This is a genomic window from Isoptericola sp. NPDC055063, from assembly GCF_053608125.1.
In genome coordinates this window covers 159,265-214,719 of the sequence record NZ_JBSGUW010000005.1, presented here as the reverse complement: position 1 = coordinate 214,719, position 55,455 = coordinate 159,265, and the positions used below count along the sequence as shown (strand labels likewise).

Annotated in this window: 51 protein-coding genes and 1 tRNA gene (2 of these 52 cut by a window edge); 32 read left to right on the top strand and 20 right to left on the bottom strand. The window is 75.9% G+C overall.

Annotated elements, in window-relative coordinates; all coding sequences use genetic code 11:
* Together ACWF41_RS08270 and ACWF41_RS08265 are read left to right on the top strand one after the other, a co-directional pair.
* Positions 1-431, top strand: the 3' end of a protein-coding gene (locus tag ACWF41_RS08270; protein ID WP_380319312.1) for an ABC transporter ATP-binding protein. Its footprint begins 1,321 nt before the window's first position; only the last 431 of its 1,752 coding nucleotides appear in the window; the start codon falls outside the window, past its left edge; it ends in the stop codon at positions 429-431.
* Complete coding sequence (locus ACWF41_RS08265) at positions 428-2,461, top strand: ABC transporter ATP-binding protein (protein WP_380319315.1); 2,034 nt, start codon at positions 428-430, stop codon at positions 2,459-2,461. The genes ACWF41_RS08270 and ACWF41_RS08265 overlap by 4 nt, the downstream gene beginning before the upstream one ends.
* Before the next feature lie 93 nt (positions 2,462-2,554).
* On the opposite strand, the gene ACWF41_RS08260 is transcribed toward ACWF41_RS08265, so the two are convergent.
* On the bottom strand, positions 2,555-3,097 hold the full coding sequence (locus ACWF41_RS08260; RefSeq protein ID WP_380319318.1) for a GNAT family N-acetyltransferase: 543 nt from the start codon (positions 3,095-3,097) through the stop codon (positions 2,555-2,557).
* 65 nt (positions 3,098-3,162) lie between these two features.
* Positions 3,163-3,849, bottom strand: coding sequence for an NAD(P)-dependent oxidoreductase (locus ACWF41_RS08255; RefSeq protein WP_380319321.1), 687 nt, complete (start codon positions 3,847-3,849; stop codon positions 3,163-3,165).
* A 133-nt stretch (positions 3,850-3,982) separates the two neighbouring features.
* On the opposite strand from ACWF41_RS08255, the gene ACWF41_RS08250 reads away from it, so the two are divergent.
* Together ACWF41_RS08250 and ACWF41_RS08245 are read left to right on the top strand one after the other, a co-directional pair.
* A complete protein-coding gene (locus ACWF41_RS08250) occupies positions 3,983-5,008 on the top strand; it encodes an AraC family transcriptional regulator (RefSeq protein WP_380319324.1) in 1,026 nt (341 codons plus the stop codon).
* Between the two features lie 62 nt (positions 5,009-5,070).
* A complete protein-coding gene (locus tag ACWF41_RS08245) occupies positions 5,071-5,919 on the top strand; it encodes a TrmH family RNA methyltransferase (RefSeq protein WP_380319327.1) in 849 nt (282 codons plus the stop codon).
* Between the two features lie 18 nt (positions 5,920-5,937).
* Here ACWF41_RS08245 and ACWF41_RS08240 read toward each other — a convergent pair whose 3' ends face one another.
* Positions 5,938-6,945, bottom strand: a complete 1,008-nt coding sequence (locus ACWF41_RS08240; protein WP_380319330.1) for an alpha/beta hydrolase — start codon at positions 6,943-6,945, stop codon at positions 5,938-5,940.
* A 129-nt stretch (positions 6,946-7,074) separates the two neighbouring features.
* Here ACWF41_RS08240 and ACWF41_RS08235 point away from each other — a divergent pair, with 129 nt between their 5' ends.
* Together ACWF41_RS08235 and ACWF41_RS08230 are read left to right on the top strand one after the other, a co-directional pair.
* On the top strand, positions 7,075-10,557 hold the full coding sequence (locus tag ACWF41_RS08235) for an alpha-N-acetylglucosaminidase TIM-barrel domain-containing protein (protein ID WP_380319333.1): 3,483 nt from the start codon (positions 7,075-7,077) through the stop codon (positions 10,555-10,557).
* A 39-nt stretch (positions 10,558-10,596) separates the two neighbouring features.
* Positions 10,597-11,784 carry an ROK family transcriptional regulator gene (locus ACWF41_RS08230; RefSeq protein ID WP_380319336.1) on the top strand — a complete coding sequence of 396 codons (1,188 nt, stop codon included), beginning with the start codon at positions 10,597-10,599 and terminating at the stop codon, positions 11,782-11,784.
* 103 nt (positions 11,785-11,887) lie between these two features.
* Here the strand turns inward: ACWF41_RS08230 and ACWF41_RS08225 are convergent, their stop codons facing one another.
* Positions 11,888-13,909 carry a beta-N-acetylhexosaminidase family protein gene (locus ACWF41_RS08225; protein WP_380320414.1) on the bottom strand — a complete coding sequence of 674 codons (2,022 nt, stop codon included), beginning with the start codon at positions 13,907-13,909 and terminating at the stop codon, positions 11,888-11,890.
* A 155-nt stretch (positions 13,910-14,064) separates the two neighbouring features.
* Here ACWF41_RS08225 and ACWF41_RS08220 point away from each other — a divergent pair, with 155 nt between their 5' ends.
* The 6 genes from ACWF41_RS08220 to ACWF41_RS08195 all read left to right on the top strand — a co-directional run bounded on the left by ACWF41_RS08220 (position 14,065) and on the right by ACWF41_RS08195 (position 20,843).
* A complete protein-coding gene (locus tag ACWF41_RS08220; RefSeq protein ID WP_380320411.1) occupies positions 14,065-14,922 on the top strand; it encodes an ABC transporter ATP-binding protein in 858 nt (285 codons plus the stop codon).
* A gap of 84 nt (positions 14,923-15,006) precedes the next feature.
* Positions 15,007-15,993 (top strand): ABC transporter substrate-binding protein, encoded by a 987-nt coding sequence (locus tag ACWF41_RS08215; protein ID WP_380320408.1) that lies wholly within the window; start codon positions 15,007-15,009, stop codon positions 15,991-15,993.
* Positions 15,994-16,012: 19 nt separating this feature from the next.
* Entirely contained in the window at positions 16,013-18,109 is a 2,097-nt protein-coding gene (locus ACWF41_RS08210; RefSeq protein WP_380320405.1) for an iron ABC transporter permease, read from the top strand.
* Between the two features lie 63 nt (positions 18,110-18,172).
* Complete coding sequence (locus ACWF41_RS08205; protein WP_380320402.1) at positions 18,173-19,105, top strand: universal stress protein; 933 nt, start codon at positions 18,173-18,175, stop codon at positions 19,103-19,105.
* A 54-nt stretch (positions 19,106-19,159) separates the two neighbouring features.
* The gene (locus ACWF41_RS08200; RefSeq protein WP_380320399.1) at positions 19,160-20,209 is read left to right on the top strand and encodes a siderophore-interacting protein; all 1,050 of its coding nucleotides are present in this window, start codon (positions 19,160-19,162) and stop codon (positions 20,207-20,209) included.
* Between the two features lie 79 nt (positions 20,210-20,288).
* A complete protein-coding gene (locus tag ACWF41_RS08195; protein WP_380320396.1) occupies positions 20,289-20,843 on the top strand; it encodes a DinB family protein in 555 nt (184 codons plus the stop codon).
* Positions 20,844-20,859: 16 nt separating this feature from the next.
* Here ACWF41_RS08195 and ACWF41_RS08190 read toward each other — a convergent pair whose 3' ends face one another.
* The 4 genes from ACWF41_RS08190 to fabG all read right to left on the bottom strand — a co-directional run bounded on the left by ACWF41_RS08190 (position 20,860) and on the right by fabG (position 23,306).
* Entirely contained in the window at positions 20,860-21,450 is a 591-nt protein-coding gene (locus ACWF41_RS08190; protein ID WP_380320393.1) for a YbaK/EbsC family protein, read from the bottom strand.
* A complete protein-coding gene (locus ACWF41_RS08185) occupies positions 21,447-21,977 on the bottom strand; it encodes a YbhB/YbcL family Raf kinase inhibitor-like protein (protein WP_380320390.1) in 531 nt (176 codons plus the stop codon). The genes ACWF41_RS08190 and ACWF41_RS08185 overlap by 4 nt, the downstream gene beginning before the upstream one ends.
* 76 nt (positions 21,978-22,053) lie before the next feature.
* Positions 22,054-22,536, bottom strand: a complete 483-nt coding sequence (locus tag ACWF41_RS08180) for a MaoC family dehydratase (protein WP_380320387.1) — start codon at positions 22,534-22,536, stop codon at positions 22,054-22,056.
* Positions 22,533-23,306, bottom strand: a complete 774-nt coding sequence (fabG, locus tag ACWF41_RS08175; protein ID WP_380320384.1) for a 3-oxoacyl-ACP reductase FabG — start codon at positions 23,304-23,306, stop codon at positions 22,533-22,535. Before fabG ends, ACWF41_RS08180 begins: the two co-directional genes overlap by 4 nt.
* 426 nt (positions 23,307-23,732) lie before the next feature.
* Between fabG and ACWF41_RS08170 the strand changes: the two genes are divergently transcribed.
* The 3 genes from ACWF41_RS08170 to ACWF41_RS08160 are packed head-to-tail and all read left to right on the top strand — an operon-like array spanning position 23,733 to position 30,188.
* Positions 23,733-24,557 carry a hypothetical protein gene (locus tag ACWF41_RS08170; RefSeq protein ID WP_380320381.1) on the top strand — a complete coding sequence of 275 codons (825 nt, stop codon included), beginning with the start codon at positions 23,733-23,735 and terminating at the stop codon, positions 24,555-24,557.
* Positions 24,557-26,431 carry a Y-family DNA polymerase gene (locus tag ACWF41_RS08165; protein WP_380320378.1) on the top strand — a complete coding sequence of 625 codons (1,875 nt, stop codon included), beginning with the start codon at positions 24,557-24,559 and terminating at the stop codon, positions 26,429-26,431. The genes ACWF41_RS08170 and ACWF41_RS08165 overlap by 1 nt, the downstream gene beginning before the upstream one ends.
* Entirely contained in the window at positions 26,424-30,188 is a 3,765-nt protein-coding gene (locus ACWF41_RS08160; protein WP_380320375.1) for a PHP domain-containing protein, read from the top strand. The genes ACWF41_RS08165 and ACWF41_RS08160 overlap by 8 nt, the downstream gene beginning before the upstream one ends.
* A gap of 33 nt (positions 30,189-30,221) precedes the next feature.
* On the opposite strand, the gene ACWF41_RS08155 is transcribed toward ACWF41_RS08160, so the two are convergent.
* Both ACWF41_RS08155 and ACWF41_RS08150 read right to left on the bottom strand, forming a co-directional pair.
* Entirely contained in the window at positions 30,222-31,049 is an 828-nt protein-coding gene (locus ACWF41_RS08155; protein ID WP_380320372.1) for a zf-HC2 domain-containing protein, read from the bottom strand.
* Complete coding sequence (locus ACWF41_RS08150; RefSeq protein ID WP_380320369.1) at positions 31,046-31,591, bottom strand: RNA polymerase sigma factor; 546 nt, start codon at positions 31,589-31,591, stop codon at positions 31,046-31,048. The genes ACWF41_RS08155 and ACWF41_RS08150 overlap by 4 nt, the downstream gene beginning before the upstream one ends.
* A 159-nt stretch (positions 31,592-31,750) precedes the next feature.
* Here ACWF41_RS08150 and ACWF41_RS08145 point away from each other — a divergent pair, with 159 nt between their 5' ends.
* The 3 genes from ACWF41_RS08145 to ACWF41_RS08135 all read left to right on the top strand — a co-directional run bounded on the left by ACWF41_RS08145 (position 31,751) and on the right by ACWF41_RS08135 (position 33,749).
* On the top strand, positions 31,751-32,290 hold the full coding sequence (locus ACWF41_RS08145) for a hypothetical protein (protein ID WP_380320366.1): 540 nt from the start codon (positions 31,751-31,753) through the stop codon (positions 32,288-32,290).
* Positions 32,271-33,032: a cytochrome b/b6 domain-containing protein gene (locus ACWF41_RS08140; protein WP_380346843.1), complete on the top strand. Its 762-nt coding sequence runs from the start codon at positions 32,271-32,273 to the stop codon at positions 33,030-33,032. Before ACWF41_RS08145 ends, ACWF41_RS08140 begins: the two co-directional genes overlap by 20 nt.
* A 75-nt stretch (positions 33,033-33,107) precedes the next feature.
* Positions 33,108-33,749: a GNAT family N-acetyltransferase gene (locus ACWF41_RS08135; RefSeq protein ID WP_380320360.1), complete on the top strand. Its 642-nt coding sequence runs from the start codon at positions 33,108-33,110 to the stop codon at positions 33,747-33,749.
* Positions 33,750-33,751: 2 nt separating this feature from the next.
* Here the strand turns inward: ACWF41_RS08135 and ACWF41_RS08130 are convergent, their stop codons facing one another.
* The 3 genes from ACWF41_RS08130 to ACWF41_RS08120 form a co-directional block, all read right to left on the bottom strand.
* On the bottom strand, positions 33,752-34,201 hold the full coding sequence (locus tag ACWF41_RS08130) for an ArsR/SmtB family transcription factor (protein ID WP_380320357.1): 450 nt from the start codon (positions 34,199-34,201) through the stop codon (positions 33,752-33,754).
* Positions 34,201-34,848: an SRPBCC family protein gene (locus ACWF41_RS08125; protein ID WP_380320354.1), complete on the bottom strand. Its 648-nt coding sequence runs from the start codon at positions 34,846-34,848 to the stop codon at positions 34,201-34,203. The genes ACWF41_RS08130 and ACWF41_RS08125 overlap by 1 nt, the downstream gene beginning before the upstream one ends.
* A gap of 93 nt (positions 34,849-34,941) precedes the next feature.
* The gene (locus ACWF41_RS08120) at positions 34,942-35,331 is read right to left on the bottom strand and encodes a hypothetical protein (RefSeq protein ID WP_380320351.1); all 390 of its coding nucleotides are present in this window, start codon (positions 35,329-35,331) and stop codon (positions 34,942-34,944) included.
* Positions 35,332-35,348: 17 nt separating this feature from the next.
* Between ACWF41_RS08120 and ACWF41_RS08115 the strand changes: the two genes are divergently transcribed.
* A complete protein-coding gene (locus ACWF41_RS08115) occupies positions 35,349-36,008 on the top strand; it encodes a hypothetical protein (RefSeq protein ID WP_380320348.1) in 660 nt (219 codons plus the stop codon).
* A 62-nt stretch (positions 36,009-36,070) separates the two neighbouring features.
* Here the strand turns inward: ACWF41_RS08115 and ACWF41_RS08110 are convergent, their stop codons facing one another.
* Entirely contained in the window at positions 36,071-37,009 is a 939-nt protein-coding gene (locus tag ACWF41_RS08110) for a serine protein kinase RIO (protein ID WP_380316996.1), read from the bottom strand.
* Positions 37,010-37,269: 260 nt separating this feature from the next.
* On the opposite strand from ACWF41_RS08110, the gene ACWF41_RS08105 reads away from it, so the two are divergent.
* Entirely contained in the window at positions 37,270-38,133 is an 864-nt protein-coding gene (locus tag ACWF41_RS08105; protein ID WP_380316993.1) for an MBL fold metallo-hydrolase, read from the top strand.
* 13 nt (positions 38,134-38,146) lie between these two features.
* Here the strand turns inward: ACWF41_RS08105 and ACWF41_RS08100 are convergent, their stop codons facing one another.
* The gene (locus ACWF41_RS08100; protein WP_380316990.1) at positions 38,147-38,971 is read right to left on the bottom strand and encodes a metal-dependent hydrolase; all 825 of its coding nucleotides are present in this window, start codon (positions 38,969-38,971) and stop codon (positions 38,147-38,149) included.
* A gap of 258 nt (positions 38,972-39,229) precedes the next feature.
* On the opposite strand from ACWF41_RS08100, the gene ACWF41_RS08095 reads away from it, so the two are divergent.
* Positions 39,230-39,314 (top strand) — tRNA-Leu (locus tag ACWF41_RS08095).
* Positions 39,315-39,410: 96 nt separating this feature from the next.
* Here the strand turns inward: ACWF41_RS08095 and ACWF41_RS08090 are convergent.
* Positions 39,411-40,223 (bottom strand): hypothetical protein, encoded by an 813-nt coding sequence (locus tag ACWF41_RS08090; protein ID WP_380316987.1) that lies wholly within the window; start codon positions 40,221-40,223, stop codon positions 39,411-39,413.
* Between the two features lie 218 nt (positions 40,224-40,441).
* Here ACWF41_RS08090 and ACWF41_RS08085 point away from each other — a divergent pair, with 218 nt between their 5' ends.
* From ACWF41_RS08085 to ACWF41_RS08065, 5 genes are all read left to right on the top strand, one after another.
* A complete protein-coding gene (locus tag ACWF41_RS08085; RefSeq protein WP_380316984.1) occupies positions 40,442-41,629 on the top strand; it encodes an AI-2E family transporter in 1,188 nt (395 codons plus the stop codon).
* Between the two features lie 36 nt (positions 41,630-41,665).
* Positions 41,666-42,268, top strand: coding sequence for a GNAT family N-acetyltransferase (locus ACWF41_RS08080; RefSeq protein WP_380316981.1), 603 nt, complete (start codon positions 41,666-41,668; stop codon positions 42,266-42,268).
* Positions 42,269-42,422: 154 nt separating this feature from the next.
* The gene (locus ACWF41_RS08075; protein ID WP_380316978.1) at positions 42,423-43,796 is read left to right on the top strand and encodes a flavin-containing monooxygenase; all 1,374 of its coding nucleotides are present in this window, start codon (positions 42,423-42,425) and stop codon (positions 43,794-43,796) included.
* Positions 43,793-44,725 (top strand): bile acid:sodium symporter family protein, encoded by a 933-nt coding sequence (locus ACWF41_RS08070; protein ID WP_380316975.1) that lies wholly within the window; start codon positions 43,793-43,795, stop codon positions 44,723-44,725. Before ACWF41_RS08075 ends, ACWF41_RS08070 begins: the two co-directional genes overlap by 4 nt.
* Positions 44,722-45,669: an NAD-dependent epimerase/dehydratase family protein gene (locus tag ACWF41_RS08065; RefSeq protein WP_380316972.1), complete on the top strand. Its 948-nt coding sequence runs from the start codon at positions 44,722-44,724 to the stop codon at positions 45,667-45,669. The genes ACWF41_RS08070 and ACWF41_RS08065 overlap by 4 nt, the downstream gene beginning before the upstream one ends.
* Before the next feature lie 58 nt (positions 45,670-45,727).
* On the opposite strand, the gene ACWF41_RS08060 is transcribed toward ACWF41_RS08065, so the two are convergent.
* Positions 45,728-46,375, bottom strand: coding sequence for a hypothetical protein (locus tag ACWF41_RS08060; RefSeq protein WP_380316969.1), 648 nt, complete (start codon positions 46,373-46,375; stop codon positions 45,728-45,730).
* A gap of 261 nt (positions 46,376-46,636) precedes the next feature.
* Between ACWF41_RS08060 and ACWF41_RS08055 the strand changes: the two genes are divergently transcribed.
* The 3 genes from ACWF41_RS08055 to ACWF41_RS08045 all read left to right on the top strand — a co-directional run bounded on the left by ACWF41_RS08055 (position 46,637) and on the right by ACWF41_RS08045 (position 51,854).
* Positions 46,637-48,289, top strand: coding sequence for an ABC-F family ATP-binding cassette domain-containing protein (locus tag ACWF41_RS08055; RefSeq protein WP_380316966.1), 1,653 nt, complete (start codon positions 46,637-46,639; stop codon positions 48,287-48,289).
* 42 nt (positions 48,290-48,331) lie between these two features.
* Positions 48,332-50,422, top strand: a complete 2,091-nt coding sequence (locus ACWF41_RS08050) for a M3 family metallopeptidase (RefSeq protein WP_380316963.1) — start codon at positions 48,332-48,334, stop codon at positions 50,420-50,422.
* A 94-nt stretch (positions 50,423-50,516) separates the two neighbouring features.
* On the top strand, positions 50,517-51,854 hold the full coding sequence (locus ACWF41_RS08045) for a M20/M25/M40 family metallo-hydrolase (RefSeq protein ID WP_380316960.1): 1,338 nt from the start codon (positions 50,517-50,519) through the stop codon (positions 51,852-51,854).
* Positions 51,855-51,872: 18 nt separating this feature from the next.
* Here ACWF41_RS08045 and ACWF41_RS08040 read toward each other — a convergent pair whose 3' ends face one another.
* Together ACWF41_RS08040 and ACWF41_RS08035 are read right to left on the bottom strand one after the other, a co-directional pair.
* Positions 51,873-52,658: a fructosamine kinase family protein gene (locus tag ACWF41_RS08040; protein WP_380316957.1), complete on the bottom strand. Its 786-nt coding sequence runs from the start codon at positions 52,656-52,658 to the stop codon at positions 51,873-51,875.
* 56 nt (positions 52,659-52,714) lie between these two features.
* Positions 52,715-52,966 (bottom strand): DUF5703 family protein, encoded by a 252-nt coding sequence (locus ACWF41_RS08035; RefSeq protein WP_380316954.1) that lies wholly within the window; start codon positions 52,964-52,966, stop codon positions 52,715-52,717.
* A gap of 74 nt (positions 52,967-53,040) precedes the next feature.
* Between ACWF41_RS08035 and ACWF41_RS08030 the strand changes: the two genes are divergently transcribed.
* On the top strand, positions 53,041-53,400 hold the full coding sequence (locus ACWF41_RS08030) for a primosomal protein (protein ID WP_380316951.1): 360 nt from the start codon (positions 53,041-53,043) through the stop codon (positions 53,398-53,400).
* On the opposite strand, the gene ACWF41_RS08025 is transcribed toward ACWF41_RS08030, so the two are convergent.
* Positions 53,382-54,347 (bottom strand): aldo/keto reductase, encoded by a 966-nt coding sequence (locus tag ACWF41_RS08025; RefSeq protein ID WP_380316948.1) that lies wholly within the window; start codon positions 54,345-54,347, stop codon positions 53,382-53,384. The genes ACWF41_RS08030 and ACWF41_RS08025 overlap by 19 nt on opposite strands.
* A 51-nt stretch (positions 54,348-54,398) precedes the next feature.
* Here ACWF41_RS08025 and ACWF41_RS08020 point away from each other — a divergent pair, with 51 nt between their 5' ends.
* Complete coding sequence (locus ACWF41_RS08020; RefSeq protein ID WP_380316945.1) at positions 54,399-55,274, top strand: undecaprenyl-diphosphate phosphatase; 876 nt, start codon at positions 54,399-54,401, stop codon at positions 55,272-55,274.
* A gap of 59 nt (positions 55,275-55,333) precedes the next feature.
* Positions 55,334-55,455 carry the 5' end (the start) of a cysteine--1-D-myo-inosityl 2-amino-2-deoxy-alpha-D-glucopyranoside ligase gene (gene mshC, locus ACWF41_RS08015; RefSeq protein ID WP_380316942.1) on the top strand. It continues 1,162 nt past the right edge of the window, so the window shows 122 of its 1,284 coding nt (coding positions 1-122); its start codon is at positions 55,334-55,336; the stop codon falls past the right edge of the window.

Here is a 55,455-nt window from a genome sequence, read left to right as displayed (position 1 = left end):
ACGCCACCGAGGACGAGATGTGGCAGGCGCTGGAGATCGCGCAGGCGCGCGACTTCGTCGAGGCCCTCCCCGAGGGGCTCGAGGCCCCCGTGGCGCAGGGCGGCACGACGTTCTCCGGCGGCCAGCGGCAGCGGCTCGCGATCGCGCGGGCCGTCGTGCGGCGCCCGAGCATCTACCTGTTCGACGACTCGTTCTCGGCGCTCGACTACAGCACCGACGCGCGCCTGCGCGCGGCGCTGCGGCCCCGGACGAAGGACGCGACCGTCCTCGTCGTCGCCCAGCGCGTGGCGACCATCCGGGACGCGGACCAGATCCTCGTGCTGGACCACGGGCGCATCGTCGGGCGCGGCACGCACGCCGAGCTGCTGGCCGACAACGAGACCTACCAGGAGATCGTCACCTCCCAGATGTCCCTCGAGGAGGCGGCATGAGCACCGAACGCAAGGCACCGGCCGGCCGACCCGCCGGAGGACCCCGCGGGGGCGGCGGGCACGGCCCCATGGGTGGCATGGGCGGGGCCCCCGGCGCGAAGGCGATGGACTTCCGCGGGTCGCTCGTGCGGTTCGCCCGCGTGATGCGCCCCGAGCGGGCGCGCGTCATCCTGCTCACCCTGTGCGGCGTCGTCTCGGTGGCGCTCACCGTGGCCGGCCCGAAGATCCTCGGCGAGGCCACCAACGTCATCTTCGCCGGCGTGGTCGGCAAGGCGATCGAGTCGCCGCAGGTCCCCGCCGGGACGCCCGTCGACCAGGTGGTCGAGGGCCTGCGGGCCTCCGGCGACACCACGCAGGCCGACATGCTCGCCTCGATGCACGGGGTCGTCGTCGGCCAGGGGGTGGACTTCACCCGGCTCGCCGAGATCCTGACGTGGGTGCTCGCCGTGTACGTGGGCGCGTTCCTCTTCGGCTGGCTGCAGGCGCGCATCATGACGATCGCGGTGCAGAACACCATGCGCCGCCTGCGCGACGAGGTGGAGGCCAAGCTCCACCGCATCCCGCTGAGCTACGTGGACAAGCAGGCCAAGGGCGAGATCCTCTCGCGCGTCACCAACGACATCGACAACGTCGCGCAGACCACGACCCAGACGCTCGCGCAGCTCGTGACCTCCGTGCTCACCGTGATCGGCGTGCTCGGCATGATGTTCTGGATCTCGTGGGTGCTGGCCCTGGTCGCGCTGATCACCGTGCCGCTGTCGATCGTCCTGACCATGCAGATCGCCAAGCGGTCGCAGCCGCAGTTCGTGGCGCAGTGGGCCGCGACCGGGCGCCTCAACGCGCACGTCGAGGAGATGTTCACCGGTCACTCGCTGGTGAAGGTCTACGGGCGCCAGGAGGCGGCCGCGGCGAAGTTCGGCGAGGAGAACGAGGCGCTGTACGACGCGTCCCGCAAGTCGCAGTTCATCTCCGGCACGATGCAGCCGTCGATGGGCTTCCTGGCCAACCTCAACTACGTGATCGTGGCCGTGATCGGCGGGCTGCGCGTGGCCTCGGGGCAGCTGTCCCTGGGCGACGTGCAGGCGTTCATCCAGTACTCGCGGCAGTTCACGCAGCCGCTCACGCAGATCGCGTCGATGATGAACCTGCTGCAGTCGGGCGTCGCGTCGGCCGAGCGGGTGTTCGAGCTGCTCGACGCCCCGGAGCAGGACCCGGACCCGTCGGCCCCCCGCCGGCTGGGGCACGTGCAGGGCCGGGTCGCGTTCGAGGACGTGTCGTTCTCCTACGACCCCGAGACGCCGCTCATCGAGCACCTCGACCTCGTCGCGGAGCCCGGCCAGACGATCGCGATCGTCGGGCCGACGGGCGCCGGCAAGACGACGCTGGTCAACCTGCTCATGCGGTTCTACGAGGTCAACTCGGGGCGCATCACGCTCGACGGCGTGGACAGCCGCGACATGACGCGCGATGACCTGCGCAAGCGGATCGGCATGGTGCTGCAGGACACGTGGCTGTTCAAGGGCACCATCGAGGAGAACCTGCGCTACGGCGTGCGCGACGGCGCCACGGTGGGGGAGGCGGAGTTCCTCGCCGCCACCGAGGCGACCCACGTGGACCCGTTCGTGCGCACGCTGCCCGACGGGTACGCCACCCTCCTGGACGACGAGGCCACCTCGCTGTCCGCGGGCGAGAAGCAGCTGCTCACCATCGCGCGGGCGTTCCTGGCCGACCCGGAGATCCTCGTGCTCGACGAGGCGACGAGCTCGGTCGACACCCGCACCGAGGTGCTGGTGCAGCAGGCGATGAACGCGCTGCGGGCGAACCGCACGTCGTTCGTCATCGCGCACCGCCTGTCTACCATCCGTGACGCCGACACCATCGTGGTGATGGAGCACGGGCAGATCGTGGAGCAGGGCGACCACGACGCGCTGCTCGCCGCCGGAGGGGCGTACGCGCGGCTCTACGAGTCGCAGTTCAGCGCCCCCGCCGTCGAGGAGGAGGACGTGGTGGCCGGCCCCGCCGGGGTCTGATCCCGGAGCCGTGCCCCAGCATCGAGCGTGCTGACTCGTTCCTCGCGCGGCCCGTGCGAGGAGCAGGTCAGCACGCTCGATGTCTTCGTGTGGTCAGGGCAGGACGAGCATCCGGGCCGGCGGCGCGCCCTCGCGCTGCCAGTCGAACCGGGCCTCGCCGACCACGCGCCACCCGCGGTGCAGGTAGACGGCGTGCGCCACGCCGTCGCGGTCGTCGACGTCGAGCACCGGGGTGCGGCCCTGCGCGTGCAGGTGGGCGACGGCGACGTCGAGGAGGGCGCCGCCGACGCCCCGGCCCTGCGCCGTGGGGCCGACGAACAGGACGGACACGCAGCCCAGCTCGTGGACCGGTCGACCGGCGCCCGCGGACCAGATCGCGCCGAACCGGTCGTCGGGCACGGCCGTCACGCTGACGTGCCCGACGACCGCGCCGTCCACCTCGGCGACCCAGGCGCGCTCCTCGTCGGGACGGACGATGAACTCCTCGACCGGGAACGGCAGGGGCCAGCGGTGCGGGTAGCCCGACGCCGGCTGCTGGCCGGCGAGGGCCTCGGTGAGGGCGGGCAGGTCGGCAGGGACGCGGTCGCGCAGGACGACGGCGGGCGCGACGCCGGCGCGGGCGGGGTCGGTGGTCACGACCGCGATCCTGGCACGACGCCCCGACACCCCGCCCGACGCGCCGCCTGACGCACCGACGGCGCTCAGGCCGACACGCTGAGCGTGGCGCCGACGGTGCCCGGGTCGCCGAGCGCCGCGGCGTGCACGCCGGCGAGCTGCGCCCGCGAGACCTTGAGGCCGCGCCGGGTGTCGTCGGTCGTGACGTGGGCGGGGGCCTCGGCGGGCGCGCCGTCGGGGGAGTTGGTGAGCGAGACGGGCCGCACGAGCGTCCAGTCCAGCCCGCTGGCGCGCACCACGTCCTCCTGCCGCCCCGAGTCGGTGAACTGGCGGCCGATGACGAACCGGAACACCAGCTTCCACGTGAGGTCCAGGTGCCGCCACGAGTCGCCGAGGCCGTACGTGCTCTGCACGACGAGCCGGCGCACGCCGGTCTCCCGCATGGCCGCGACGACGGTCGCGGTGCCGCGCGAGCGGACGTCCGTCGGGGTGCTCGACCGGCGCAGCCACTGCACGGCCAGCGGGTTGTCCGAGATGCCGAGCGTGACGACCACGGCGTCCTGTCCGGCCACGGCCTTGGCGACCGACTCCGGGTCCAGCGCGTCGCCGTCGAGGGGCCGCAGGCTGCCCGGCCCTTCGACCCGCCCCTCGACCTGGCCGAACGTCGCGCTCGCCGTCCGCCCGAACGCGGTGACGCGGTGCCCGTCCGCCACGAGGCGACGGGTCAGGGCGAGGCCGCTGCCTCGCGTCGCTCCGACCACCAGCACGTCCATGACTCTTCCTTCCTCCGGCCGGGCCCGTGCGGCCCGGCGACTGGTCCCAGACTTCCGCCCGACGGGCGGACGAACCATGCCGTGATCTCCGAGGTTCTTGACCGATCGTCCGGAACAGCGCGAGGATGGCGGCATGGCCGACGCCGCGACGCTGCTGCCCGTGCCGGGCGCGGGGCTCCCGCAGGAGGACCCGTGGGCCCAGGTGCTGGGCGACCTCGAGATGACCGCCGTCTTCTGCTCCACGGGCCGCTACTCCGAGCCGTGGGGGCTCGCGCTGCCGGCCCTGCCGGGCACGACGATGTTCCACCTGCTGCTCGACGGGCGCGCCGTCGTCGACGTCGAGGGCGAGCGGCACGACCTCGCCCCCGGCGACCTGGTGCTGGTGCCGCACGGCACCGGCCACCGCATCACCGGTGCCGCCGACGACCCCGCGACGGGGCTGTGGGACGTGGACCGGACCGTGGTCGCCGACCGGTACGAGCAGCTGCGCATCGACGGCGGTGGCCGCCCCGCGACGCTCGTGTGCGGCGCGGTCGGGTTCACCGACCCCGGGGTGGGCCGCCTGCTCGCCAGCCTCCCGCCGGTCCTGCGGGCCCCCGGCACGAACGGCCCGGGCGTCGCGGCGTCCGGCGCGGATCCCGACGGGACCTGGCTCCGCGCGCTGGTCACCGCCATCGACCACGAGGTGCGGCGTCCGCGGCCGGGCACCGACGTCGTCACCGCGCGCCTGGCGGACGTGCTGCTCGTGCACGTGGTGCGCGGCTGGCTGGAGGCCGAGGAGCCGGCGTCCGGGTGGATCGCCGCGCTGCGCGACCCCGCGCTGGGCCCGGTGCTGCGGGCCGTGCACGCGGCGCCCGCCGACCCGTGGACCGTGGAGTCCCTGGCGGCCGTCGCGCGCCTGTCCCGCTCGGCCTTCGCCGAGCGGTTCACCGCCACCGTGGGCGAGCCGCCGATGGCGTACGTCGCGGGCTGCCGCCTGGACGCCGCGGCCCGGCTGCTGCGCGACGGCGACGCGTCCGTCGAGGCCGTGTCCCGCCGCGTCGGCTACGACTCCGTGCCGGGCTTCCACCGCGCCTTCGTGCGCCGCCACGGCCGGACGCCGGGCGCGTGGCGCGCGTCGGGTGGCGTGCCGACGCTCGAGGACGCCCTCGGGCGGTGACCGGCGCGCTGACGGCGGGGCCCGGTCGCGGACCGGCTGCCGTCCCGGGGGAGAATGCCCCGGTGAGCACCCCCGAGCCCGGCGCCCCGGCCGACCGCGTCACCCGCATCGCCGACCCCGCCGACCCGCGCCTGCACGACTACACCGACCTCAAGGACGTGAAGCTGCGTTCCGTGCGCGAGCCCGCCGAGGGGCTGTACATGGCCGAGTCGTCGTCGGTGATCCGCCGCGCGCTGGAGGCCGGCCACCGGCCGCGGTCGTTCCTCATGGGCGAGAAGTGGCTCGACTCCATGGCCGACGTCATCGACGCGCACCCCGACGCGCCCGTCTACGTCGGGAGCGACGAGGTCGTCCAGCGCATCACCGGGTTCCACCTGCACCGCGGGGCGCTCGCGGCCATGCACCGCCCCGTGCTGCCGAGCGTGCACGAGCTGATCGCGGGCGCCCGCGGCGGCGCCGGCGCGCGCCGCGTCGCCGTGCTGGAGGACATCGTCGACCACACGAACGTCGGGGCCATCTTCCGCGGGGCCGCGGCCCTCGGCGTGGACGCCGTCCTCGTGTCGCCGCGCTGCGCGGACCCGCTGTACCGGCGTTCGGTGCGGGTGTCGATGGGGACGGTCTTCCAGGTGCCGTGGACGCGCCTGGAGTCGTGGCCGGGCGGTCTGCACGCCCTCCAGGAGGACGGCTTCACCGTCGCCGCCCTGGCCCTCTCCGACGACTCGGTGTCCCTCGACGACCTGGTGGCCGACCTGCCCGAGCGCCTCGCGATGGTGCTGGGCACCGAGGGCGACGGCCTCTCGCGCGGCGCGGTGGACGCCGCCGACGTCGTCGTGCGGATCCCGATGGCCGGGGGAGTGGACTCGCTCAACGTCGCCGCCGCGTCCGCCGTGGCGTTCTGGGCGACGCGCTAGGCGCGCCGGGCGTCGCGGTCAGCGCGTGGCGTGCGGGAGCGCCAGGTCCACCAGGCTGACGACGAACCTGCCGGGCTCCTCGTGCATGCACAGGTGCGCCGAGTGCTCGAACCAGACGAGGTCCTTCGACGGCGCGGTGACCCGCTCGAACCACCGCTCCACGGGCGCGGTGGGCGTCGTGTAGTCGTGCCGGCCGAGGAGCTGGATGATCGGCACGTCGAACTCGACCTGGTCGCTGGCGTCGAAGCCGAGGACGTCGTCCAGGACGCGGGGGAGCGTGATCGACTGCCCCTCCCCGATGAGCTCCAGGTCGTCGGCGGAGTAGTACGGCGACAGCGCCTCGGACTCGAAGAAGTACAGCGACTCCGCGCGGTAGGCGGACAGGCCGCCGTAGTGCTGCGCCCACCGCCGGCACACGATGATCCGCTCGACGGTGAGCGGCTCCTCGCCGGGGTAGTCGCCGAGGGCACGCAGCTCGGCCAGCGCCCCGGCGTTCCCGTCGGCGGTGGCGCTGCGCACCGCGTGGGCGAAGGCCTCGGACTCGTTGTCCTGCCCGCAGATCACCTGGCCGACGCCGACGTACGCCCAGAGCAGGTCGGGCCGGCGCCGGGCGAGCAGGACGCCGAGGATCGAGCCCCAGCTGTGCCCGAGGAGACCGACCCGCTCGACGCCGAGCTCGCCCTGCAGCCAGGCGATCAGCTCGACGAGGTCGTCGACGTAGCGGTCCACGCTCATGTCGGTGTCGTCGACGACGCCGCCCACGGACCTGCCGCTGCCGCGCTGGTCGTAGTTGACGACGGTGAAGTAGTCCTCCACGCCGCGCTGCCAGATCCACGACGTGGGCAGCGACGGGACGGCGGGCCCGCCGTGGCAGACGAGGAGCACCGGGTTCGCGCGGTCCCGGCCGCGGATCGAGACGAACTGCTCGACGCCCCCGAGCTCGACCACGGCCGTGCGGTCCACGGCCTGCGGGTTGGGGATCGTGCTGAGGTCGGCGATGACTGCTCGCCCCACGTCGTCGGTCATGACCGCACCCTAGGGGGCCGCTGCGACCGGGGCCCGGGCGACGTCCGCGGCGGGCGCCGCGACCCTTGACCGGCCCGTGGAGCGGGTTTAGGTTGGGCCGCGATCATAATCGCTGCAAAGGGGCAGACCATGGTCGGGAGCACGACGCTGCGGAAGTTCTCCACGAAGGCGCTCGCCACGCTGGTCGGCGTCGCGATGCTCGCCGTGACGGGGGCGGGCGCGGCCGGCGCCGCCGGACCGCCACCCACGGACGGCGGTGCGGCACGGACCGTGGCGGGAGCGGGCACGTTCGACACCCGGCCCGCGCGCGACGTCCTGCGGCGGGTGCTCGGCCCGCGGTACGCCGGGCAGGTGGGCCTTTCCACCATCGCGGCCGACGACGGGCGCGAGACCTTCCGGGTCGCGGCGCACGGCGGCCGGCTGGTCGTCGAGGGCAGCAGCACCTCGGCCCTGCTCATGGGCGTCAACTGGTACCTCAAGGACGTCGCGCAGGCGGACGTCTCCTGGACCGGGGACCAGCTGGACCTCCCGGCGCGGCTGCCTCTGCCGCGCGAGCCGATCACGCACACCTCGCTCGTCTCGCACCGGTTCTCCGGCAACGACACCGAGGACGGCTACTCCGGCCCCTTCCGCACCTTCGAGGACTGGGAGCGGGAGATCGACGTGGCGGCCATGCACGGCGTGAACGAGATGTTCATGCCCGTGGGCGCCGACGCCGTCTACGCGGAGACGCTGCAGTCGTTCGGCTACTCGGCGCAGGAGATGCGGCAGTGGGTCCCGAGCCCCGGCTACCAGCCGTGGTGGCTGCTGCAGAACATGTCCGGGTTCACGGCGCCGGTCACCGAGCACCTGCTCGCCGAGCGCGCGGACCTCGGCCGCCGGATCGCCGACCGGATGCGTTCGCTCGGCATCACGCCGGTGCTGCCCGGCTACTTCGGCACCGTGCCGACCGACTTCGAGCAGCGCAACCCCGGCGCGAAGACGGTGCCGCAGGGCACGTGGAGCGGGTTCACGAGGCCGGACTGGCTGGCGCCCACGGACCCGACCTTCGACCGCGTCGCGCAGCGGTACTACGCCGTGCAGGAGCGGGTCCTGGGGTCGTCGACGATGTTCAAGATGGACCTGCTGCACGAGGGCGGGCGCGCCGGCGACATCCCCGTGGGCGACGCGTCGGTGGCGGTGCAGGACGCGCTCGAGGCGGCCCACCCGGGCGCGATCTGGGTCATCCTCGGCTGGCAGAGCAACCCGCGCCCGGAGACCGTCGCAGCGATCGACCGAAGCCGGATGCTCGTGGTCGACGGCCTCGCCGACCGGGCGCTGAAGCCCGACCGGGACAGCGACTGGAAGGGCACGCCCTACGCCTTCGGGTCCATCTGGAACTTCGGCGGGAACTCGACGATCGGCGCGCCGGTCCGGGCCTGGAACGAGCGGTTCTGGGCGTGGCTGGAGCGCCCCGGCAGCGCGCTCGACGGCGTGGCGATCCTGCCCGAGGCGAGCGGCAACAACCCCGTCGCGATGGAGTTCCTCGCCGAGCTGCCCTGGCACGACGGCCCGGTCGACGTCGACCGCTGGTTCGCCGACTACGCCGACGCGCGCTACGGCGGGGCCGACCCCGCCGCCCGCCGGGCGTGGCAGGTGCTCGCGGACACGGCGTACGCCATCCCGCCCACCGGGGGCCGCTCCTCGGGGCACGGCGGGCTGTTCGCGGCGACGCCCAGCCTGTCGGCGACGCGGCCGCACACGTACGCGCAGGCCGCCTTCGCCTACGACCCGGCGGCGTTCGCGCGGGCCCTGCCCGCGCTGCTCGACGTGGACCCGTCGCTGCGGGGCAGCGCGGCCTACCGGTACGACCTGGTCGACGTCGCGCGGCAGTCGGTGGCCGACCGGTCCCGCACCCTGCTGCCCCAGATCCAGGCGGCGTACCAGGCCGGGGACCTCGACGAGCTCACCCGCCTCACGCGGTCCTGGACGGAGCACATCCGCGGGCTCGACGACCTCCTGGGCACCGACGAGCACTTCCTCCTGGGCCCGTGGACCGCGCAGGCGCGCGCCGCGGCTGGCGACCCGCAGGAGGCGGCCGACCTCGAGCAGGACGCACGCCGGCTGATCACCTCCTGGGGGCCGGCGACCACCGACCTGCACGACTACGCCTACCGCGAGCGGTCCGGCCTGCTGGACGACTACTACCTGCCGCGGTGGGAGCGCCTGTTCGACGCGCTCCGCGCGCACCTGGAGACCGGCGAGGCGCTGCCCGACATCGACTACGACGCGATGGCGGAGGAGTGGATCGCGGACCGCACGGTCTACCCGACCCGGCCGTCGGGCAGCGCCTACCGGGAGGCGTCGCGGACGCTCCACCGCCTGCAGGACGACCGCTACGACGTCCCCCTGACCCTGCGGCCGACGGGCTCGGTCACGCAGGCGGGCACCGGGCCGGAGGCCGCGCAGGTGACCGCGTCGGTGACCAACACCAACTACTTCGCCGCGGCCACCGGCGTACGCGTCGAGGTCACGGCGCCCGCCGGGGTCGAGGTGGTCCCGACCGGGGAACAGCCGGACGAGATCGGCCCCGGGGAGACGGCCGAGCGGACCTGGACGATCCGCCGCACCGCCGCGCTGCCGGAGGGCACCGACGAGGTGACCGTCGACGTCACGGTCCGCTTCGACCGGGCGGACGGGTCCCAGGAGAGGACGGCGTCGGCGGTGCTCCCGGTCGCGTCGCCCGGGCGCTACCAGCTCAGCGACCTCGCGTTCTCCTCGTCGCGCAACCACGACGGGCTGCACCCGGTGAAGCGGGACACGGTCACCGACGCGACCCCGGCCGGCGACGGTGCGCCGATCCGGCTCGACGGGGTGGCGTACGCGAAGGGCCTGGGCACCAACTCCAACGCCGACGTGCGCTTCGAGCTCGGCGGCACCTGCCAGAGCCTCACGACCGTCGTCGGCATCGACGACGCCATGAACCACACCGCCGACGGCGACGTGGTGGTGCGGGTCTACGGCGACGGCAGGCTTCTGGAGCAGACCGGCGTGCTCCGCAGCGGCCCGTCGGGCCCCGGCACGGAGGCGGTCCGCCTGGACGTGGACGTCACCGGGGTGACCCAGCTGCGCCTGCAGGTGGACCAGTCGGACGCCAACCGGTACTTCGACGCGCTGTCCTTCGGGGCGCCGACGGTGGCCTGCGACGCGCCGCCGCCCACGCCGCTCAGCGAGGGCGCGCCGGCGACGGCCACGAGCGCGGAGGCGGGCCGGGGGCCGGCCAAGGCGGTCGACGCCGACCTGAGCACGGGATGGTTCTGCCTCCCGGCGGCGTGCGGCGGGACGCCCTCGTCGCTGCAGGTCGACCTGGGCGCCGCCCACGACCTGTCGGCGGTCCGGGTGACGCCGTACTACGCCGACCGCCGGTCGTACCTCTACCGCGTGGAGGGCAGCGTCGACGGCCAGTCCTGGACGCTGCTTGCCCAGAAGACGGAGCACGCCCCGCAGACGGACGTGGGCGACCGGTACGCCGTCGACGGCCGCTACCGGTACGTGCGGGTCACCGGGTTCGGGAACACCACCAATGCCTATAGCCTCCATCTGCAGGAGCTGGCGGTCTACGGGGCCGGGTAGGCGCCCGTCGCCGGGTCCTCGAGGCCGCGGGGAGGGTCGATGACGTCGGGACCGGTGCGCGTCGCGCAGAAGGCGACCCCTGCGGGGCTGCGCGAGCGCAACACCCGGCTGGTGCTGCAGAGCGTGCTGAGCGGCGCCGGCGAGGTCTCCCGGGCCGACATCGCGCGCTCGGTCGGGCTCGCCCGCGCGGTGGTGTCCGAGATCGTGCAGGACCTGGTGGCCCGGCGCCTGGTCGCCGAGGGCGCGGGCCGCCCGCAGGGCCGGGGCAAGCCCGCGACGCCGCTGCGGGTCGACACCCAGCACTCCTGCCTGCTGATGGCCGACGTGACGCCGGGCGGCGTGCGCGCCGGGGTCGGCGGGCTCGACGGGGCGATCGGGGCGACGGCGCGGGCGCCGCTGGCCGCGGGCCCCACGGCGGACGACGTGGTCGGGGCGCTCGCCCCGCTGCTCGCCGGCCTGGCCGAGCGCGACGGCCGCGAGCTGCTCGCCGTGGGCGTGGCCGTCCCGGGCATCGTCTCCCCGGACGGCCGGGTCACCGAGGCCCTGCAGCTCGGGTGGGAGGACGTGGACCTCGCCGGCCCGCTGGCCGCCGTCCTCGGGCACGAGGTCGTCCTCGTGAACGACGCGACGGCCGTCGCGCTGTCGGAGGTCTCCCACCAGGGCGCCCCGGGCGCGGGCGTCATCGTGCTGCACGTCGACACGGGCGTCGGCTCGGCCGTGCTGCTCGACGGGCGCGTCCACCTCGGCGACCGGCAGCGCGCGGGCGAGGTCGGGCACATCGACCTCGGCGTGAGCGACCGACTCTGCTCCTGCGGGCGGCGCGGCTGCCTGGAGACCGTCGCCGGCCTGCCCGCGGTGCTCGAGGGACTCCCGGTCGAGCGGCTCGACGACGTCGCGGCGCCGGGGGACGGCCCCGCGTCGGGCGAGCTGCGGGCGCTGGCCGCGCGCGTCGACCGCGCCGCGGAGGGGCTGGCGGCGCTGATCTGCGCCCAGGTCGCGATCCTCGACGTCGCGGACGTCGTCATCGACGGGCCGGTGCGCCGGGCCGGTGCGCGGCTGCTCGACACGGTCGAGGCCGCCCTCGCCCGGCGGCTGCCGCCGAGCGACGTGCGCCGCCCGCGGTACTCGGCGCTGGGGGAGCGGTCCGTCATGCACGGCGCGGGCGCCGCGGCGATGCTGCGCGAGCTGGGAGTGATGTGGGTCCAGGAGGCCGGAGCGCCGGGGTGACCTGAAGTGACCCGGTGTGAACCGGTGTGAACCGGAGCGGGTCGGGGGCGAGGGGCCGGCGCGCGCCGACCCCTCGCCCCCGTGGCTCGTCCGGGCGGCACGGTCAGGAGCTGAGGTCACCGCCCAGGGCGGTGAGGAAGGTGTCGAGCACGCCGTCGCCCAGCTTCACCGGGGCGACGCCCCAGCGGTTGTCCGGCGGGTCCACGAGCACCTTCGCCGCGGAGTCGGCGGACTCCTTCGCCCGGGCGAGGAGGGCGTCGCGGGCGGCGTCGTCGCCGTCGACGTCCGCCTGCGCGGCGTCGAGGGTGGCGACGAAGGCGTCGCCCCACAGGTCGTCGGCGTCGAGCCAGGGCCTCGCGTCGGAGAGGAAGCCGGGGTCGACGTCCGCGGACCGCAGGGTCTCGGGGATCGCGGCGACGAGCTCGGCGCGGTGCCGCAGCCCGTCGACGGCGGCCTGCCGGTCGCCGGCCTCCCAGCGGTCCCAGAACGTGGCGACGTCGGCCGCGAGCGCGGGGGCCTGCGGCTGCCACGGGTCGCCGAAGCTCGGCGCCAGGTGGTTGAGGTCGCCGAACGCGAGGAGCGCCTCGACGGCCCGCTCGTCGTCGTGGGCGAGGTAGCGCATCGCCTCGGTCCAGCTGCGGTCGCGGTCGTAGCCGCGGTCGTGCCAGGCGAAGTCGAGCATGCCGAAGACGGCGACCTTGCTGGCCGCGGCCTGGTTCATCGGGTTGGAGACGAGGCCCGCCAGGTGGTCGGAGAGGCCGGGCTCGCGCTTGTCGTAGGGCGCGAGCAGGAGCCGGCCGCTGGTCTGCCCGAAGTCGTTCACGGGGTAGTTGTCCCAGAGGAACGTGGGCCCGCCGAACACGGTGTCGGCCTCCTGGGCCTGCGCGATCGAGATCGACTGCGGCACGACGTCGTTGCCGGTCCACATGACGACGACGTCGTCGTCCATGGTGCGTAGCGCGGCCTTGTAGGGCGACTCGGTGGTGTTGTAGTACTCGGTCGGCACCATCTGGAGGGGCTGGGCGCCGTCGTGCGTCTCGATCCAGCCCTGCTGCACCCGGGTGAGGAAGTCGGCCTGCGCCTGGCCGGCGGCCCCGGGCGACGGGTCGCCGTAGGCCTCGCGGTCGGAGTCGCACGCCCAGCGCGAGTAGTCGATGTCGTCGAGGGGCACGTTGAAGGCCCGCACCCCGACGTCGTACAGGGCCTGGAACTTGGCCTCGAGGGCGGCCATGTCGGCGTCGCTGGTGTAGCAGATGCTGTTGCCGGGGGAGAGCGCGAACGTGAAGCGCACGTGGTTCGCGGTGGCCGCGTCGACGAGGTCCGTGAGCTCGGCGAGCTTGTCCGCGGGGTACGGGTCTCGCCACTGCTCGCGGTGGTACGGGTCGTCCTTGGGCGCGTAAACGTAGGTGTTCGCCTTGAGGTCGCCGTAGAACGCCATCTGGTCGAGCCGCTCGGCCGCCGTCCACGGCTCGCCGTAGAAGCCCTCGATGGTGCCGCGCAGCGGCATGGACGGGAAGTCCTGCACGGCCGCGCCCGCGACGGACGTGTCGCCTCCCCGGGTGACGAGGAGCTGCTGGAACGACTTCACGGCGTAGAACTGACCGTCCGCGTCCGCCCCGGCGAGGGCCACGGTGCCGACGCCGCCTCCCGCGCCGCGGTCGACGCGCAGGGCGTACCCCTCGGCGTGGTCGGGGACGGACACGTCGCCGAGGGCGGCGCGCACGTCGGCGCGGCCGGCGTCGCCGAGCAGGAGCTGCAGCGGCGCCCGACCGGGCCCCGCCGACCCGGCGGGGTCGATCACGCGGACCTTCGTGACCCCGTGGGCGCGCAGCGCCCGGACCAGCGCGTCGCGGGCGGGGGCGTCGGTGTGCTCGTCGACGACGACGTCGACCCTCCCGGTAAGGGGCACGTCGCGGCCGGCGCGCCACATCTGCTGGGGCGCGGGGCTGACGACCGGCAGGTCGGCGGCCGCGGAGCGCGACGAGGTCGACGGGGTCGCGAGGCTCGACGGCGCGAGCGGCGCGGCGGACGCCGCGGCGGCCGGGACGGCGACGGCCGCCGCGGCGAGGAGCGCGGCGGCGGAGAGGAGACCGGCGGCGTTGCGGGGTCTCGTGGGCATGGTCATGGTTACCTCCATTGGTCTAGACCAGGGCGGTGATAACGCTGTCATCGACGATGGCCCGTGTCAACCGCTCCGTGGGGCCCGGCGTGACCCGAGTCACAGGGAATTACGCAACAGGGGGATGACGAAATGATCTGGTGAAGGTTAGCCTCACCTACGTGAGTCAGACCCTGGCGTCCTCGGCGCCCCCCGTGCTCGCCGCCCGCCCCGCTGCCGCGCTGGCCGGGCGCGACCTGCGGCTCTCCTACGACCGCCGCACCGTCGTCGACGGCGCCGCGATCGAGCTGCGGCCGGGCGCCGTGACCGCGCTGCTGGGCCCCAACGGCTCGGGCAAGTCGACGCTGCTGCGCTCGCTCGCCCGCCTGCACCGTCCCGACGCGGGCAGCGTCACGCTCGCGGACGGCAGCGGCGCGACCGACGCCCTGGCCCTGCACCCGAAGGACTTCGCCCGCCGGGTCACGCTGCTCTCGCAGAGCCACCCCACGCCGAGCGGCGTCACCGTGCGCGACGTCGTCGCCTACGGCCGCCACCCCTACCGCGGGCGGTTCCGCTCCGCCGACGCCGACGGGCCGCGCGCCATCGCGCACGCCATGGACGTCACGGGCGTGGCCGACATGGCCGAGCGGGGCGTGGACGAGCTCTCCGGCGGGGAGCTGCAGCGCGTGTGGCTCGCGACCTGCCTCGCTCAGGACACCGGCGTGCTGCTGCTCGACGAGCCCACGACCTACCTCGACCTGCGCTACCAGGTGGAGCTGCTCGACCTGGTGCGGGACCTCGCCGCCGAGCACGGCGTGGCCGTCGGCGTCGTCCTGCACGACCTCAACCAGGCCGCCGCCGTCGCCGACCACGTCGTGGTGCTGCACCGCGGCGAGGTGCGGGCCTCCGGCCCCGCCGCCGAGGTGCTCACCAGCGAGCTCCTCACCGAGGTCTACGGCATCCGCGTCGACGTCATGACCCACCCGGGTACCGGGCGCACCCGCTGCGAGGCCGTCGGCCGGCACGACGCGCGCGCCTGACCCCACCGACCTCCCGCCGGCCCGCGCCGGCGGCCCCGCGCGCCCGCCCCGCGGCGTGCCGACACGAAGGACACCGAGACACCCATGCGCACCCCCACCCGCTCGCTGCTCGTCGGCGCCACCGCCGCGGTGGCCGCCCTCTCCCTCGCGGCCTGCGGCACCACCGAGGACCCCGCCGCGGAGGCCGCCCCCGAGACCTCGGCCGCGACCGGCCCCGTCACGTACACCGACGAGCGCGGCGAGCACACGCTGGACGCCCCCGCCACCGACGTCGTCTCGCTGGAGTGGGGGCTCACCGAGAACCTCGTCGCGCTCGGCGTGCAGCCCGCCGGCCAGGCCGACGTCAAGGGCTACAACACCTGGGACACCACCGCGCCGATCGACGAGGGCACGCCCGACGTCGGCGACCGCGGCGAGCCGAGCCTCGACGCGATCTCGGCGCTCGAGCCGGACCTGGTCGTGACCACGACCGACCTGCCGGAGAACGTCATCACGCAGATCGAGGAGGTCGCTCCCGTCCTCACGCTGCGCGGCTCCGACGGCACCGACCCGCTCGGGTACATGAAGGAGACGGTGACCACCCTCGGCGAGGTCACCGGCACGCAGGACGCCGCCGCGTCCGCGCTGAAGGACTTCGACGCCAAGGTCGCCGAGGGCAAGGCGGCCCTCGAGGCCGCGGACCTCGGCGGCGCCGAGTTCGCGATGGCCGACGGCTGGATCGCGAACGGCACCGTGTCCGTCCGGATGTACACGCCCGGGTCGTTCTTCGGCGCGCTCGGCGAGGCCGTCGGCCTCAAGGACGCCTGGACCGAGGGCGGCGACCCCGACTACGGGCTCGCGCAGACCGACGTCGAGGGCCTCACGAAGCTCGACGACGTGAAGTTCGTCTACGCCGCGAACGACTCCGAGGCTGACCCGTTCGCCGACGGCCTCAAGGACAACAAGGTCTGGGAGCAGCTGCCGTTCGTCACCGCCGGCGACGTGCACCGCATCCCGGACGGCATCTGGATGTTCGGCGGCCCGCTGTCGGGCGCCGCGTACATCGACGCGCTCGTCGACGCGCTCGCCTGACCGCCCGCCGCACGTGTCCGTGACCGTCTCCCTGCCGTCCGCCGCCCCCGCCACCGCGCCGGGGCGGCGAGCGGCGCCCGCGCGCGTCGTCGCGGCGTTCGCCCTCGCCGTCGTCGCCGTCCTCGTGCTGTCCGCCGTCCACCTCGCGCAGGGCACGGCCGACGTCGGGGCGCTCGACGTGCTGCGCGCCGCCGTCGGCGCGGACACCGACGGCACGGTCGCGGTGCTCCTGTCCTCCCGGCTGCCGCGCCTGCTGGCGGGGCTGCTCGTCGGCGTCGCCCTCGGCGTCGCCGGCGCGGTGCTCCAGTCGGTGGCGCGCAACCCGCTCGCCTCGCCCGACACGCTGGCGGTCAACGCCGGGGCGTACGTCACGGTGGTCGCGGCGGCCGCGCTCGGCCTCACTGTGCCGTTCTACCTGCAGGGCGGCCTCGCGTTCCTCGGCGGGCTGGCCGCCGCCGGGCTCGTGCTGGCCCTCGCCCGCGGCGGGGCGGACGGCCCGACGAGGCTCGTCCTGGCCGGGTCGGCCATCATGCTGGCGCTGCACTCCCTGACGATGGTGCTGCTCGTCCTCTTCGAGCAGGAGACCACCGGCCTCTTCGCCTGGGGCAGCGGCAGCATCGTCCAGTCCGGCACGCGAACCGTCAGCCTCGCCGCACCCGTCGTCGCCGTCGGCGTCGTGGGCGCGCTGCTGCTCGCCCGCCGGCTCGACCTGCTCGGCCTCGGGGACGACGCCGCCCGCGTGCTCGGCATCGACGTGCGGCGCACCCGGGTGCTCGCGGTGCTGGCGGCCGTGCTGCTCGCCGCGATCGCCGTGACCGTGGCGGGACCCATCGGCTTCGTGGGCCTGGCCGCCCCCGTCATCGCCCGCCTCGTGGGGCGCAAGGTGCCCGGCCTCGGCCGGCACGTGCTGCTCCTGCCGTTCTCGGCCCTCGTCGGCGTGATCGTGGTGCTCGGCTCCGACGTCCTGCTGCGCGCGCTCCTGCCCGGTCAGGCGTCCGTCGCGGTGCCCACGGGCGTCGTGACGACCGTCCTCGGCGCCGGCATCCTCGTGTGGATGGCGCGGCGCCTGCGCGACTCCGGGGCCGGGGCGCGGGGCGCCCGCGGCGCGCTCGGCCGGCCCCGGTCGCGGGCCCGGGTCGTCACCGTGCTCGTCGTCCTGGTCGCCGCCCTCGTGGCGGCGGTGGTCGCCGGGCTCCTGCTGGGGGACCGGCTCGTGCTGCTCGGCGACGTGTCGAACTGGCTGCAGGGCGCCGCCGGGCGGCAGGTCTCCTTCGTCCTCGACCAGCGCGTGCCGCGCGTGCTCGCCGCCGTCCTCGCGGGCGGGGCCCTGGCGCTCGCCGGCACGATCGTGCAGGCGGTGTGCCGCAACCCGCTCGCCGAGCCCAGCCTGCTCGGCGTGACGTCGGGCGCGGGCCTCGGCGCGGTCCTCATGATCCTGCTCGTGCCGGGGGTCGGGATCTGGTCGATGTCCGCCGCCGCGGGGGTCGGCGCGCTCGTCGTCTTCGCCCTCGTGTACCTGCTGTCGTCGCGCGGCGGCCTCGGGTCCGAACGGCTCGTCCTGGTCGGCATCGGCGCGCAGGCGGGCACGACGGCGCTCATCACGCTCGTCGTCCTCGTGATCTCCCCGTGGGACGTCAACCTCGCCCTGACCTGGCTGTCGGGCTCCACCTACGGGCGCAGCCTCGAGCAGCTGCTGCCCGTCGCCCTGGCGCTGGTCGTCATGGTGCCGCTCGCGGCGACCTACCGGCGCGAGCTCGACGTGCTCTCCCTCGACGAGGACATGCCCCGCGTGCTCGGCCTCGCCGTGGACCGCACGCGCCTCGTGCTGCTGGGCGCGGCGGCGCTGACCACCGCGGCCGCCGTCTGCGCGGTCGGCGTCATCGGCTTCGTCGGCCTCGTCGCGCCGCACGCCGCGCGGGCACTGGTCGGCGCGCGGCACGCCCGCGTGCTGCCCGTCGCCGTGCTGCTCGGTGCCCTGCTCGTGTCGGCCGCCGACACCCTCGGGCGCGTCGTCATCGCGCCCGGGCAGATCCCCGCCGGGCTCGGCACCGCCCTGCTGGGCGCGCCGTACTTCGTCTACCTGCTCTGGCGCTCGCGAGGCCGCGGCACCGCCTGACCCTCCGTCGCGACCGGGTCGGGCGCGGTGTCGAGCGGGGCCGTCCCGAGAGACGATGGCGGGGTGAGCGAGCACCAGGCCGCCCCGCTGGTGGTGGGCTACGACGCGTCGGGACCCGCCGACGTCGCCCTGGCGTGGGCGGCGCGCGAGGCCCGCGTGCGCGGCGCCGTGCTGCGCGTCGTCTACGTGCGCGACGCCCGCGACACCGGGACGGCGACCCACCCCCACGGCGGTGACCTGGGGGAGCGCGGCGACGCCGGGGCGTGGCCGGTGGTCGAGGAGGCCGCCGCGCGTGCCCGCGACGTCGCGCCCGGCGTGGACACCGAGACGTTCGTCGAGTACGCCTCGCCCGCCTCGGCGCTCGTCGGCATGTCCGCCGACGCCGGCGCCCTCGTGCTGGGCGCGTCGCGGCACGGCGGGCTGTACGAGGCGCTGCGGGGCACCGTGGTGCTCCAGGTGACCGCGCACGCGCACTGCCCGGTCGTCGTCGTGCCCGCCGAGGGCGTGCGCCCCGACCTGCCCCCCGACGCGCCCGTCGTCGTCGGCTACGACGGCTCGGAGCCGGCGGGCCTCGCGCTCGACGCCGCCACCGGCACCGCCTGGGAGCTCGGGCGCGCATTGCGCGTCGTCGTCGTGTGGCGCCCTGGCGTGACCGAGTGGGTCGCGTCGCGCGGGCCCACCGAGCACGAGGGGCACGACATCACCGAGGCGGACGCCGGCGCGGTGCTGGAGCAGGCGCTGGCGCGCGTGGAGGAGCGGCTGCGCGAGCGGGGTGCGGCCGAGGGCGCCCTCGAGGTCGTGGGCCTGACCCGCGAGGGGCAGGTGGCGCGGGTGCTGCACCGGGAGGCGGAGGACGCCGAGCGGCTGCTCCTGGGCACCCGGGGGCGCGGAGGCTTCGCCTCGCTGCTGCTGGGCTCCGCCACGCACACGCTGGTGCGGACGGCGGCCTGCCCCGTCGTCGTGGTCCGCGGCGTGGGGGAGGCCTCGCGGGTGTGACGCCGCTCACCCGGGCTTGCGGACCCCCGGCGAGGTGAGGTTAGGCTTACCACCGTGACCGAGACCGTCCAGGCGACCGAGCGCGCCGACCAGACCACGCCGCAGGTGGTCCCCGAGCAGCCCTACCGCATGTTCGACGTCACGGTCTCGCGCGTGACCCGCCTCTGCCCGTCGTTCATCCGCATCACGTTCACCGGCGAGGACCTGCACCTCTTCGCCGACAACGGCAAGGACCAGCGGATCAAGTTCCTGCTCCCCGCGCCATGCGGCGGCTGGGAGTACCTCGACCGGCAGAACCCCGACTGGTTCACGTCGTGGCGCGCGCTGCCCGAGGAGCGTCGTAACCCGCTGCGCACGTACACCGTCCGCGCCGTCCGCCAGGACCTGCACGAGGTGGACGTCGACATCGTGCTGCACGGCGACACCGGGCCCGCGTCCCGCTGGGCGAACGGCGCCACGCCGGGCGCCCCGCTGGTCATCATGGGCCCCAACGCCGGATACACCGACGGCCCGCACGGAGGGCTGGAGTTCAACCCGCCGCAGCGCAGCCACGCGCTGCTGCTCGCCGGCGACGAGACCGCCGTCCCCGCCATCGCGGCGATCTGCGAGTCGCTGCCCGAGGACGCCGTGGGCGAGGTCTTCCTCGAGGTGCCGCACCCCGAGGACCGCTGGACCCTGGCCGCGCCGGCCGGCGTGCGGATCTCCTGGCTGCCCCGCGAGGACCGCGAGCACGGCGACGTGCTCGTCCCCGCCGTGAAGGAGGCCGCCGACCGGCTGCTCGCCATGGGCGTGCGCCCGTCGTCCGACGCGCCCGTGGCCCCCGAGCTGCTCGAGGCCGAGGGCGACCGCCCGGCCCTGACCGCCGCCGGCGTCGACCTGGACGGCGAGCTGCCCGACGTCGACATCGACGCGGACATCCTGTGGGAGGTCCCCGTCGACGCGACCGGCCAGCCGCTCGCGCAGGACACCGTGCTCTACGCCTGGCTCGCCGGCGAGGCCGGCTCCATCAAGACGCTGCGTCGCTACCTCGTCTCCGAGAAGGGCGTGGACCGCAAGGCCGTCGCCTTCATGGGCTACTGGCGCCGCGGCCGCGCGGAGTGCTGACCGCCGCGCGCTGACCCCGCGCCGACCGCGGGGCGCTGCGCACGTGAGCGTGTCGGCGCGCGGGTCTAGCGTCCGGAGGATGACCGAGAACACGCTGGACACGAGGATCGACGAACCCGGCCCGCTCGCCGGGGAGGCGGAGATGCTCCTCTTCTCCGTCGACCGTGCCCGCGCGCAGTTCGCCTGGAAGGTGGGCGGGCTCGACGCCGAGGCGCTGCGCCGACCGCACCCGCCGTCGCAGATGACGCTGGGCGGGCTGGTCAAGCACCTGGCGTTCGTGGAGGACGACGTGACGTCGCGCGCCTTCGGGTGGCCCGAGGGCGCGCCGTGGGACCCTGCCGACTGGGAGGCGGACCCGCGCTGGGACTGGACCTCCGCGGCCCGCGACACCCCCGAGGAGCTCTACGCGACCTGGGAGGCCGCCGTCGCGCGGTCCCGGACCACGTGGGCGCAGGTGCTCGACGGCGGGCTGGACGCGCCCTCCCGGCTGACGTTCCCCGACGGGTTCACGCCCAACGTGCGGCGCATCCTCGTCGACCTCGCCGACGAGTACGCGCGGCACGTGGGGCACGCCGACCTGTTCCGGGAGGCCGTCGACGGGCTGGTCGGGGAGGATCCGCCGCAGCCCGCATGAGCGCGGGCGAGGACGATCAGCGGGCGACGCCGAGGTCCTCGACCACCTCGACGCCCGGCAGCGCGCACAGCAGCTCGCCCGGCATGAGCAGCTTGGAGCGGCGCACGCCCGAGCCCATCAGCGCCAGCGCGCCGGGCGCGGCGAACCGCGCGTCCACGAGCACGCGCCACCCGGCGGGCAGGCCGACGGGCGTGATGCCGCCGTACTCCATCCCGGACTCCGCCGTCGCGCGGTCCACCGGCAGGAACGACGCCTTGCGCGCGTCCAGCAGCTTGCGCACCCGCGTGTTCACGTCGGCGAAGGTCGTGGCCGTGACGACGCATGCCGCGATCCGCTCGACGTCGCCCCGGCGGCCGGCCACGACCACGCAGTTCGCGGACGCCTCGGGTGGCAGGCCGTGCCGCTCGTTGAGCGTGGCGGTGTCCGCGTGGTCCGGGTCGATCTCCACCACCGCGACCTGCCGGGCCACGCGGTCGTCGTCGGCCGCCCAGGACTCGAGCGCGGCGCGCACCGGGTCCGCGAGCAGGTCGGGGTGCTCGAGCGCCGGCGCCCAGGCGAGGTCGCCGAGGACGGGGAGCCCGGGGAGCCCGGACGTGGCGCCGCTCATCGCCGGTAGGTCGCCGTGAGCGTGGCGCGCGCGAGGGTGTGGAAGTAGACGTTGAACGCCACGTGCACCGGGCTGTTCGCCTCCGACAGACCGAGCGACGGGACGTCGAGGGCGTGCACGGCGAACACGTAGCGGTGCGCGTGGTCCCCGGGCGGCGGGCCCGCGCCCTCGAAGCCGAGCCGGCCGCCGTCGCTGGGCACGTGGAACGCCCCGGCGGGCAGCCCGGCCCCGCCGACCGCACCCGCGCCGCGGGCCAGGGACGTCACGTCCGCGGGCACGTCGGCGGCCGTCCAGTGCCAGTAGCCCGACGGCGTCGGGGCGTCCGGGTCGAAGCAGCTCACCACGTACGAGCGGGTGCCCGCCGGGGCGCCGGACCACTCGAGGTGCGGCGACACGTCCGCGCCGTCGACGCTGAAGTCGGGGTCGAGGGGCTCGCCCTCCGTGACGTCCGCGCTGCGCAGCGTGAACGTGACGGGGACGGGGAGCAGCGAGTACGGGTCGGGGGGAAGCGGGCGCTCGAAGTCCATGCCGCCATCGTGCCGGACGGGTGCCGCGGGCGGCCAGGGCGACACGGGGCCCGCGCCCGTCCCGCCCCGGCCGTGCTCAGCCCGGCTCGGGTACGTACAGCTCCAGCGCCTGGGCGACGAGGGCGGGGCGCTGCCCGCCCTCGATCTCGACGGTCACGGTGGACGCCAGCCGCACGCCCTGCGAGACGGCCTCCGCACCGGTGAGCTCCGTCGTCGCCCGGACGCGCGAGCCGGCCGGCACGGGCGCGAGGAACCGCACGCGGTCCAGCCCGTAGTTCATCGCCATCGCGACGCCGCCCACCTCGACGAGCGACGACGCCAGGCGGGGCAGCAGGGACAGCGTGAGGAACCCGTGCGCGATCGTCGTGCCGAACGGGCCGGCCGCCGCGCGGTCCGGGTCCACATGGATCCACTGGTGGTCCTCGGTGGCGGCGGCGAACGCGTCGATCCGCGCCTGGTCCACGGTGAACCAGGCGCCGGTGGCCCGTCGCCCGACCGCGTCCGCCAGCGCGGCGGGGGAGGCGACGCGGATCGGGGCGCCGCCGTCCCCGGCGCTCATGCCTTCGGCCCGCCCGCGACGTAGAGCACCTGCCCGGAGACGTACCCGGCCTCCTCGGAGCAGAAGAACGCCACCGCGGCGGCGATGTCCTCGGGCCGGCCGGCGCGCCCGACGGGCACGTCCTTCGCGGCGGCGGCGAGGTAGTCGTCCAGGCTCATGCCGATGCGCTCGGCCGTCGCGGCGATCATCTCCGTGGCGACGACGCCGGGCGCGACGGCGTTGGCGGTGACGCCGAACTTGCCCAGCTCGATCGCGAGGGTCTTGGTGAAGCCCTGCATGCCCGCCTTCGCGGCGGAGTAGTTCGCCTGGCCGCGGTTGCCGAGGGCGGACGTGCTGGACAGGTTGACGATGCGGCCCCAGCCGGCCGAGACCATGTGCGACTGCACGGCGCGCGACATGACGAACGCGCCGCGCAGGTGCACGCGCAGCACGGCGTCCCAGTCGTCCTCGGACATCTTGAACAGCAGGTTGTCGCGCAGGATGCCGGCGTTGTTGACCAGCACGGTGGGCGCGCCCAGCTCGTCGGTCACGCGGGCGACGGCGGCCTCGGCGGCGTCGGCGTCGGCGACGTCCGCGCCGACCCCGATCGCGCGCCCGCCGGCGGCGACGATGCCCGCGGCGGTCTCGGCGGCCTGCTCCTCGCGCAGGTCGAGGACGGCGACGGCGCACCCGTCGGCGGCGAGGCGGCGGGCGGTCGCGGCGCCGATGCCGCGGGCTCCTCCGGTGACGATCGCGGTGCGGGCGGGGTGCTCGGTGGGCTGCTCGGTCATGCGTGGTCCTTCCTCGGGTGGAGGCGCGGGGGCCGGCGCAGGGCGGGGCGAGACGTCGCGTCGGGCGTCGGCACGGGCACGACCTCCTCGTCGCCGCGGTGCTCCTCCGGCCGGGCCGGGGCCGCCGCGCGGGGTGTGGCGCGGCGAGGAGAGCGTACGACGCAGGTGCGAGGAGGGCGTGCGACGTAGGTGCGAGGAGGGCGTGCGACGGTGGCCGCGAGGAGGGGCGTAGGGCACGGACGACGACGCGTGGGGAGGGTGGCGGCGGGCGCCCGCGGCCCGGACCTGCGCGGTTGACAGGGCGGTCGCGCCCGGCGTCTACTGGCGGTGTTCGAACAGGCGTTCGAACACGACGGGTGTCGCCCGTCGTGCTGGTCTGGCCCGTCCGGGGTGCTCGCGCACGTCGGGGGCCCGGGAGGAGGTCGCGTGACGGTCGTCGCCCCTCCGCGTCCCGCGACCACTGTGCCCGTCCCGGATCGCGCGGCCGCCGCGCGGGCTGCCCTCCGAGCCGCGGAGCAGCGCACGGGGCACCGTGCGGGGCGCCACGCGCCCGGCCGGACGTCGGAGCCCGAGGGCGGCCGGCTGCTGCCGGTGCACCCCGGGCTGGCCGGCCTCCTGCCCGGGGGCGGGCTGGCCGCGGGCACGGTGCTCGCGGTGCACGGCTCGACCACGCTGCTGCTCGCCCTGCTGGGGGAGGCGTCCCGGGCCGGGGCGTGGGTCGCGTTCGTCGGCACGCCGGCGGTCGGGATGCTGGCCGCCGCTGACGCCGGGATCGCGCTCGGGCGGACCGTGCTCGTGCCCGCCCCGGGGCCGGACGCGCCCGCGGCCCTCGCCGCGCTGCTCGACGGGATGGACGTGGTGGTCGTCGGCCCCGGCGCCACGCTGCTGGACGCCGACCGGCGCCGGCTGGCCGCGCGCGCCCGGGAGCGGGGCGCGGTGCTGGTCGCGCAGGCGGCGTGGCCGGGTGCGCACGTCGCCCTCGAGGCGCGCGGCGGCACCTGGTCCGGCGTCGACCACGGGGCGGGGTGGCTGCGCCGCCGCACCCTGCGGGTGCGCCGCACCGGGCGCGGCGCCGCCGCCCGGCCGGTCGACGTCGAGGTGGACGTGCCGCTGCGGGTCGAGCGCGTGGTCGGGGGAGACCTCGTCCCGACGGGCCTCGACGCGGGCCTCGGCTCTGCCCCCGGCACCGGTCTCGGCTCCGCGCCGGGCGTGGGGCGCGGCGAGCCGGGCACCCGGCTGCGGGTGGCGTGATGGCGGCGACACCGAAGGCCGTGACACCGCGGGCCGTGACATCGGGGGCCGTGACGTCGGGGGCCGCGACGTCGGAGGCCGCGACGTCGGGCGCCGTGCCGGGCGGGACGCCGGGGGCGCAGGGCGGCGCGGCGGCGACGGGCGGGGTGCGCACGGCCGTGCTGTGGGTCCCGGACTGGCCGGTGGTGGCGGCGCTGACGGGCGCGGGCCTGGACGCGCACGTCCCGGCGGCGGTGCTCGGCGCGCGGTCGGGCGGCGGCTCGGGCGCGGGGCACACCGTGGTGGCCGTGTCCGCCGTCGCCCGCGCGCAGGGCGTGCGGCGCGGGATGCGGCGCCGGCAGGCGCAGGAGCGGTGCCCCGAGGTGGCGCTGCTGGCCGCCGACGACGCCCGCGACGCCCGGGAGTTCGAGCCCGTGGCGCTCGCCGCCGAGACGGTGGTGGCGGGGCTCGAGGTGGCGCGCCCCGGCCTGCTCCTGCTGTCCGCGGGCGGGGCCGCGCGGTACCACGGCTCCGAGCTGGCGCTCGCGCAGGCCCTGGTGGGAGCCGTCGCCGCGCGCACCGGGCACGAGAGCCAGGTGGGCGTCGCCGACGGGCTGCTCGCGGCGGTGCTCGCCGCCCGCGAGGACGCCGTCGTGCCCCCGGGCGGGTCCGCGGCGTTCCTCGCCGGACGCCCGGTGGGGGAGCTGGTGCACGCCGTCTGCGACCCGGCCGGGGTGGCCGCCGTGCGCGAGGCGGCCGGGCTGTGGTGGCGGCTGGGCCTGCGCACCCTGGGCGACCTGGCCGCCCTGCCCGCCCCGAGCGTGCAGGCCCGCTTCGGCGACCTGGGCACCTGGGCACAGCGCCTCGCCCGCGGGGAGGACCTGCGCCCGCCGGCGCGCCGCCGCGTGGAGGAGGACCTCGCCGTCGCCGAGGAGCTCGACCCGCCCGCCCTGCGCGTCGACGTCGCGACGTTCGCCGCGCGCCGCCTGGCGACCGCGCTGTACGACCTGCTCACCGCCCGCGGCCTGGCGTGCGGGCGCCTGCGCATCACCGCGCGCACGACGGCGGGCGCCGACCTGGGCGGGGACGACGTCGGCGGGGGCGGCGCGGGAGAGGACGGCGACGGCGCCGTGCTGGAGCGCGTGTGGCGCACGGACGACGCCGCGGCCGGCGGGATGAGCGCCGCGCGGATCACCGACCGGGTGCGGTGGCAGCTCGAGGGCTGGCTGACCGCGGCGTCCGCACGGCGGGGCGGCGCGGACGACCCGGTCGTCGCGCCGATCGCGCACCTGGCGCTGGCGGCGGAGGACGTCGTCCCGGCGACCACCCACCAGCCCGGCCTGTGGGGTGCGGACGCGGGCGAGGGCGAGCGCGCCCGTCGCGCGCTGGGGCGGGTGCAGGGCCTGCTCGGCGGGCACGCCGTGCTCACGATGGAGCTGCAGGGCGGCCGCGGCCCCCGCGACCGGGTGCGGCTCGTGCCCTTCGGCACGGAGGGCGGCGCGGGCCGTGACCCCGGGCTGCCCTGGCCGGGCGCTCTGCCCAGCCCCGCGCCCGCCGGCCTGCCCGACGAGCCGGTGCCTGCCCGGGTGCTCGACGCGGCGGGGCGCGACGTCGTCGTCGACGCGCGGCTCGCGATGAGCGGCGAGCCCGCGGCCGTGGTGTGCGGTCGCGACGCGGGTGTCGGAGCCGCGGACGGTCGGGGCGCGGACGGTCGGGGCGGGCGGGAGGCCGCCGTCGTGACGGGCTGGGCCGGGCCGTGGCCGCTCGCCGAGCGCTGGTGGGCGGCCGACGGAGGTGCGCGCCGCGTCTACCTGCAGGCGGTGCTCGACGACGGGCGGGCGCTGCTGCTGGCGCAGTCCGGCGGCCGGTGGCAGGTGGAGGCGTTCTATGACTGAGGCGACGACCGGCGGGTACGCGGAGCTGCACGCCCACTCGGCGTTCAGCTTCCTCGACGGCGCGTCGCACCCGGAGGAGCTGGCCGCGGAGGGCGCGCGGCTGGGGCTGGAGGCGCTGGCCCTGACCGACCACGACGGGCTGTACGGGGTGGTCCGCTTCGCGGAGGCGGCCCGGAAGGTGGGGCTGCCCACGGTCTTCGGCGCGGAGCTGCACCTGCCCGCCCCGCTGACGCCCGGGGCGTCGCCGGGCACGGCGGGGAGCCGCCCGGTGCTCGACCCGCCCACCGGCCTGCCCGACCCGCGCGCCACCCACCTGCTGGTGCTGGCCCGCGGCGACCAGGGCTACCGCAACCTGTCCCGCGCGATCGCCCTCGCGCACCTGGAGGCGGGGGTCAAGGGCAAGGCCCGCTACGACCTCGAGCGGCTCGGCGCCGAGGCGGGCGGCGAGTGGCTCGTGCTCACCGGGTGCCGCAAGGGGGCCGTCCGGCGCGCGCTCACCGCCCCCGGGCCGGGCGGCGGCCCGGACGCGGCGCGCCGCGAGCTCGACCTGCTGACCGCGACCTTCGGCCGCGACAACGTGGCGGTCGAGATCACGGCGACCGGCGACCCGCGGGACGCCGACCTGCACGCGGCGCTCGCGGCGCTGGCCCGCGACGCGGGCGTGCCGCTCGTCGCGACCACCGACGCGCACTACGCCCGCCCGCGGGACGCCGACCTGGCGGGCGCGCTCGCCGCGGTGCGGGCGCGGTCCTCGCTGGACGGGCTGGACGGCTGGCTGCCCGGCGGCCCGGTGGCGCACCTGCGCTCGGCGGACGAGATGCGGTCGCTGCACCGCCGGCACCCGCAGGCCGTCACCACGGCGGCGGCGCTCGCCGCGGAGTGCGCCTTCGACCTGCGCCTGGTGGCGCCGAACCTGCCGCCCTACCCGGTGCCCGACGGCCACGACGAGGCCAGCTGGCTGCGCGAGCTGGTGCGGCGGGGCGCCACCGACCGGTACGGGCCGCGGCCGGATGCTAGGTCGGGCGCTAGGTCGGGCGCCGGGCCGGGCGACATCGGGCCGGGCGACATCGAGCCGGGCGGCGCGGGCAACGCGAAGGCCTGGGCACAGATCGACCACGAGCTGCGCGTCATCGAGGACCTGACGTTCCCCGGCTACTTCCTGGTCGTCTACGACCTCGTCGAGTTCTGCCGGCGCGAGGGAATCCTGTGCCAGGGACGGGGGAGCGCCGCGAACTCGGCGGTCTGCTACGCCCTGGGCATCACGGCGGTCGACGCGGTGAAGCACGGCCTGCTGTTCGAGCGCTTCCTCGCGCCCGAGCGCGACGGCCCGCCGGACATCGACATCGACATCGAGTCCGGGCGCCGCGAGGAGGTCATCCAGCACGTCTACACGACGTTCGGGCGCACGCACGCGGCGCAGGTCGCGAACGTCATCTCCTACCGGCCGCGCTCGGCCGTGCGCGACGCCGCCCGCGCCCTCGGCTACGACGTCGGGCAGCAGGACGCCTGGAGCAAGTCCATCGAGCGCTGGGGGTCGCTGCGCGGGCCGGACCCGGCCAGCCCGGCCGACGACGCCGCCGCCGGGGCCGCGCGGGCCGCGGCGGGCGCTCCGGGCCGGCCCCGGCCGGCCCCGCAGCCGACGAACCGGACCGCGGCCAAGGACGCGCGCGTGGCCGCGCTGTGGGGTCCGGCGGAGACGCTCCCGGACGGGCCGGACGGGCCGGACGTGCGGGGTGGACCAGGTGGGCCAGGTGGACCGGGCGGCCGCGCCGACCGCCCGCACGCGGGGCACCTGCCGGGCCGCGGACGCCGGGACTGGTCGCCGTCGCTCGGCCACCGTCGGGTCGTGGACCCGCTCGCGACGGACGAGGGCGAGGTCCGCCGCGCGGACGACACCCACGACGTCGTGCCCGGTCACCGCCCGCCGTCGGCCGCGGAGGAGGGGCAGATCCCCGCGCCCGTGCTCGACCTCGCCGAGCGGATGCTGCGCCTGCCGCGCCACCTGGGCATCCACTCCGGCGGGATGGTCATGTGCGACCGCCCCGTGATCGAGGTCTGCCCCGTGGAGTGGGCCCGCATGGAGGGGCGCACGGTGCTGCAGTGGGACAAGGAGGACTGCGCGGACGCGGGGCTGGTGAAGTTCGACCTGCTCGGCCTCGGCATGCTCACCGCGATCCGGTACGCGTTCGACTCGATCGAGCGACAGACGGGGGAGCGGCTCACGCTGCACGGCCTGCCCGACGACGACCCGGCGGTGTACGACCTGCTGTGCGCCGCGGACACGGTCGGGGTGTTCCAGGTGGAGTCGCGCGCGCAGATGGCCACCCTGCCGCGCCTGCGGCCGGAGAAGTTCTACGACATCGTCATCGAGGTCGCGCTGATCCGGCCCGGCCCCATCCAGGGCGGGTCCGTGCATCCGTACATCGAGCGGGCGCGAGGGCGGGAGGAGGTGACCTACCTGCACCCGTTGCTGGAGAGCTCGTTGAGCAAGACCAAGGGCGTGCCGCTGTTCCAGGAGCAGCTCATGCAGATGGCGATCGACGTCGCGGGGTTCACCCCCGCCGAGTCGGACCAGCTGCGCCGGGCGATGGGCTCCAAGCGGTCGGTCGAGCGGATGGAGGCATTGCGCGGGCGCCTCATGGAGGGGATGCGGAAGAAGGGGGTGGACGACCCGGCCGTGCGCGAGGAGATCTACGACAAGCTCAAGGCGTTCGCGGACTTCGGCTTCCCCGAGTCGCACGCCTACTCGTTCGCGTACCTCGTGTACGCGAGCTCGTGGCTCAAGGTGCACCACCCGGCCGCGTTCTACGCCGGGCTGCTGGCCGCGCAGCCGATGGGCTTCTACTCGCCGCAGTCGCTGGCCGCCGACGCCCGCCGCCACGGCGTGCAGGTGCTGCGCCCGGACGTCAACGCGTCGCAGGCGCTCGCGGGCGTCGAGCGGCTGCCGGAGCAGGGCCCGCCGGACGCGGCCCCCGGCCAGCGCAGCCCGTCCGCATCGCCCGCGCCGTCCGCGCCGTCCGCGGGGGAGTTCGGGCCGCCGCCGGACCCGGCGCTCGCGGTGCGCCTCGGGCTGTCCGCCGTGCGTGGCATCGGGGACGACCTGGCGGAGCAGATGGTCGCCGAGCGTGCGGAGCACGGGCCGTTCCGCGACCTGCGTGACCTGGCTCGCCGGGTGGGCCTCAGCACCGCCCAGCTGGAGGCGCTCGCGACGGCCGGCGCCACCGAGGGGCTCGGCGCGGGGCGTCGCGAGGCGCTGTGGGCCGCGGGCGCGCTCGGCCAGGAGGGGCCGGGCACCCTGCCGGGCGTGTCGGTCGGGGTGGACGCGCCGACGCTGCCGGGCATGACGACGCTCGAGGTGGACGTCGCGGACGCCTGGGCCACCGGCATCACGCCGGGCTCGACGTCGCCCCTGGAGCACGTGCGCGAGGGGCTGGAGCGCGCGGGCGTGCTCACCGTCGCGCAGGCGTGCGCCACCGAGCCCGGCCGGCGCGCGGCCGTGGGCGGCGTGGTGACGCACCGCCAGCGCCCGGGCACGGCGGGCGGCGTGACGTTCCTGTCGCTCGAGGACGAGACCGGCCTGCTCAACGTGATCTGTACCGCCGGGCTGTGGCGGCGCTTCCGCACCGTGGCGCGCAGCGCCCCCGCGATGGTGGTCCGGGGGCGGATCGAGCGTGCCGACGGCGCGGTCAACCTGCTCGCGGAGCACCTCGCGCCGCTGCGGCTGCCGGTGGCCACCCGGTCCCGGGACTTCCGGTGACGGGCGCCCGCCGGTGGCGTCTCTCCGCCGCGCTCACCAGCCGGGCGACCAGCCCTCGGGCCGACCGGTGCCCGCCCACGTGGCGCCGTCCCGGGTCACGAGCCGGACGGAGGTGACGTCGCTCGCGTCGCCGGCGAGCACGCCGCCCGCGGTGCACGCGCCGTCGCGCACGACGCACGCCCCGAGCCTGGACTCGCGCGCGTCCGGTCCCGCGGTGACCACGACGTCGTAGGCCTCCTCCGCGCCGGGGTCGCGGACCACGACGTACGCCCACGACGGGTCGCCGTCGTAGAGGAACGCCGTGCCGACCGAGCGCGCCGTCCCGCCCGGCCCGGAGTCCGCGGACACCAGGTCGGCCGCGGTGAAGGAGCGCCCGTCCGCGAGGTCCAGCACCTGCCGGTACGACGCCGCCAGCTCGCGGTCCGGGGCGGTGGCGGTCCACACGGCGGCCCCGCCCGCGACGAGCAGGCCTGCCCCCGCGACCGCGGCGAGCACCCGGCGGCGGCCCCGGTGGTGCCTGCGGACGGTGGTCGTCGGGGCGGGAGTGCCCCGGCGACCCGACGGGCGCGACGCGTCGGAGGGTTCCGGCGTCCCCGCGGCCGGCGAGGGCTCCGCCATCCGGGCGAGCACGCGCCCCTCGAAGTCGGCCGACGGCTCGCGGTCCGGGGCCAGCAGCAGCAGCTCGTCGGCGGCGGCCGACAGCGCCGACAGCTCCTCGCGGCAGGCGTCGCAGCTCGCCAGGTGCTCCAGGACGGCGGCGCGGGTGGCGCCGTCGGCGGTGCCCGTGGCCACCGCCGTGAGGTCGTCGCGCAGGGCGTCGCACCGCGCGTCGGGCGTCCGCGAGGGGCGGTCGCTCGTCATGGCGTCACCTCCCGGAGGCTCGCGAGCTCCTCGCGCAGGTGCCGCAGGCCCAGCCGGATGCGGGTCTTGGCGGTGCCCAGCGGCACCCCGGTCCGCTCGGCCACGTCCGCGCCGCTGAGCCCGAAGACGGACGCGAGCACCACGGCCGTCGCCTGCTCGTGCGGCACGCGGGCGAGGGCGGCGTCGAGCGTGGTGCCGGTGGCGACGCGCTCGGCGAGCCGGTCGGGCGCGACGAGCGTCTCGGCCATGACCACCGGGTCCACGGGGACGTCGCGCCGCACGCGCACCACGTCGATGGCGGCGTGCCGGGCGATCGCGAGCAGCCATGTCGTCGCGCGCCCGCGCCGCGGGTCGAACCCGTCGGCGTGCCGCCACGCCCGCACGAACGTCTCCTGCGCCACCTCCTCCGCGACGGCCGGGATACCGACGACGAGCAGCGCCAGGCCGTACACCTTCGCCTGGTGGCGGCGCACGAAGACGGCGGCCGCGTCCGGGTCGTCCGCGGCCATCCCGGCGAGGAGCGCCTCGTCCGACACCACCATGACCTTCCTTACGTGCGAGGGCCCCGGACGGATCTCTCGACCACGGATCCGGGCGGATCGGGGCGCGGAGAGATCCGTCCGCCGCCGGGGCACGTATGGACGGGTGAAGGAAGGGCCGCGGCACGCGACGCTGCCACGGGGCCCGGAGGGAGAGGAACCATGTCCGGTCTGACCAGCCTGTTCGACGTGTCCACCCCGTTCGGGGTGCGCACCAGCTCCAGGGTCCGCCCGCCGCGGCGGTCGACGCCACCGGGCGGCGCGCGGGGGAACGCGGTGCGCCTGGCCGCGGGCGGCGCAGTCCTCGCCCTGCTCGCCGCGGGCTGCGGCGGTGCCGACGACGCCGGCGGGGGCGGGGCGGCGAGCGCCGGCGGCATGACGCTCCAGATCACCGCGCCGAAGGACGGCGCCACCGTCGACGTGCCGTTCACCGTGAACCTGTCCTCCAGCGAGGAGCTCGGCCCCACGGAGTCCGGCAAGCACCACGTGCACGTCTTCTTCGACGGGAACGACGCCGAGTATCAGGTGGTGGAGGGCGACAGCGTCGAGATCACCGACCTGCCCGCCGGCGAGCACGAGATCGACGCCTCGCTGCGCAACGCCGACCACTCGCCCGCGGGCGTCGAGACGTCCATCAAGGTGATGGTGGGCGAGGGCGGCACCGGCGGGACCGGGGGCGGCGATGAGCTCCCCGGGTACTGACCGGACGCGCACGACCCGTGCCCGTCGGCCGCCCGAGCCGACCGTCGTGCGCAACCCGCGGCCGGCGCGCTGGTTCCACGCGGGCGTCTACGTGACGGTGCTGGTGCTGCTCGCCACCGGGTGGTGGCTCCTGCTGGGGCACGAGGGGAGCCCCAGCGTGGTGGCCCGCGCGACCGGGGTCGCGGACGCGGACCTGCACACCGTGACCGGCTGGGTCCTCGCCGGCCTGGTGGTGCTCGCCGCGGCCCTGGGCGCGCGCGGCTGGCGCACCTTCTGGCGGGAGTCGGTGCGCTTCCGCCGGGGCGACGGCGCGTGGTTCCGCCGCTGGCCCGCGGCCGTGCTCACCGGGAAGTTCGGCCGCCACGAGGGACGGTTCGACCCGGGGCAGCGGGTCGCCAACCTCGTGCTCGTGGCGACCCTGCTGGTCCTCGTGGGCTCGGGTGTGGGCCTGGCCCTGGTCAGCGGGGGGCCGGCGTTCGTGTGGTTCGCGCGCCTGCACCGCGTCGCGACGTGGGTCGTGACGCCCGTGATCGTCGGGCACGTCGTCATCGCGGCCGGCATCCTGCCGGGCTATCGCGGGGTGTGGCGTGCGATGCACGGGCGCGGCCGGCTGCGCGTGCGCGACGCCGAGCGGGTGTGGCCGGGATGGACCGAGCGGGTGACCGCGCGCCGCTCCGACCACGCACGGGGCGCCGAGCCGGGTGACGAGCCGCGTGGCGAGCCGGATCGCGACGCTACGTGATGAGCGGTGGCGAGGCCGTGACGACCCGGGACGGCACACCGCGCGGTGTCGGTGGGCGCCGCTAGCGTGGCGGGCATGACCTCCGGGCTCCGGATCGTGCCGGCGAGCGCCGACCGGTTCGACGACGTCGCGACGATGCTCAACCCGCGCGGTCGCCCGCAGGCGTGCTGGTGCTTGCACTGGCGCCAGCCGCGCGGGATGCCCGTCGACGGTCGGCGCGAGCACCTGCGCGACCTGTCCGGCGGCACCCCGGCGCCCGGTCTCCTCGCCTACCTCCCCGATCCCGAGCGCGGGGACGGGCCGTCGGACGAAGGCAGGGGCGGGGGCGAGGGCGAGACGGTGGTCGGCTGGCTGGGCTTCGCGCCGGTGTCCGCGGCGTCGTCGCTCCAGCACACGCGGGTGCTGCCGCGCGTGGACGAGGCCGAGTGGCCGACGACGTGGGCCGTCATGTGCTTCGTCGTCCGGCCGGGGTACCGGCGCCGCGGCGTCGCCCGGGCCCTGCTCGCCGCGTCCGTGGAGTACGCCCGCGAGCACGGGGCGCGCGCCGTCCAGGGCTACCCGGTGGAGCCGGAACCGGGGCGACGCGTCCCCGTGAGCGCGGCGTTCGTGGGCACGGTGGGCCTGTTCGAGTCGGAGGGCTTCGACCGGGTCGGGGAGACGGCCGCGACGAGCGGCCGCCTGCCTCGGTGGGTGCTGCGCCGCGAGCTCGTCCCCTGAGGTCACCCCGCCCGGCCCGCGGCGTCCCCGTCCGTCCCGCGGGCCGGTCCCTGCCGTCGGGCGCGCCGGCCGCGGGCCAGCTCCGTCTCCAGGGCGTCGAGCGGCTGGGCGAACGGCTCGGCGAAGCGGGCGAGCCAGACACGCACGACGTCGAGCCCGGCGTCGTCGACGGCGTAGTGGCGGCGGGTGCCCTCCGCGCGCACGGTGACCAGGCGCGCGTCGCGCAGCACGCGCAGGTGCTGCGAGACGGCGGGCTGGGAGATGCGCGCCTCGGCTCGCACGGCCTCGACCAGCGCCCCCGCGGGCTGCTCCCCGGCGGCGAGCAGCTCCAGCAGCCGGCGCCGGACCGGGTCGCCCAGCGCCTCGAAGACCCCGCGACGGACGGCGCCCGGTTCACCGCCCGGTTCACCGCCCGGTTCACCGCCCAGCCCGGTGCCCGCCGTCCGGGGCATCAGGCCTCCGGCGCGGTGGTGTAGAACGCGACGGTGCGCTCGGCGGCGGCGCGGGCGGCCTCGGGGTCGTCTCCGTCTGCGACCGCGGCGTCGGCCCAGCCCGCGGCGGCGAGGCGCGCGAACGCGACGCCGTCGGGGGAGAGCGACCACGCCTCGGCGACCTTCGGGTCGATCGGGCTCGCCGGGTCGGCGATGTGCAGGCCGAGGCCCATGAGCCCCATGTCCCAGCCGACGCCGGTGGCGCCCGGCCCGTACTGGTCCCACAGCTCCTGCGGCACCGAGGCCTCGTGCACGAGCTCGAGCACGGTGCCGTCGACGGCGGGCGTCAGGGACACCGTCAGCCACGAGACCGACCCGCCGAACTCCCAGGTCACGGCGAAGCTCTCGGGTGCTGTGCAGCGCTCGACGGTGCCCCCGGCGTTGCCCTCGAGCTGGTACCGGCCGCCGACGGCGAGGTCCCCGCTGACGGGCAGGAACCAGCGCCGGATGCGCTCGGGGGAGGTGACGGCGTCCCAGAGGTCGTCGCGGTCCGTGGTGTAGGCGCGGCGGGCGACGGCGATCTTGGTGGGCGCGCCGTCACGCTCGCTCGTGCGGATCTCTCGCGCCACCAGTCCCGCGGTGGCGACCGGGTCGATGGTGATGGTCATGACGGCTCCTCGGTCTCGCCAGTGTATAAGTGGACACTTATAGAAAACCACGGATCGCGGCCACGGGGAAGGCCCAGGGGCGAAGGGAAGGGCTCAGTCGACCGGCGCGACGACGCACACGGCGAACGTGGACCGCCCGCGGCGCAGCAGATAGCGCACCTCGTCGGCGGCCCGCTCGGCGGCGAGCTCGTCGCGGTAGCTCCACCGCACGTCCACCCAGAGCAGCCCCCAGCCCGCCTCGTCGACGGCGCGGACCTCGGGGACGACGGCCACGGCGTCGGCGGCGGCCGCGGGCCGTTCCCGGTGGAGCTCCAGCACCTGCTCGGGCGACGTCACGACCGTGGAGGCGGACTGGCCCACGTGCAGCGCCGGCAGGTCGAACCGCTCGGTCAGGTCCTCGAGGTCTCCGGCGCCGAGCGCCAGGCCGAGGGCCGCGAAGAAGGCGGCCAGCGCCTCGTCGTCGTACGCCGCCGGTGCACCCATCCGTCCACGGTAGCCCCGTGGCATCATCAGCGCTCATGAGCCTGCGCCGAGCACGGACCCTGCCCGTCGTCGTCGCGCTGCTGGCCCTGGCCGCCTGCGGTTCGCCCTCGGCCGGCCCGGGCGGATCGGCCTCGACAGCCCCACCGGCCGACCCCGACGAGCTCGATGCGGCGGCGGCAGGCTGGGGCGCCGCGCCGCAGTACGTGCTGACCACGTCGGCCGAGCCGTTCGCGGCCGTGCCGATGGCCGCGGGCGTCTACGGTGCGGACGGGTTCTCGCTGGTCTTCAGCGACCCGGCGACCGCGGGGACGTTCCTGCTCAGCGCGACGGGCAACCCGTTGAGCGCTGACGACTGCGCGCGGGTGCCCCTCCTGTCCGTCACGGGCGACGAGGTGGGCGGCACCATCACCTGCACGGAGGACGGCGACCTCCTGGAGCGCGCGGCGGGCGAGGCGCTGGAGTACGTCGTGCTGCGCGACGACGTCACGGTGCGTCTCTCCGGAGAGGCCGCCGACCGCGCCGCGCTGCGGGAGGCGGCGCTGAACGTCCGCGTCCCGACGCACGACGAGCTCGCCGCCCTGACCGCGGGCACGCCCGGCGGGGGGAACCCGCTGCAGCGCGGCGACCTGCCGCCCGGCGACGGCGCGCCGGACAACAGCGTGGGTGCGGGCGGCTGACGCCCGCACCCACGCCCGCCACGCGTGTCCGGCGTGACCCCCGGCGGGACACCCGGCCGGTGTCACCAGGCCTGTGCGAAGACGTCCGCGAACAGCTCGTCGGGGTCGACGTCGAGGCCGCGCGAGGCGAACCAGGTGCACACGTTGCGGCAGTCGCGGTGCAGCAGGTCCGCGCCGAACGGGTTCGCCACGAGGTCGACGACCTGGGGCAGGTCGATGATCACGAGCCGTCCGCCGTCGTCGACATCGTCGCCGAGGCCGTCTCCGCCGTCGGCCCGACCGTCGACCAGGCCGTCCACGAGGATGTTGTACGGCGACAGGTCGCCGTGTGCCCACCCGAGCCGGGCGATGACGCACATCCCGTGCCGCAGCTGGTCGAACCAGTCTGCGAGCTGCCCGGGGCCGGGTCGCGTGCGCGCGAGGCGCGGCGCGGCCACCGCGGTGCCGTCCGCGGACTCCTGGCCGACGAACTCCAGGAGGATCTCCGTGCCGTCGATCTGCACGGGGTAGGGGACCGGTGCGCCCGCGTCCCACAGACGCGACAGGGCGAGGAACTCGGCGTCGGCCCACTGGGTGGCGGCCATCGCCTTGCCCCAGGAGGACTTGCGGTCCTCGATCGCGCGCTGGTCGCGGGTCCGGCGGGTGCGACGGCCGTCGGTGTACTCGCCGTCGCGGTGGAACTGCCGGTGGTCGCGGCCCCGGTAGCGCTTGGCGGCCAGCAGGCTGCGGCGGTCCGGGTCGCCGGGCACGGCGCGCTCGACGAGGAAGACGTCCGCCTCCTTGCCGGTCTTGAGCACGCCGAGCTCGGTGTCGAGCGCGGCGTCGGCGGTGACGACCCAGTCGGGGCGCGGCTCCGGGCCGCGTTGTCCCTTGGTCACGGAGGTCCAGGTGGACCAGCGCTGGTCGACGCCGGGCTCCACGGGGGCGTCGCCGTCCGCGTCGAAGGCGGCCAGGGGGACAGGGGAGGTAGAGAGGGAAAGGGAAGGGGTGTGCTGGTGCACGCGAGACTCCTGCTCAGGTCGAGGAGCTCGAGCACGGCCCCTCAGGATCGGGTGGTGTCCGCCCGCCGGAGCATCTCCGGGAGGGCGCGCAAGACGACGACGTCCATCGGTCTGCCCTCCTTCGCGTGCGGGCCCGCACCGGTCGCGTGCCCTCTGCCGGGAGCCTGCCAGGGCCGGTCCGGGCCGGTCCAGGGATTTATCGCGTTCGTCGGGGAACGGGTCCGCGGGCCCGGCGTGGCCCGCATCCGTAGGGTGCGGGGATGGGTTTCGTGCTGGTGGTCGAGGGGTCGCCGCGGGTCGGGTCGGTGCTGGTGCGCACGTCCCGGCGGCTGCGCACGACGACCACCCTCGTCCTCGGCCCGCCGGCGTCCGGCGCGCGGCCCGCGCTGCTCGTGGACGCGGCGTGGGAGCCGGACGAGCTGGTGGCGATCGCCGACGAGGTGCGGGCGCTCGGCGCCCGGCCGGTCGCGGGGTTCGCGACCCACGCCCACCACGACCACGTCCTGTGGCACCCGCGTCTCGGGTCAGGCGTCCCCCGCTGGGCGACGCCCAGGGCCGCCGCCGTGGCCGCGCGGCGCCGGGACCGCCTGCTCGCCGAGGCGCGCGCGGACGCCGCTCGCTACGGCGGGGCCGGCCACCCGCCCGAGGTGCTGGACCTCCTCGGGCGCGTCGACCCGATCCCGGCGGGGGCGTGTGGCGTCCCCGACCCGGGCGGGCTGCTGCCGCCCACCGAGGTCGTGGCACACGACGCGCACGCCCCCGGGCACGGCGCGCTGTGGCTGCCGCGCAGCGGCGCCCTGGTGGCCGGGGACCTGCTGAGCGACGTCGAGCTCCCGCTCCCGCGCGACGAGATCACCGGCGGGCGCGGGGCGGTGCGCGACGTCGAGGCGTACCTCGCCGGGCTCGACCTGCTCGTGCCGCTCATCGCACGCTGCGCCGTCCTCGTCCCCGGGCACGGCACGCCGACGCGGGACCCGGCGCCCCGGCTGGACGCCGATCGCCGCTACCTCGAGGCGGTGCTGGCCGGGCGCGCGTCCGACGACCCGCGCCTGGCGCTGCCGTGGATGGCGGAGGCGGACCGGGAGCTGCGCGCGGCCCTCGAGGCCGACCGGCGCGGCATCTGAGCCTCGTGCGGGGTCAGCCCGCCACCGCCGTGGCCCACGCGGTCGCCTGGTCCCACACCGGCTGGGTGTCGAAGCCCATCTGCGCCAGCGCCGACCAGGCGACGCCGACGATCGCGTACAGGCTGACGGGCGTCATGACGAGCCACTCGCGCCACGACCCGGCGTCGCCGAGGATCGGCAGGGACAGGTTGCCGCCGTCGCGCCACACGTCGTCGAACGGCAGCACGCGGTAGCGGCGCACCCAGTAGGGGGAGCGGAACTTCAGCGGCCACAGGAGGGGGACGCCGGCGGTGGTGACGAGGTCGCCGAGCACGTGCACGGTGCAGCCGAGGGCGACGGCCAGCGGCATCCAGTTCCACTCCTCGGGCGCGAAGACGGCGACGCAGGCGGCCAGCAGCAGCGACAGGGTCCAGTTCCACCAGCGCTTGCCGCCGGTGACCTTCCAGGCCCGCAGGGCGAACGCGATGAGCAGGACGGCCATGATGCCGGGGCCGACCAGGACCTCGCCGAACGCCTCCGTGCGGATCGAGACCATGCCCATCACCCAGGCGATCGCGGTGAAGACGGCGATGCCGAGGATCGAGTGGGTGCCGTTGCGGTGCCCGCCGGAGACGGTCGCGACGAGCTTGGAGACGCCCTCGGAGACCGGCGGCAGGGAGTGCGCGATCGTGCCGCTGTGGTGGTCGGCGTCGGGCAGCAGGGCGGCGCCCGCGCAGACCAGCGCGCCGGTCATCACCCCGACCTCGGAGACCGGGTGCCAGCCGAACGCGAACGGCGCCGTCGACGTGACCGCGACCCAGGCGGCCGCTCCCGACGCGGCGTGGTGCCCACCCATCATGACGTGCGACGCTCCCGTCCTCGCGACCGTCCGACGCCGGTCGTCCCGTTCCTCACCCTTGACCGGTTGGTCCGGGCCGGGCAGGACGCTACACGTCGCCCCCGACGCCCGCCCGCACCGCTCAGACCTGTGCGGACGTCCCGCTCGCGGGTCGGGCGAGGCCCTCCGCACCGCCGGGCGATTTGGGGGTTCACGCCGTCGTCGTGTTATGTTTTTCCCCGCACCGAGACGGCGCTGAGGCGCGGTCGAGGTCCACTCGTCCGGGTGGCGGAATGGCAGACGCGCTAGCTTGAGGTGCTAGTGCCCTTTATCGGGCGTGGGGGTTCAAGTCCCCCTCCGGACACTCGTTGAGACAGCGACGAAGAAGCCCCCGGGGTCCACAACCCGGGGGCTTTTTCGTGCCCGGACACTGTGCCCGGGGCCAGGTCCCGGGAACGGTTCACAGGGCCGGTCGTCGCGCCTCGTCGGAGCGTGCGGCGAACGCGGCGAGCGCCGCACGGGTCTTCGTCTCCTGGGGCGCGCCGAGGTCCACCCCGCGGCCTGCGAGGAACACCTTCGTCTCCGCCGCCGCCTGGAAGGCAGCGCCCGGCGCCGCCTTGGTGGACAGCTCGAGGATGCGGTCACCGTCGGGCAGGAACCACAGCTCGGCGACCATGCGGCGGGGCAGGTTGGCCGGCGCGAACCGCGCCTTGAGCAGCGTGAGCGGGCCGAGCACGCGGAGATCGCCGAGGCCGGTGCCGGGAGGTAGCCGGTCGGTCAGGAGGGCCCGCTGCTCAGGGTCGAGGGTGTCGGGCAGTCGGCCGACGTCTCCCAGCAGGGCCCGGACGTCGCGGTCGGGCACCCTCCGGGTCAGCGAGCACGAGCACGTGAAGCCGGCGGGGGAGGCGTCCACCTCGACCTTGAAGCCGTCGGCCCGGCGCACCCGCTCGGGGACCTCCGCCGGCAGCATCGGCCGCAGCTTCACGGTGACGTCGCCGTCCTTGCGCTGGGTGCGGCGTGCGCGGACGACGAGTCCCGCCGCGGAGAGGTCGAGGCCGGGCGTGTCGACGAACGCGACCTGCCGGATCGTCGCGTCCAGGGCGTCGATGCCGAGCCGGTCGAGCACGCGGCGGTGGTCGGCGCCCGGGACGGTGAGCTTGAGCTCCACGGCGTCGACGTCGGGCATCAGGGCGAGGATGTCGGCGAGCTGCGCCGTGTCGTACGACGCGGACCCGCGGGTGCGGTCGCCGGGCTCCGACGGTGCGACGGTCATGGCTCGGCTCCTCTCGCCGGGCGCCGGCGCCCGGATCTTCTGCGTACCTCCTCCATGGTCGGGTGCGGCGGGACGTCGCGCACGGCTCCCGCGTGCTCGCGAGGAAGTTCACCCGCCGTCCCGGTCCGCGGACCGTGACGGGGCCGGACGGGACGTCATCCCTCGTCACGCCGCGTGGTGCGGCACACTGGGCGGACGACCGCGAGAGGGGTGCACCGGTGGCGAAGCGCGCGAACGAGAACGTCCCGGCGTGGCTGCGGACGTCGGCCGGCTGGTCGTGGCGGCTCATCGCCCTCACGGCGGCCGTGGCGCTCGTGTTCTGGGCGACGGTGCAGGTGCAGCTCGTCTTCATCGCGGTGTTCCTCGGCCTCGTGTTCGCGTCGGTGCTCAACCCTGTGGCGGACTTCTACGCCAAGGTCATGCCGCGGGCGCTGGCCACGGCGCTCGCCATCCTCAGCGCGTTCCTCGTGCTGGGCGGTCTCATCACCTACGTGGTGGCGTCGGTGGCGGGGCAGTGGGAGAACCTCGCCGGCCAGTTCGACACCGGCGTGCAGCAGATCCTCACGTACGTGGAGAGCGGCCCGTTCGGTCTGTCCGTGACCGGGGACCAGATCAACGAGTGGATCGACCAGGGGCGGCAGTGGGTCGCCGACAACGCCGACTCGCTGGTCAGCCAGGCCGCGCAGAGCGCGGGCTCGGTCTTCGAGGGCTTCGCGATCTTCGCGCTGTCCATCTTCTGCACGGTCTTCTTCGTCGCGGCGGGCGGCAAGATGTGGAGCTGGTTCCTGGACCAGATCCCCCAGGAGCACCGCACGAGATGGCAGGCCGCGGCCGGGGCGGGCTGGTACAGCTTCTCGGGCTACGCGCGGGGCACGGTGATCATCGCGTTCACCGACGGCGTCCTGGCCTTCATCCTGCTGAGCATCCTCGGGGTGCCGCTGGCCGCCCCGCTGGCCGTCCTCGTGTTCATCGGCGCCTTCATCCCCCTCATCGGCGCGCCGCTGGCCATGATCATCGCGGCCGTCGTCGCGCTCGCGGCCAACGGGTTCGTCACCGCGCTCATCGTGACGATCGGCATCGCGCTCATCGGGCAGCTCGAGGGGCACGTGCTGCAGCCGCTCATCATGGGCAAGCAGGTGGCGCTGCACCCCCTCGTCATCGGCCTCGGCGTCACGGCGGGCACGGTCCTCGCGGGCATCCTCGGCGCGATCATCGCGGTGCCGCTCATGGCCGTCGCGTGGACGGTCTTCTCCACCCTGCGCGGCGACCGGCCGCACCCCGAGCTGGACGAGGGCCCGGCGCTCGGCGCCTCGCCGCTCGCGGTGGCACCGGTCGTGCACCCGCCCGACGGGGCGCCGGGCGACCGCGACGGCGACGGGGCGGCCGAGGAGACTCCGGACAAATAGTGTGAGGCCGCCCGGGCCGCGTGGCAGCATGCGCGGATGGAACCGTTCGTCCTCGCCTCCGACCGTGTCCGCCTCTCCGTCCCGACGGCCGCGGACGTCGACCGCATCGCCGCGATCTGCGCGGACCCCGACATCGCCCGGTGGACCACGGTGCCGTCCCCGTACACGCGGTCGGACGCCGAGGGCTTCGTCCACCAGTTCGTCGCGGACGGGTGGGCGCAGGAGAAGGACTTCACCTGGGCGGTCCGCGAGCCCGGCGACGTCGACGGGCCGGTCCTGGCCATGGTCGGGATGTCGCGGGAGGGAGCGCCGGGCGTGCAGCCGGCCGGCGAGCTGGGCTTCTGGTGCGCGCCGGACGCGCGCGGCCGCGGGCTGATGACGGCGGCGTCCCGCCTCGTCGTCGACTGGGCGGTCGACCCCGAGGGCCTCGGCCTCGGCGTCGTGCGCTGGCGTGCCAACGTCGGCAACTGGGCCTCGCGCCGCGTGGCCTGGAAGCTCGGGTTCCGGTACGAGGGACTGCTGCGCCGTTTCGGCGCGCAGCGCGGCGTGCTCCAGGACTCGTGGGTCGCGTCGTACGTGCCGGGGGACCCGCGCGAGCCGAACGAGCCGTGGCCCGCCGAGGCGCCGGCGGCCGCCTGAGCGGCCGCCCTGGGCGCCACCGGCCCGGTCTCGTAGGGCCCGGGTGCCCCCCGGGGCCCCGGCGGCGATTGCGGGCCCCGCGCCGTGCGCCCGTACACTCCGTGCCGCGGTGTGACCGCGCGCACAGGGCGTGCCGGGAGCGAGGAGGCGGGCGATGGGGCTGGAACGACGGGTCGCGGTGATCGGGGCGGGGCCGTCGGGCCTGGCCGCCGCGCGGGCGCTGGACCGCGCCGGGCTCGCCTTCGACGGGTACGAGTCGCACGCCGACGTCGGCGGCCTGTGGGACATCGACAACCCGCGCTCCACCGTCTACGAGTCGGCGCACCTGATCTCCTCGCGCACCACCACGCAGTTCGACGAGCTGCCGATGGACTCGGGCGCCGACTACCCGAGCCACCGCGAGCTGCTGCGGTACTTCCGCCGCTACGCCGACGAGTTCGGTCTGCGGCGGCACTTCCGGTTCGGCACGCGGGTCGTCGCCGTCGAGCCCGTGGGAGGGGACGCGAGCGGACGCAGCGGCTGGACCGTGCGGTCGGCCGGGGCCGACGGCGACGCCGTCGAGCGCACCTACTCGCACGTGATCGTCGCCAACGGCACGCTCGCCGAGCCGAACGTGCCCGCCCTGCCCGGGACGTTCGACGGCGAGGTGCTGCACTCGAGCGCCTACAAGAGCGCGGACGTGTTCGCGGGCAAGCGGGTCCTCGTGGTCGGCGGCGGCAACTCCGGCTGCGACATCGCCGTCGACGCCGTGCACCGCGCCGCGTCGGTCGACCTGTCGGTGCGCCGCGGCTACTGGTTCGTGCCGCGCTACCTGCTGGGCCGCCCCACCGACACCCTCAACCAGGGCCGGCCGCTGCCCGCGCGGGTCAAGCAGGCCCTGGACTCGCGGCTGCTGCGGCTGCTGAACGGCGACCCGCAGCGCTTCGGCTTCCCGGCGCCGGACCACAAGATCTACGAGTCCCACCCGGTGGTGAACTCGCTGGTGCTCCAGCACGCCGGGCAGGGCGACCTGCGCGTGCGGCCCGACCTCGCGGCCTGCGAGGGCCGCACGGTGCGCTTCGCGAACGGCAGCAGCGCCGAGTACGACCTCGTGCTGCTCGCCACGGGCTACTCGCTCGACTACCCGTTCCTGGACCCGCGGCACCTGGCGTGGGACGGGCCCGGGTCGGGCACGGCGCCGCGGCTGTTCTGCAACATCGTGCCGCCGTCGGGCAACGGGCTGTTCGTCGTCGGGATGCTCGAGGCGTCCGGCATCGGCTGGCAGGGGCGCGCCGAGCAGGCCGCGCTGGTCGCCGGGTACCTCGCCGCCGAGGCCGCGGCGGACGACGGCGACGACTCGGCCCGGGAGCGGGCGGCGCGGTTCCGCCGCCGCCTCACCGAGCCGTGGCCCGACCTGACCGGCGGGTACCGCTACCTCGGGCTGGAGCGCATGAGCTACTACGTCAACAAGGACGCCTACCGCCGCACCGTGCGCCGCCTGGCGGACGAGCTGGCCCCCGCGGCCGCGCCGGCCGGGGCCGCCTCGTGAACATCGACGACGTCGCGGTCCGGTTCGCGCCCGGGTCGATGGTCGCGCTCGACCTCGTGCTCGGCCTCATCATGCTCGGCATCGCGCTCGACACGTCGCCGTCGGACTTCCGGGCCCTGCGCAGCGCGCCGCGGGCGGCCGTGCTCGCGCTGGTCGCGCAGCTCGTGGCCCTGCCGGCCGTCACCTTCGGGCTCACCCTTCTGCTCGACGTCCAGGCGTCGGTCGCGCTCGGCATGATCCTCGTCGCCTGCTGCCCGCCCGGGAACGTGTCCCAGGTGCTCACGCACCGCGCGGGCGGCAACGTCGCGCTGTCGGTGTCGCTCACCGCCGTCGGGAACGCCATCTACATCGTCGCGATGCCGCTCAACCTCGCCCTGTGGGGGTCGCTGCACCCGACGGCGCGCACCATCCTCGCCGACGTGCGTCTGGACGCCGGGCAGATGCTGCTCGAGATCCTCCTGGTCATCGGCGTGCCCTTCGCGGCCGGGATGCTCGTGCGCACGCGCTGGCCGGCGCTCGCCGCCCGGGTGCACCGCCCGGTGCGCTGGGCGAGCCTCGTGGCGCTGGTCGGGTTCATCGTCGCGGCGCTCGCGGGCAACTTCGCGGTCTTCGTCGCGTACATCGGCGTGGTCCTGCTGGCCGTCTTCCTGCACGACGCCGCGGCCCTGTGCCTGGGCTACCTCGCCGGCAGGGCAGGCCGCCTCGGGCCGCGCGAGGTCAAGGCGGTCACGTTCGAGGTCGGCATCCGCAACGCCGGCCTCGGGCTGGGGCTCGTCTTCACGTTCTTCGGCGGCCTGGGCGGCATGGCCGTCGTCGCGGGCTGGTGGGGCATCTGGGACATCGTCGCCGGGCTGGCCCTGGCGACCGTCTGGGCACGACGGAGCAAGGCCCGCGCGGACCGCGCGGCCCGGACGGAGGTGGCGGCATGAGGCGCGTCCTGGTCACGGGCGGCGCCGGGTTCCTCGGCTCGCACGCGGTGGTGGCCCTCGCGGCGCACGACGACGTGGCGCACGTCGTCGCCGGCGACCTCCGCGAGGCGACGGTGCCCGCAGGCGCCACCTGGGAGCGGCTCGACGTCACCGACCCCGCGTCCGTGCGCCGCGTGATCGACGCGCACGGCGTCGACACGGTGGTGCACCTCGCCGCGATCGTGAACCCCGGCACGCTCGACGCGGCGACGGAGCGGGCGGTCGACGTCGACGGCACCCGGAACGTGCTCGACGCGTGCGTCGCCGCGGGCGTGCGGCGCGTGGTGATCTCGTCCTCGGGCGCCGCGTACGGGTACCACGCGGACAACCCGGTGCCGCTGCGGGAGACGGACCCGGTGCGGGGCAACGAGGAGTTCACCTACTCGCGGCACAAGCGGGAGGTCGAGGAGATGCTCGCGCGGTACCGCGTCGAGCACCCGGGCCTCGGCCAGGTGGTGCTGCGCATCGGGACGATCCTCGGGCCCGGCGTGGACAACCAGATCACGGCCCTGTGGGAGGCGCGCCGCCTGCTGCGGGTGCGCGGCTCGGAGAGCCCGTTCGTCTTCGCGTGGGTCGACGACGTCACCGGCGCGGTCGTCGCCGGCGCGACGGGCGCGACCACCGGCACGTTCAACGTGTGCGGCGACGGCGTGGTGACGGTGGCCGACATCGCCGCGCGCCTCGGGCGGCGCACCCTGGACGTCCCGGCGTGGGCCCTGGCCGCCGCGCTGCGCGTCGGGCACGCCCTGCGCCTCACGGTGCACGGGCCGGAGCGCGTCGGGTTCCTGCGCTACCGCCCGGTGCTCGACAACGCCCGGCTCAAGGCCGAGCTGTACGTGCCGCGGCTGACGTCCCGCGAGGCGTTCGAGACGTGGCTGCGCGGGCGGGAGACGGCCACGCCGTGAGCCGGCCGGACGACGCCGCGCTCAGCGCAGCGACTCCAGTCATGGCAGCGCCTCCAGCTCAGCGCAGGGCCGCCAGCCAGGGGTGCCCGGGCAGGGTGCGCGCGAGGGCGTCGGCCAGCCACGCGCGGCGGCCGGCGTCGAGCGCCGGCAGCGTCGCGTCGAAGTCGCGGCGGTCCTTGGGCCGCAGGCCGCGCGCCTTGTACAGCAGCTGGATCTCCGGCTGCAGGTAGGTCACGCCGTCCGCGGCCCACAGGGCGTCCGCCATTGGCATCGTGATCGCCGGGTCGCGCTTGTACACCCAGGTCTGCGCCGTTCCAGGGCTCAGGAGGATGTCGAACTCCCAGGGCGACGTGGCGTCCCGCCGGGTCCACAGCTGTCCGCAGCCGGCCGGCAGGACGTCGTCGGCCGCGCCGTCGGGGTCGACGTCGGGGCGCACGGGGCGCAGCGTGCCGGACGACGCGGCCCAGGTGTGCAGCGTCGGGGCGAGGTGGCGGCGCAGCGCGGGCAGGTCGCGCAGCAGCACCCCGGGGTCGATGTCCTCGTGCCCCCGCTCGACGCCGGTGAAGGCCTGCAGGGCCCAGCCGCCCGCCACCCACCAGGTCCCCGGGTAGCCGGCGAAGAGGTCGGCGACGTCGCGTGGCGTACGCGGCGCCCACGGCCCGTACCAGCGGTGGAACTCGGCATCGCTCATCGGTTCGGGAGGCATCGCGCCAGCCTAGGGGTGGCTCCCGCAACGAGGTTGCGCCCCGCGCGACGGTGTGCGAGCCTCGACGCCGTCCCCGCGGCCGCCGCCGCGCGTGAGAGGGGACGGCTCCAGGACGAGAGGCACACACCGAGCGATGACGGGCACCCGGACCGCCTGACCGCGTCGACCCCGAGGCTCCCCGCCGGCCGCACGAACGGCCCGGGGGAGCGGCGTCGACGCACCCGCCGTCCGCCGTACCCCCGCACCCGCTGGAGCCCCTGAGTGCCCCTCACCACCCACCCCTCCGTCGTCCTGCACGACGTCACCTTCTCCTGGCCCGACGGGGCCACCCCGATCGCCGGCGTCTCCGGCGCGTTCTCCCGCGGCCGCACGGGCCTCGTCGGCCTGAACGGCGCAGGCAAGTCCACGCTGCTGCGGCTCGTCGCGGGCCGCCTGCGCCCGACGTCCGGCACGATCACCGTGTCCGGCGTCGCCGACTACCTGCCGCAGCGCCTCACCCTCGACACCCGCGCCACGGTCGCCGACCTGCTCGGGGTGCGCGACGTCGTCGACGCCGTGCGGACCATCACCGACGGCACCGCGCCCGAGGACGGGCTCGCCGCGCTCTTCGACGTCGTCGGCGACGGCTGGGACGTCGAGGAGCGCGCCCTGGCCGAGCTCGCCGCCGCCGGCCTGCCCTCGGGCGACGGCGTGCTCGACCGCCCGGTGGGTACCCTGTCCGGCGGCGAGGCGATGCTGGTGGCCGTCACCGGCGTGCGGCTGCGCGGCGCGGACGTCGCCCTGCTGGACGAGCCGACGAACAACCTCGACGGAGACGCCCGCGAGCGCCTGCACGAGATCGTCCGCACCTGGCGCGGCACCCTCGTGGTCGTGTCCCACGACCGCGAGCTCCTGGAGCTCGTGGACGAGACGGCCGAGCTGCGCACCGGCGCGCTGACGACCTTCGGCGGCACGTACTCGCAGTACGAGGAGCACCTCGCCGCCCAGCAGGAGGCGGCGCGCGCCGCCCTGCGCGACGCCGAGCAGACCCTGCGCCGCGAGAAGCGGGAGCGGATCAAGGCCGAGGAGCGCATCGCGCACTCCGAGCGCCGCGGCCGCACCGACGTCGTCGAGCGGCGCTACGTGAAGGCGGCGATCAACGACCGGCGCAACTCCGCCGAGAAGTCGCAGGGCGCCCGGCGCGGCCAGGCCGCCGACAAGGAGGCCGCGGCGCGCGCGGCGGTCGAGGCGGCCGAGCTCTCGGTGCGCGACGACGACCGCATCGTCGTCGACCTGCCCGATCCGGGCGTGCCCGCCGGCCGCCGGCTGGCGGTGCTGCGTGGCACGGACGGGCGCGAGGTCGTCCTCGCCGGCCCCGAGCGCGTGGCCCTGACGGGCCCCAACGGCGTCGGCAAGACGACGCTGCTGGAGCGCCTGGTCGGCGTCCGGAGCCCCGTCGACGGCGTCGGCACCGGCGCCGGGGCCGAGGCGCTCTCCGACCGGGTCGGCTACCTGCCGCAGCGCCTCGACGTCCTCGACGACGACCAGACGGTGCTCGACGCCGTGCGCGCCGGCGCACCGCACGTGGCCCCGGGGGAGCTGCGCAACCGGCTCGCGCGCTTCCTGGTCCGCGGCGACCAGACCGGCCGCCCGGTGGCGACCCTGTCCGGCGGCGAGCGGTTCCGGGTCGCCCTCGCGCGGCTCCTGCTGTCCGACCCCCCGGCCCAGCTGCTGGTCCTGGACGAGCCCACCAACAACCTCGACATCACCAGCACCGACCAGCTGGTCCAGGCGCTGTCGGCGTACCGGGGCGCGCTGGTCGTCGTGAGCCACGACCGGGCGTTCCTCGGCCGACTCGGGCTGGACACCGAGCTGGTGCTGGACGCCGACGGGACGCTGCGCGAGGAGCGCGGGCCGGGCCACGACGCGGGCTGACGGCGCGTCCTCCCGGGGTCGGCGGTGCGGTTGGATGGGGCGATGAGCCTCGACCCTGCGAACCCGTTCGCCGCACCGTCCCCCCTGCCGTACGAGCTGCCCGACTTCGCCGCGATCCGGGAGGAGCACCTCGAGCCCGCGATCCTGGCGGGCATGGCCAAGCAGCTCGCCGAGGTCGACGCGATCGTGAACGACCCGGCGCCGGCGACCGTGGCGAACACCCTGGAGGCGCTCGAGCGCTCGGGCCGGACCCTGCACCGCGCGCTGACCGTCTTCTACAACCAGGTGAGCGCGGACGCGACGCCGGGGCTCGAGGACCTGAACGAGCGGCTGTCGCCGGCGCTCGCGGCCCACCGCGACGCGATCGGCATGGACGTGCGGCTGCACGCGCGCGTGCAGGAGCTCGCCGACGCGGCCGAGGCGGGCGACGCCCGGCTCGAGGCGGACTCCGCCTGGCTGCTGCGCACGCTGCTGAAGGACTTCCGGCGCTCGGGCATCGACCTCGGAGCCGCCGAGCAGGACGAGCTGCGCCGCCTCAACGGGCGGCTCACCGAGCTCGAGGCGGTCTTCGGGCGCAAGCTGCTCGCGGGGGAGAAGGCCTCGGCGGTGCTCATCACCGACGTCGCGGACCTCGAGGGGCTGCCCGCCGACGCGATCGACGCCGCGGCGGCGTCCGCGGCGTCGCGGGGGCACGAGGGCGCCTGGCTCCTCGACCTCCAGCTGCCGACCCGGCAGGACGTCGTGGCGTCCCTCGCGCGACGGGACGTGCGGGAGCGGGTGCAGCGGGCCAGCGAGGACCGCGGCGCCCGCGGCGACGAGCACGACACGCGGGAGACGCTGCTCGAGATCGCCCGGCTGCGCGCCGAGCGCGCGCGGCTGCTCGGCTACGCGCACCACGCGGCCTACGTCGCGGAGGACGCCACCGCCCGCACCACCGAGGCGATCGGCGCGATGCTGGGGCGGCTCGCGCCGCCGGCCGTCGCGAACGCGCGCGCGGAGGAGGCGGAGCTGACCGCCCTGCTGCACCGGACCGACCCCGACGCCGCGCTGCGCGCCTCGGACTGGGCGCGACTGGCCGAGGGGGTGCGTCAGGAGCGGTACGCGCTCGACGACGCGATGCTGCGGCCCTACCTGGAGCTGGAGCGCGTCGTGCACGACGGCGTCTTCCGCGCTGCGGAGCTCTTGTTCGGCCTGACCTTCGTCGAGCGGAAGGACCTGGTCGGCTACCACCCGGACGTGCGCGTCTTCGAGGTCTTCGACTCGGGCGAGCACGGGGAACCCGGCGAGCCCGGCGCGGGGCTCGGCCTGTTCCTCGCCGACTGGTACACGCGCCCCTCGAAGCGCGGCGGTGCCTGGATGAACAACCTCGTCGACCAGAACCACCTGATCGGGCAGCGCCCCGTGGTGGTCAACAACCTCAACATCGTCAAGCCGCCGGCTGGCGAGCCGACGCTCCTGCTCTGGGACCAGGTGATCACCCTGTTCCACGAGTTCGGTCACGCGTTGCACGGGCTTCTGTCCGACGTGCGCTACCCGTCGCAGTCGGGAACCGAGGTGCCGCGGGACTTCGTGGAGTACCCGTCGCAGGTCAACGAGATGTGGGCGTGGGAGCCCGAGGTGCTGCGTTCCTACGCCGTCCACCACGCCACCGGCGAGCCGCTGCCGGCCGCCTGGGTCGAGACCATGCTCGCGTCGCGGCAGTGGGGAGAGGGCTTCGCCACGACCGAGTACCTCGCCGCCGCGCTCCTCGACCAGGCGTGGCACCTGCTGGCCCCGGAGGACGTCCCGACCTCCGTCGACGAGGTGGCGGGCTTCGAGGCGAAGGCGCTCGCGGACGCGGGCGTCGCCCTGGCCGCCGTCCCGCCGCGGTACCGCACCACCTACTTCAACCACGTGTTCGGGGGCGGGTACGCGGCCGGCTACTACTCGTACATCTGGTCGGAGGTGCTCGACGCCGACACCGTCGAGTGGTACCGCGAGAACGGCGGGCTGACCCGGGAGAACGGCGAGGCCTTCCGTCGCCGGCTCCTCGCGCGCGGCGGGTCCCAGGACCCGCTGACGTCGTTCCGTGAGCTGCGCGGCCGCGACCCGCGGACCGAGCCGCTGCTGGCGCGCCGGGGCCTGGACGGCTGACCCCGCGCGCCGGCCTTCCGGTGCTGCCCCTCCACTGCTGCCCGTCCCCGCCCGCGCCTCCCTGCCGGGGCGCGGGGCTGGGTACGGTGTGCCCGTGACCACCGACGCCCTGAGCCTCCAGCCCGTGCCCGCCGCCGAGGACGAGGTGGTGGGGATCTGCCAGGACCTGCTGCGCATCGACACCTCCAACTACGGCAACGGCGAGGGCCCGGGGGAGCGGCGTGCCGCCGAGCACGTCGCGGCACTGCTCACCGAGGTGGGCCTCGACGTCGACGTGTTCGAGGCCGCCCCGGGCCGCACGTCGGTCGTGACGCGGCTCGAGGGCGCCGACCCCGCGCGGCCGGCGCTGGTGCTGCACGGGCACACCGACGTCGTGCCCGCGGCGGCCGAGGACTGGACGGTCGACCCGTTCGGCGGCGAGGAGATCGACGGCCTGCTGTGGGGCCGCGGCGCCGTGGACATGAAGGACATGGACGCGATGATCCTGTCGGTCGTCCGCCAGATGGTCCGCGAGGGCCGCCGTCCGGCGCGTGACGTCGTCGTCGCCTTCTTCGCCGACGAGGAGGCGGGCGGCGTGCAGGGCGCGCAGTGGGCGGTACGGCACCGGCCCGAGCTGTTCGAGGGCGCCACCGAGGCGATCAGCGAGGTGGGCGGCTTCTCGGTGGAGGTCGGCGGGCGGCGGGCGTACCTGCTGCAGACGGCGGAGAAGGGGCTCGCGTGGCTGCGGCTCGTCGCCGACGGGCGCGCGGGCCACGGCTCCCAGGTGAACACCGAGAACGCGGTCACCGAGCTCGCGGCGGCCGTCGCGCGGATCGGGCAGCACCGCTGGCCGTACACGCTGACCCCCACGGTGGAGCGCCTGCTGCGCGGCGTCGCCGACCTCACGGGCCTGCGGTACGACGGCGAGGACCCGGCCGCGATCGACGCGCTGGTGGCTGCGCTGGGCCCGGCGGCCCGGTTCGTCGGCGCCACCGTGCGCCACACGTCCAACCCGACCCAGCTCGAGTCCGGCTACAAGGCGAACGTCATCCCGGGGCGGGCCGAGGCGACGGTGGACGTCCGCCTGCTGCCCGGTCACGAGGAGGAGGGCATGGCGACGCTGCGCGAGCTGGCCGGCCCCGGCGTCCGGGTGGAGCCGATCCACACCGACACCGCCCTCGAGGTGCCGTTCGCCGGCGACCTCGTGGAAGCGATGGTCGCGTCCCTGCTCGCCGAGGACCCGGGCGCCGCCGTGCTGCCCTACACACTCTCGGGCGGCACGGACAACAAGTCCCTCTCGCGCCTCGGCATCACCGGCTACGGGTTCGCGCCGCTGCGCCTGCCCGCCGACCTCGACTTCTCCGGCATGTTCCACGGGGTCGACGAGCGGGTGCCCACCGAGTCGCTGCGCTTCGGCACCCGCGTCCTGGACCGCCTGCTGCGGGACTGCTGAGCCGCCGTCGCGTCGAGGTCAGCCACCGAGCCGCGCCAGCAGCTGCCGCGTGCGCGCCACGTACCCGCCGCCGAAGAGCACGGCGTGCACGGCGAGCGGGTAGAGCTGGTGCAGGGCCACGCGGTCCTGCCAGCCGGGCGCGAGGGGGCTCGCCGCGTCGTACCCGGCGACGACCTCGCCCAGGTGCGGTGCCCCGAAGAGGGCGAGCATCGCCAGGTCGGCCTCGCGGTGCCCGCCGTGCGCCGCGGGGTCGACGAGCACGGCCTCGGCGGCGCCCGCCGGGCCGGGCGCCCACAGCACGTTCCCCGACCACAGGTCGCCGTGCAGCCGCGCCGGCTCCTCGCGCGCCGCCGGGCCGGCGAGGACGCCGAGGCGCCCGCACACCCGCTCGACGGCGGCGGCGTCGTCGGCGTCGAGCACGCCGCGCTCGCGGCCCTGCGCCACGACCGGCCGCAGGCGGGCGTGGGCGTAGAACGCCGGCCAGTCGCCCCACGCGCCGGCCGCCAGCGGGAGCGGGTCGTCGAGGGGCCCGAACCATCCCGTGTCGGCCCCCGGCGGCAGCACCCCGAACCCGTCCGCGCCGGCGCGGTGCAGCACCGCGAGGCGGCGCCCGAGGTCGCGCGCCGCGTCGGGGGTCGGGTCGGCGGCCCGGACCCGCTCCAGGTCGAGGTGCTCCGGGCCGACGCCGAGCACGCGCGCGACGCGCGGTCCGCCGGGTACGGCGAGCCAGCGCAGCCCGGCCGCCTCGGTGGCGAAGAACCCGGGCGGCGCGCCCGGGCGCGACTTGCGGAACGTGGCGACCATGCGGGCTCCCTCGGCGGGTGCGCGGCCTGCTGGGGTGGCCGGGTGGGGTGGCCGGGTCAGTACGTCGGCGTCACCTTGATGATCTTGCGGCGCAGCCACACGCGCCGCTCGCCGCCGATGTAGAGGCGGGTGCGCGCCAGCTCCCACCGGCCGTACTCGGCCTCGTCGGTGAGCATCTTGCGCGCGTCCGGGACGCTGGTGTCCCGGTCGATCGTCAGCACGCGGAACTCGTACTGTCCGTGCTTGCGCCAGGCGGACGTCGCGTCGCGGCGTCCGCCTGCCTGCGTGGTCGACGAGGTCGAAGCCATCCGTCGTCCTCCCGAAGTGCTCGCGGGTGGTTTTCGTCTGCCCATTGTGCCCCTCGGGGCGCTACCGTCAGAGCATGACCGCAGACCCGCGTGCCGCGCTGGACCGCTTCGTCGCCGCGCTGGAGGCGCACTACCACGCGGTGTCGACCCGCAGGGGTGACGACGACCCGGCGGTCGACGACGCCTACGAGGTGCTGGCCGACGCGTTCGAGGTCTACGAGGACGCGCTCGCGCAGGTGTACTCGGAGGTGACGCCGTTCTTCCTCGACGAGGGTGACGACGAGGACGGCGACGACGAGGACGATGACGACGACGAGGACGACCTGGACGCCGACCTCGACGCCGACCTCGAGGGGCCGGGGCTGACCGTGTCGACCGCCGGCGGTTCCGCCGGGACGGAGCCTCCCGGGCAGGCCTACCAGCGTTCGGGGTAGCCGATCTCGGGTGCGGAGACGTCGTCGAGAGCGGCGTGCACCTCGCCCGGCAGGTCGAGGTCGAGGGCCGACAGGGACGCCCGGAGCTGGGCGGGCGTGCGCGCCCCGACGATCGCGCTCGCGACGGTGTCGCGGGCGAGCAGCCACGCCAGGGCCACCTCGAGGGGCGCCCGGCCCAGGCCGTCGGCGGCGGTGGCCACGGCCTCTACGACGGACGACGCGGCCGCCTCGAGGTACGGGTCGACGAACGCCGCCAGGTGCGCGGACGCCGCGCGGGAGTCCGCCGGGATGGCGCGCCGGTACTTGCCGGTGAGCACGCCGCGCCCCAGCGGCGACCAGGCCAGCAGCCCCAGTCCGAGGGCGTCGGCGGCCGGCGCCACGTCCCGCTCCGCCCCGCGCTGCAGCAGCGAGTACTCGAGCTCCAGGGCGCTCAGGCCGGTGCCGTCCGCCTCCAGGAGGGTCGCGGCGCGGGCGGCCGCCCACCCGGGGTGGTTCGCGAGGCCGACGTAGCGGGCCCGCCCTGAGGACACCGCCAGCCGCAGCGCGGACACCGTCTCGGCGAGCGGGGTCGCCGGGTCGGGGCAGGCGACGAGGAACAGGTCGACGTGGTCGGTGCCGAGCCGCTCCAGGGACGCGTCCAGGTCCGCGAGGAGGCCCGCGCGGGAGGCGTCGACCCGGGCGCCCGACCGGCCGGCACGCACGCCGCCTTTGGTGCACAGCACCAGCTCGTCGCGCGCGACCTTGCCGTCGAGCAGCGAGCCGATGAGGCGCTCCGCGTCGCCGTCGCCGTACGTCGCGGCCGTGTCGACGAGGCTTCCCCCGGCGTCGACGAAGTCGCGGAGCTGTTCCGCCGCGTCCAGGTCGTCGGTGTCCCGGCCCCAGGTCATCGTCCCCAGGCCGAGCTCGGACACGCGCAGACCCGTACGGCCCACCTGACGACGCTCCATGGCGGGTCACGCTACCGGGAAACCCCGCTGGTCCGGGTAGTGTGACCGCCCGTGAATGCCTGGGAAGCGATCCTGCTCGGCCTGGTCCAGGGCCTGACCGAGTTCCTGCCGATCTCCTCGAGCGCGCACCTGCGCATCGTCGGCGAGCTGCTCGGCGGCGACGACCCGGGCGCGGCGTTCACCGCCATCACCCAGATCGGCACCGAGGCCGCGGTGCTGCTCTACTACCGCCGCACCATCCGGGACATCTGCGTGGCCTGGTGGACGTCCCTCGTGGGGCGGCACGGCAGCGACTGGCGCTCCCGGATGGGGGCCCACGACGACCAGGCGCGGATGGCCTGGTACATCGCGCTGGGCTCGATCCCGATCGGCGTGCTCGGCCTGCTCTTCCAGGACGTGATCGAGACCTCCCTGCGCAACCTCTGGATCACGGTCACGACGCTGGTCGTCTTCGGCGTGCTGCTCGGCTGGGCCGACAAGATCGGCCGCCGCACGCGCCGGCTCGACGAGCTGACCCCGAAGCGGGCGATCGGCTTCGGCTTCGCCCAGGCGCTCGCCCTCATCCCGGGCGTGTCGCGCTCGGGCGGCACGATCACCGCCGGGCTGCTGATGGGCTTCACCCGCAAGGCCGCCGCGGACTACTCGTTCCTGCTGGCCGTGCCCGCGGTGCTGCTGTCCGGCTTCTACCAGCTCGGCAAGTCGGTCGGGGAGACCCCCGCCCCTGGTGCGCCGGGGGCGGGCGCGACGCTCATCGCCACGCTGGTCGCGTTCGTCGTCGGGTACATCGTCATCATCGGCTTCCTCAAGCTCATCACCACGCACTCGTTCATGCCGTTCGTCTGGTACCGCATCGGGCTGGCCGCCGTGGTGGTCGTGCTGCTGCTGACCGGGGTGCTCACGCCCATGGGCAGCGGCGCGGTCATCTGACGGGTGCCCCGACGCACCGCGTGACCTGACCGGGTGCGACGCCCGGGTAGCCTGGGCGCGTGCGTTCCTGGCCCGCCCCCCAGATCCCTGAGCTCCCCGACCCGGCCGACGGCCGCCGCACCCCCGTCCGGGTGCACGACAGCACCACGGGCAGGCTCGTGGACCCGGCGCCGGGCGACAC

Bases quoted from the DNA above. Each gene is read 5' to 3' on its own strand.
- ACWF41_RS08265 (WP_380319315.1), top strand. From the start codon at position 428: ATGAGCACCGAACGCAAGGCACCGGCCGGCCGACCCGCCGGAGGACCC.
- ACWF41_RS08255 (WP_380319321.1), bottom strand. From the start codon at position 3,849: ATGGACGTGCTGGTGGTCGGAGCGACGCGAGGCAGCGGCCTCGCCCTG.
- ACWF41_RS08250 (WP_380319324.1), top strand. From the start codon at position 3,983: ATGGCCGACGCCGCGACGCTGCTGCCCGTGCCGGGCGCGGGGCTCCCG.
- ACWF41_RS08240 (WP_380319330.1), bottom strand. From the start codon at position 6,945: ATGACCGACGACGTGGGGCGAGCAGTCATCGCCGACCTCAGCACGATC.
- ACWF41_RS08235 (WP_380319333.1), top strand. From the start codon at position 7,075: ATGGTCGGGAGCACGACGCTGCGGAAGTTCTCCACGAAGGCGCTCGCC.
- ACWF41_RS08230 (WP_380319336.1), top strand. From the start codon at position 10,597: ATGACGTCGGGACCGGTGCGCGTCGCGCAGAAGGCGACCCCTGCGGGG.
- ACWF41_RS08225 (WP_380320414.1), bottom strand. From the start codon at position 13,909: ATGACCATGCCCACGAGACCCCGCAACGCCGCCGGTCTCCTCTCCGCC.
- ACWF41_RS08215 (WP_380320408.1), top strand. From the start codon at position 15,007: ATGCGCACCCCCACCCGCTCGCTGCTCGTCGGCGCCACCGCCGCGGTG.
- ACWF41_RS08195 (WP_380320396.1), top strand. From the start codon at position 20,289: ATGACCGAGAACACGCTGGACACGAGGATCGACGAACCCGGCCCGCTC.
- ACWF41_RS08190 (WP_380320393.1), bottom strand. From the start codon at position 21,450: ATGAGCGGCGCCACGTCCGGGCTCCCCGGGCTCCCCGTCCTCGGCGAC.
- ACWF41_RS08185 (WP_380320390.1), bottom strand. From the start codon at position 21,977: ATGGACTTCGAGCGCCCGCTTCCCCCCGACCCGTACTCGCTGCTCCCC.
- ACWF41_RS08180 (WP_380320387.1), bottom strand. From the start codon at position 22,536: ATGAGCGCCGGGGACGGCGGCGCCCCGATCCGCGTCGCCTCCCCCGCC.
- fabG (WP_380320384.1), bottom strand. From the start codon at position 23,306: ATGACCGAGCAGCCCACCGAGCACCCCGCCCGCACCGCGATCGTCACC.
- ACWF41_RS08165 (WP_380320378.1), top strand. From the start codon at position 24,557: ATGGCGGCGACACCGAAGGCCGTGACACCGCGGGCCGTGACATCGGGG.
- ACWF41_RS08160 (WP_380320375.1), top strand. From the start codon at position 26,424: ATGACTGAGGCGACGACCGGCGGGTACGCGGAGCTGCACGCCCACTCG.
- ACWF41_RS08155 (WP_380320372.1), bottom strand. From the start codon at position 31,049: ATGACGAGCGACCGCCCCTCGCGGACGCCCGACGCGCGGTGCGACGCC.
- ACWF41_RS08150 (WP_380320369.1), bottom strand. From the start codon at position 31,591: ATGGTGGTGTCGGACGAGGCGCTCCTCGCCGGGATGGCCGCGGACGAC.
- ACWF41_RS08145 (WP_380320366.1), top strand. From the start codon at position 31,751: ATGTCCGGTCTGACCAGCCTGTTCGACGTGTCCACCCCGTTCGGGGTG.
- ACWF41_RS08140 (WP_380346843.1), top strand. From the start codon at position 32,271: ATGAGCTCCCCGGGTACTGACCGGACGCGCACGACCCGTGCCCGTCGG.
- ACWF41_RS08135 (WP_380320360.1), top strand. From the start codon at position 33,108: ATGACCTCCGGGCTCCGGATCGTGCCGGCGAGCGCCGACCGGTTCGAC.
- ACWF41_RS08130 (WP_380320357.1), bottom strand. From the start codon at position 34,201: ATGCCCCGGACGGCGGGCACCGGGCTGGGCGGTGAACCGGGCGGTGAA.
- ACWF41_RS08125 (WP_380320354.1), bottom strand. From the start codon at position 34,848: ATGACCATCACCATCGACCCGGTCGCCACCGCGGGACTGGTGGCGCGA.
- ACWF41_RS08120 (WP_380320351.1), bottom strand. From the start codon at position 35,331: ATGGGTGCACCGGCGGCGTACGACGACGAGGCGCTGGCCGCCTTCTTC.
- ACWF41_RS08105 (WP_380316993.1), top strand. From the start codon at position 37,270: ATGGGTTTCGTGCTGGTGGTCGAGGGGTCGCCGCGGGTCGGGTCGGTG.
- ACWF41_RS08100 (WP_380316990.1), bottom strand. From the start codon at position 38,971: ATGATGGGTGGGCACCACGCCGCGTCGGGAGCGGCCGCCTGGGTCGCG.
- ACWF41_RS08090 (WP_380316987.1), bottom strand. From the start codon at position 40,223: ATGACCGTCGCACCGTCGGAGCCCGGCGACCGCACCCGCGGGTCCGCG.
- ACWF41_RS08080 (WP_380316981.1), top strand. From the start codon at position 41,666: ATGGAACCGTTCGTCCTCGCCTCCGACCGTGTCCGCCTCTCCGTCCCG.
- ACWF41_RS08075 (WP_380316978.1), top strand. From the start codon at position 42,423: ATGGGGCTGGAACGACGGGTCGCGGTGATCGGGGCGGGGCCGTCGGGC.
- ACWF41_RS08065 (WP_380316972.1), top strand. From the start codon at position 44,722: ATGAGGCGCGTCCTGGTCACGGGCGGCGCCGGGTTCCTCGGCTCGCAC.
- ACWF41_RS08060 (WP_380316969.1), bottom strand. From the start codon at position 46,375: ATGCCTCCCGAACCGATGAGCGATGCCGAGTTCCACCGCTGGTACGGG.
- ACWF41_RS08050 (WP_380316963.1), top strand. From the start codon at position 48,332: ATGAGCCTCGACCCTGCGAACCCGTTCGCCGCACCGTCCCCCCTGCCG.
- ACWF41_RS08040 (WP_380316957.1), bottom strand. From the start codon at position 52,658: ATGGTCGCCACGTTCCGCAAGTCGCGCCCGGGCGCGCCGCCCGGGTTC.
- ACWF41_RS08035 (WP_380316954.1), bottom strand. From the start codon at position 52,966: ATGGCTTCGACCTCGTCGACCACGCAGGCAGGCGGACGCCGCGACGCG.
- ACWF41_RS08030 (WP_380316951.1), top strand. From the start codon at position 53,041: ATGACCGCAGACCCGCGTGCCGCGCTGGACCGCTTCGTCGCCGCGCTG.
- ACWF41_RS08025 (WP_380316948.1), bottom strand. From the start codon at position 54,347: ATGGAGCGTCGTCAGGTGGGCCGTACGGGTCTGCGCGTGTCCGAGCTC.